We start from the raw sequence: 55,495 nt of genomic DNA, 5'->3' as shown, positions 1-55,495 counted from the left end.
AGCAACTGCCAGCGCTCACCCCAGCCGTGCAGTACCGCCGAGTCTTCACCCGGCTGATACAACGCGCGCATCCCGAAGCGGCCTTCCAGCGCCTGCTGGGGCGCAGTCGCACCCGCCTGGGCGAGCAAGGCCGCTTGCACACCCGCGCGCACGCCCAGTGCCGGTTGCAGACGTTTGGCCAAGGACGGTTCGACATTGGCCTGCTGGGTACCGGACGCCTGCACGGCCGCCACCCCCAAGGCGTGGACCAGCTCATCGACGCTCAGCTGCAGCAGCAAACCGCTGGCCAGCGCGGCGCCCATACCGCCGTACAGCGACGTCGGCGACCAGCCCCGCGACGGCCCCCGAGCGCTGCGCGATAGGCGGCTGACCAGTTCGCTGGCCGCCACATAGGCGGTGAGCATCTGCCGCGGCGAGCGCTGGCAATGCTCGGCCAGCGCCCAGGCCGCCGGCAGCGTGACCAGGTCAGCGTGGACCGTGCCGTTGAGGCTGTCGAAATCCAGGGCGGCGGCGCTCAGGGTATTGGCGAAAGCGGCGTCGGCGGGCGCCAGCGAGTGCCGTGCGCGAGCAAGCGTTGCCCCCACCGCGCAAACAGCCACCGAGCCATCCCCCTTTGGGAGCGAGGCTTGCCGGCGAAGAGGCCAGCGCAGCTTGCCCACATCCACCACATCCACCACATCGGCTACCGACTCGGCGCATTCGACCTCTACAGCCGCCGGCTCCCTGGCCTCGTCGAACCACAACTGGCACGCCCCAGGAGCACCGATCAAGGCGTCGCTCAACTGGCGGGTGGAGAGTTGCGCGCGCCCGGCAACGGCCACCAGCAGCAGATCGTCGAGCAACGCCTGAGCCTTGGTCCGCACGCTGACGGGCAACGTCTCATAGCGCAGAGCCATGGCCGCCTCGGCAATCTGCCGGGTCAGGGAAGGCCCGTCAGCGTGCACGAGGATGCTCCGGCCGCGTCAATCCCAGGTGGTCACGCAAGGTGCGCCCCTCATAACCGGTGCGGAACAACCCACGGCGCTGCAGCTCCGGCACCACCTGCTCGGTGAAATCCCGCAGACCCACCGGCAGCTGCGCCGGCATGACATTGAAGCCGTCAGCCGCACCCTGCTCCAGCCACTGCTGCATGACGTCGCTGATGTCCGCCGGGGTGCCGACCACGGTCAGGTGCCCGCGCGCGCCCACCACCCGCTGATACAGCTGGCGAATGCTCAGGTTGTCGCGGCGGGCCATGTCGATCAGCAATTGGCGGCGGCTCTGCGGGCCGTTGGCGGGCGGCAGATCCGGCAGCGGCCCATCGAGGTCGTAGCCGCTCAGGTCCACCTCGCCCAAGGTGGTCGCCAGCGTCGCCAGCCCCAGTTTGGGCAGCACCCGGTCCTGCAGTTGCTGGAACTTGTCCTCGGCCTCGCTGCGGGTCGGCGCCACCACGGGCAGCAGCCCCGGCATGATCAGCAACTGCTGCGGATCACGCCCGGCCTCGCGGGCCAGGTCCTTCATGTCGCGGTAAAAGCGCTGCGCATCCTCCAGACGCTGCTGGGCGGTGAAGATCACGTCCGCGGTGCTCGCCCCCAGGCGCTTGCCGGTGTCCGACGAGCCGGCCTGCACCACCACCGGATGGCCCTGCGGGGTCCGCGCCTGGGTCAGCGGGCCCTTGACCGCGAAGTGCTCGCCTTGGTGATCGAGCACATGCAGGCGGTGCGGGTCGAAGAACTGCCCGGCGCTTTTGTCCTCGACGAAAGCATCGTCCTCCCAGGTGTCCCACAGGCCCTTGACCACCTGCAGAAACTCCGCAGCGCGGGCGTAGCGATCACCGTGCACGGCATGGCTGCTGCGGCTGAAATTCAGCGCCTCGGCCTCGTTGTTGGAGGTCACGAGGTTCCAGCCAGCGCGTCCCTGGCTGATGTGATCGAGCGAGGCAAAGCTGCGCGCCAGGCTATAGGGCTCGTTATAGGTGGTGGTCGCGGTGCCGATCAAGCCGATGCGCTGGGTGACCATCGCCAGTGCCGACAGCGCCGTGAGCGGGTCCCAGTGGATGGCCCGGGCGCTGTGCTGCAGGGCGTCGAGGTCATTGGCGCCGCGCATGGCATAGGAGTCCTGGATGAACAGCAGGTCGAAGCACGCGGCTTCGGCCAACTGCGCCAGCTCGACCTGCTGGCGAAAGTCCCGCGCAGCCGCGGCGCCGGCGCCAGGGTCGCGCCAGCCTGCGATGTGATGCCCGGTCTCCTGGATGAACAGGCCCAGGTGCAATTGACGCGACATGGTCGGCCCTCAGCGTTGCAAGGTGGAGTCGAAGCTGGCGCCCAATTGCGCCTGGCCGATGATCTGCGCCGTGCGATCGTGCCCGGCGTGCACCACGAAGGTCTCGATGTTGCGCGCGGTACGGCCCAGCGGATGCTCTTCGAACTGCGCCGTGGCGCCTGCCGAATACAGCACACTCTGCAAGGCGTTGAAGGCGGTGCGCGCCGCCGTGGACTTGGCGCTCATGGCGCTCAGCTCCGAGGCCACCACGTCCTCGCCGCGCCAGCTCTGCACGGCGCGGTCGAACAGCGCCGCAGCGGCGTCGATCTGCATCTTCACCTCGCCCACCCGCAGCTGGGTGTAGGGGTCGTTACCCTTGTTGCGCCCGCGCTGATAATCCAGATACCAGTCGAACAAGCCTTCGGTAGTCCCCAGGTAGTTGGCCGCGAAGCCCAGGTGGAAACGCCCTTGCCAGCGTTGGCGGGCAAAAGCGCCGGGCTCGCCGAGCAGGTGGTTGTCCGGCACGAAGACGTTTTCCAGGCGCATGATCGGGCTGCGCGCGGCGCGCATGCCGTGGGGCTGGTACCAGGCGTCGTCCCAGGTCACACCGGGCATGTCCGGACGGATCAGCATCATCTGCAGGTTGTCCAGATAGCCTTCCACGCCATCGAGCGCCACCGAGGTGATGATCAGGTCGGCGATAGTGCCGTTGGTCACGAAGTTCTTCACGCCGTTGACCAGCCAACCGCCATCGACGCGCACGGCGCGGGTCTTCATCTCGTACATGTTGATGCGGCCCGGCTCGCTGCCCACTGCCGAGAAGATGCTGAATTTTTCCAGTGCGGGTTTGACGAACAGCTCGATCTGCTCCGGGGTACCGACGGTCTCCAGCTGCCACAGCGCGTGGTTGTGCAACTGGAAGCAATGGCCGGTGGCGCTGTCGGCTCGGCAAATGGTGCGCAGCATGTTGAGGAACAACTCCGGCTGCGCACCCTTGAGGCTACCGTCCGGGCCGCCCAGGGCCCGGGAATGAGTGACGTGCAACAGGCCCTTGGCGTGCAACGCCTGCAGGCTGGCGGTGGGCGCTACACCGTCGCGATCGGACTGCGCGCCGACCTCGCGAAAGCCTTCGGCCAGGGCCAGCAGCTGCGGGACTGCATCGTTGAGTTGCAAATAATTGGACATGACAGATTCCTGGTAAAAGGTGGCCGCTCAGCTGTGCAGCACTGAAGGGTGAAAGAGGGAGTCGACCGCCAATGGCGCTGGCAGCAGCGCCTGATCCACCAGGTAGTCGATGAACCATTGCAGGTTGTCGCGATTGGCCTTCAGGCCGCTGGCGAACAGCTGGTCGCCGAAGTCGGCGCAGCTCTGCTGCCAGGCCAGGCGGCCCAGCGGCATGGCGGTGTAGGCGTAGTCTTCATAGGCATGGCGGGTCTTGTGCTGGGCATCTTCCCAGGCGTGCAGCAGATACTGAGGCAAGGCGGCGAAGCGCTCGGCCACGTCCTCGCGAATCGCCAGCACATGCATGGCCGGGAAACACCGGCGCTCGGCGAAGTACGCCAGGCACTCGGCGCGCTGATCGCTGAACAGCGGGCGAATACCGCCCTGCCCTTCGAGTACGGCGCGTGGCGGGCGCGGATCGATATAGGCATCCACCGCGCCGTCGAGGAGCATCTGCGCGCCTTTGCTCCCGGCCGGCATCGGTTGCAAACGCACCCGCGAGTCGGCGAAGGCGATCTGTTCGGCGCCCTCCACTACCCAGTGGATGTCCTGCCAGTCGACACCGTGACGGGACTTCAAATCGCCCTTGGCCAATACCGACAGGCTCACCTGCCAGCCACGGATCGCCACGCGCCGGCCACGCAGATCGGCCGGTGTTTCGACACCGTTGCCGGCCTTGACGTAGATATGGTTGGCGCTGAACAGCCGACGCGGGAACACCGGCACTGCGGTGAACGCCGCGCCACGGGCCTTGGCCATGATGTAGGAGGCCAGCGACACCTCGGCCACTGCGAACTCGCCGTCGCGCAGCATGCGGCCATGGCGGTCGAGGCCGTCGCGCCCGGGGCTGCTCATGCCGACGTCCAACGCCTGCAGGTGAAAGCCCTCGGCGTGCGGCAACCAGCCGAGGAAGAACGGCAGGTGCCGATCGAAATTGGCCAGGGCGATGGTCAAAGGCGTGCTCATGCCGTCACCTTGCCGATCCGCAGGGCGGTCATTGCAAAGCTTCCTGGGCCAACTTGGTGGCTTGCAGCGCCTTGTCGGCATTGGCCTCGGAGTTGAAGGTCAGGCCTTTCTGGAAGCCCTCGGCGGTCAGCGCGCTGGCGGCCAGGCCGGGTTTGACGTCGGTACGGCGCGAGTTGACGAAACCGCGCGCTGCCCAGTCGGCCTGGGCCGGTTGCGCCAGGAACCAGTTGACGAAGACCTTGGCGGCATTGGGGTGCGGAGCCTGATGCATCAGCGCAATGGCGCCCCACCCCGGCGTCCAGGCCGTGCGCTCAGGCGGCGTCTGCAGGGCCTGGACCGATTCGGCCAGGCCTTGATCCTTGAGCGAGGCGACTTCCGACGGGCTCAGCCCCGAGGTGATCGGATAGGCGCCTTGGGCGACCCAATCCTGCAACTGGCGGTTGCTCGAAGCCAGGACCGGTTGCTGCTGAGTCAGGAACTGGCGAGCCTTGTCGGCGCCCAGGGTGGTCTGCAGCAAGGTGATCAGGTGGCCGCTGCCACGGGTGCGCGGGTCGAGAATGGCGATCTTGCCCTTCCATTTCGGATCGAGCAGGTCTTCCAGGCTGCTCAGTTCGCTGACCGGTACCTTGCTGCGGTCGATGTTGACGTTGTTCTGCTTGCCTGCCTGGAACGCGTACACATAGGCCTGCTGTTTGTCGAGAAAGCCGGCGGCGAACCCACCCAGCCAGTTCTGATCGGCCAGCACCGCGGGCTGGGTGATCAGCGGACGGATCGGGTCATACCAGCCTTCTGGCAACTGCTGGGTGAACGCCGAGCCGCTGAAGCCCTGGATGGTCAGGTCCCAGAGGTAACGATTGACGCGACGTTCGTTGCGGATGCGCGCCTCGAACTCCGGCGAGCTGACACCGGTGTATTCCAGGCGAATCTTCGGGTAGGCCTGCTGGAACTGCTCGATCGCCTGGCGGTAGGGCTGGATGGCCGGGCCGAGCAAGGTCAGCGAACCTTCCTTTTCGGCGGCCGCCACCACCTGATTCCAATCTTCGGCCTGGGCCGCCGCGCTGAGTGTGGCGCCCACGAGCACGGCGGCGCTGATCCATGTTGATTTGAACATCGGTCTATTCCTGCTGAGCCAGCGCGCTGGCGTGGGGATGATGGGTAAAACGGATGCCGACCGACTGCCCGGGCGGCGTCAGCGATTCACGCGACTGATAGGCCATGAGCCACTGGGCGTCGTCGAGTTGCACGTAGGTCTCGAAGCGATCACCGGCAAACACGCTATGGCTGACCCGGCCGTGCAAGCTCGGCGCAGGCTCGGCAGTGGCGTCGAGCAGCACGTGCTCGGGGCGAACCAGCACAGCCAGCGCGGCATCCACGGGCGCATCCGGAACCGCGCCGAGGCGTACCTGCACGCCGCCGACATTGGCATGCAGGCGGTCGCCCATCAGCCGCCCGCGCAGCTGCGAACCGCGCCCGACGAAGCCCTGCACGAACGCCGTCGCGGGCCGATCGTGGATCTGTTCGGCAGTGCCGATCTGCTCGACGCGCCCGGCGCGCAGCACCGCGATACGGTCGGACAGCGCAAAGGCGTCGTCCTGATCGTGGGTCACCAGCACCACGGTCAAGCCCAGGCGCTGCTGCAGGGTCTTGAGCTCCTGACGCAGCTGCTTGCGCAGGTTGATATCCAGGTTGCTGAAGGGCTCGTCGAGCAATAGCAGCTTGGGGTCGCCGACCAGCGCGCGGGCCATGGCCACCCGTTGCTGTTGACCGCCACTGAGTTGATGGGCCGGGCGCTGCGCGTAGTCCTCCAGGCCCACGCTGGCCAAGGTGGCGAGCACCTTGGCGTTGAGCGTCTGGCGATCCACGCGGCGATGGCGCAACGGGTAAGCAACGTTGTCGAACACGCTCAGGTGCGGCCACACCGCGTAGCTCTGGAACACCAGGCCGATGCCGCGTTTCTGCGGCGCGACCAAGGTCTTCTGTGCGCTGTCGAACCAAGGCTCGCCCGCGAAATACAGCGCGCCCTGATCGGCCTGCTCGAGGCCGGCCAGAATGCGCAGCAGGGTGGTCTTGCCACAGCCGCTGGCGCCCAGCAGGGTGAATATCTCGCCGCTGCGGATATCCAGGCTGAGGTCGTCCAGCACGGGCTGACCGCCGAAGGCTTTGGTGATGTGTCGAATTTCCAGCATGACTACCTCTGGCCTTGTGGCAGGCGTTGAGCATCGGGGCGGTGTGCGTCGGTGCGATAGCCCAGACGCCGGGCGATCAGCGCCGCGACGATGGCCATCACGGCGATCAGCACGCCGACCACCGCCGAGGCTTCGAAACGGCCCTCGGCGATGTATTCCAGTTGCAGCATCGACAGCGGCTGGTTATCGCTGCTGACCAACAGCGACAGGTGGCTGATATCCCGCGCCGCGGAAATGAAGGCCATCACTGCGACCACCACGATGGAGCGCGCGCACAGCGGCATGACGATGCTCAGCACCGCGCGCCAGGCCGACGCGCCGCTGATCCAGGCGGCCTCTTCGAGCTCCTGGCTCAGTTGCAGCAACTGGCTGCGAATCAGCTGCACGCCCAAGGTGATGGACGCCAGGGTCACAGTGACGATCAGGCTCAGGGTCGAGCCGTACAGCCAGTTCAGGCCGCTGTGCAGGATCAGCCAGAGCATCGCCAGCGACGCCAGCACCCCGGGGATGCTGAACGGCAGCCACGACGCCAACTCCAGCAGCGCCCTGCCCGCCCGGCGCGAGCGCACGATGGTGTAGGCCACCGCCAGGCTCAGGGCTGCGGTGAGCAGCGCGCTGCCGGCGGCGATCACCAGGGTGTTGCGCACCGCGCCGAGAAAGATCGGGTCACCCAGCACGCTGTGCCAGTGATCCAGAGTCCAGGGCTGGCGCAGATTGAAAAAACCGAAGCGGCGCATCAGGCTGCTCAGCAGCAGAAACACCAGGGGCACCACGGTCAGCACCAGGGCAAAGGCGCCCACCAGCACGGCCAACGGCCAGCGCCAGCGCCCCAGCGTCATCACCGTGGGCCGCGCCTGACCGGACACAGTCACATGCTGGCCACCGCTTGCGCTGCGCCGCGACAGCCACGCCAACACCATCATCACCACCACGATGAGAATGCCCAGCGCGAAGGCACTGGCGAAGTTGATCGGGTCGTAGCGGGTCATGTCGTAGATCAGCGTGCTGTAGACGTCGATACGCTTGGGCGCGCCCAGCACCAGTTCGATCTCGAAGGATTCCAAAGCGCGGATCACGCCCATGATGGCGGTCACCAGCAACGCCGGTTTGAGCAGCGGCAGCGTGACCTTGAGCAGCGCCTGCAGGCGGTTGTCGCCGGCCATCAGCGCGGCTTCTTCATAACGCGCGTCCATGCTCTGGAACGCCGGAGTGAGCATCATGATCTTGGCCGACACGGTGGTGGTGATCAGGTGCGCGAAGACGATTCCGCCCCAGCTATAGATGTTCAGCGGTGCCTGGGCAAGGCCGAAGGTCTGCATCAGCCAGCGGTTGATCAGGCCGTTGTTGGGGTCGAGCAGCAGCGTCCAGCCCTGCACCACCGCCAGCGCCGGCAGGAAAAACGAGACCCAGAAGGCGAACTCCAGCCAGCGCCGCCCCGGCAGGTCGGTACGCCCCAGCAACCAGGCGATGCCGATGCTCAGCGGCAGAGCAATGGCTTGGCTGACCAGGGTCAGGCTCAGGGTATTACCCAGCGCCGAGAGGATGCGTGGCTCGCGCAGCAGGGTGCGCCAGCCTTCCAGGCTCCAGCGGCTAGCGCCTTGCAGTTGGCTTTGCAGGCTGCCTTGCAGCATGGCCACCAACGGCAGCACGGTGAATGCCAGGAACACCAGCACCAGCAACGCGTGCAGGCCGGCTCGCCAAGGCCAGCGTGCAGGGACACGGGGCCGAAAGCGATGGGTGGCGATCTTGTGACTGGCGGTCATCGTACGGTCTCGATGGCGCTGCCAGTGATGTCGTGCAGACTCGGCGTACCAAGGCCTGCAACAAGAACGACGGGAACACGTTTGCTCAACGGAAAACTCCACGGCTGGCGATAGCAGGTGACCAGAGCGTTCCGTTGTCGAATAGGCTGAAAAGGTCGGTGTCCGCGGGGGACAGGTGGCGACTCTAAGGAAAATTAATTTTTTTCAAAAGAATTGATTTGTTCTTAGGTTATGCGATTTTTGCTGGATAACACCTCCGAGTTTTCAGGCAGAATGCCGCCCTGTAGCGCCTCTACCCTCACCATTCGCCAAGGACCGTGCTGATCGATGAGCAAGACCACAACCACGATGGGCGTCATCGAAACCGTCTACCAGCAGCTGCGCGTGCGCCTGGTCACCGGCCAGTTGCGCCCGGGCCTGCGCCTGAAAATCAGCCAGATGAGCGAGGAAATGGACGTCAGCACCGGCGTGGTGCGCGAGGCCCTGACGCGCCTGAGCGCCGAGAACCTGGTGGTCGCCACGCCCCAGCGCGGCTTCAGTGTGGCGCCGATGTCGGCCGCCGAGCTGCTGGACATCACCCGCACGCGCATCGACATCGAAGGGCTGTGCATCCGCCGCTCCTTGAGCCAGGGTGACATCGAGTGGGAATCGGCAGTGGTCGGCGCCTACCACCGGCTGATGCACACCCCGGCCCGCGACGGCCATCGCCAGGCCTTGCCATCGGCCGCCTGGTACGGGGCGCACAACCATTTTCACGACACCATCGTCTCGGCCTGCGACAGCCCCTGGCTGCTCAAGCTGCGCGAGCAGTTATACGTGCAGGGCGAGCGCTACCGGTTGATCGCCGCTTCGATGATTCACCACGACGAGCGCGATCTGGACCACGAGCACGAGCAACTGCTCGACGCCATAACGCGCCGCGATGCCGACCTCACCGTGCGCCTCATCGAAAGCCATTTTCTTACTACCGCCCAGGGCCTGTTGAAGCGCGGCGCCGATCTTTGGCTGGACGAGGCCACCTGATCGCAGCCGGGCCGATCAATCGCCCGGCGGTTCCCTGCTCGGTGCGCGCCCACCTTGCAAGCAGGCATTAAAAAGCCGCCAAGGTAACCCCCAGGCGGCTCGATCATGACGACGACACGTCAGTTGAATTGCGTCACCAGCTTGGTATTCAGATACGCCTCGATCGCTTCCGTCCCGCCTTCCGAACCATAGCCGGAATCCTTGATCCCACCGAACGGAACCTCCGGCAGACCGATGCCCAGGTGGTTGATCGACAGCATGCCGGCCTCGATGCCGTAGCTCAGCGCATGAGCGGTACGGGTGGAGGTGGTGAAGGCATAGGAGGCCAGGCCGTAAGGCACGCGGTTGGACTCGGCGATGGCTTCTTCAACGGTATCGAACGGCACCATCAGCGCCACCGGACCGAAGGGTTCGTCGTTCATGATGCTCATGGCCGGGGTCAGGTGGGACAACACGGTAGGCTGGAAGAAATTGCCCAGGCCTTCACCCGCCTTGCCGCCCAATTCAACCTTGGCGCCCTTCTCGACCGCCTCGCCCACCAGCTTGGTCAAGGCCCCGACACGCCGGTCATTGGCCAGCGGGCCCATGGTCACACCGGCGTCCAGCCCGCCACCGACCTTGATCTGCCCGGCCAGCGCCACGAACTGCTCGACGAACTGTGCATACACCGAACGCTGCACCAGGATGCGTGTCGGCGACACACAGACCTGCCCTGCGTTGCGGAACTTGGCAGCGACCAGCACCTTGGCGGCGTTCTCCAGGTCGGCATCGGCGAAAACGATGGCCGGCGCATGACCGCCCAGCTCCATGGTCGCGCGCTTCATGTGCTGGCCGGCCAGCGCCGCCAGTTGCTTGCCCACTGGCGTGGAGCCGGTAAAGGTGACTTTCTTGATCACCGGATGAGCGATCAGATAGCTCGACACCTGCGCCGGATCGCCATAGACCAGGCCGATGACGCCCGCAGGCACACCCGCATCGGCGAAGGCACGGATCAACTCGGCCGGCGATGCCGGGGTTTCCTCCGGGGCCTTGATGATGATCGAGCAGCCCGCCGCCAGTGCTGCGGACAGCTTGCGCACCACCTGGTTGATCGGGAAGTTCCACGGCGTGAACGCGGCGACCGGGCCGACCGGCTCGCGGATCACCTTTTGCTCGACGTTGGGGCTGCGGCCGGGGACGATGCGACCGTAGGCGCGACGGCCTTCTTCAGCCATCCAGTCGACGATGTCCGCTGCCGAAGTGACTTCGGCCAGGGATTCGGCCAGTGGCTTGCCCTGCTCCTGAGTCATGAGGTTGGCGATGGCCGGCTGGCGCTCGCGCAGCAGCTCGGCGGCCTTGCGCATGATCTTGTAGCGGTCGAAGGCACCGACCCGGCGCCAGGCGGCGAAGCCCACTTGCGCCGCCGCCAGGGCCTCGTCGAGGTCGGCTATATCGGCATGGGCGACGGTGCCGATGGCCTCGTTGTTCTCAGGATTGAGGACGCGGATGCTGCGCCCGTCCTTGCTGTCACGCCAGGTGCCGTTGATGAAGAGCTGTACGTTGGGATACATCGCTACCTCGACTTGGCTCGCTATCAGCCATTGGGTGAGTGTTCAAGCTGGCCGGACATAATAGGGGTATATACCCTCATTATCCAGCCCATTATTGATGACGCGCATTTTCGGGCGATACCTACCCGCACCCGAACCTGGGTTGCCGGGAGCGCCTTCAGACCTCGCTTAACGCCTTCACCTGCGCCGGGCTGAGTGTCAGCGCCGCCGCCTTGGCGAAGCTTTCGACCTGAGCCACGCTGGTGGCGCTGGCGATGGGCGCGGTCACACCCTCGCGGGCGATCAGCCAGGCCAGAGCGACTTCCGCTGGCTTGGCGCCATGCTCGGCCGCCACCCCGTCCAGCACATCGAGCAGCGCCAGGCCGCGCTTGTCCAGATACTTGGCAATGCCCTGCCCACGCTTGCTCTGGCCCAGGTCATCCTCGCTGCGGTACTTGCCCGACAGAAACCCCGACGCCAGGCTGTAGTAGGTGACCACGCCGATGTGGTTGGCGATGCAGGTATCACGCAGGGCGCCGTCAAAGCTGCCGCGGTCGTACAGGTTATACTCCGGTTGCAGCACCTGATAGGCCGGCAAACCCTGCGCCTTGGCCACCTTCAGCGATTCCTGCAGCTGCGCGGCATCCAGATTGGAGGCGCCCACCGCGCGGATCTTGCCGGCCTTGAGCGCGGCTTCATAGGCGCCGAGGGTTTCTGCGAAGGGTGTGTGCGGGTCGGGCCAATGGGAGAAATACAGGTCGATATGGTCAGTGCCCAGGCGCGCCAGCGAAGCGTCGAGCGCCGTGGGGATATAGCGGCTGGACAGGCCCTTGTTGCCCTCCCCGCCCATGTCGGCGCCGACCTTGGTGAAGATCGCGACCTTTTCGCGCGCGCCGGGGCGCGCCTTGAGCCAGCGGCCGATGATGGTTTCGGACTCGCCGCCCTTGTTGCCGTCGGCCCAGGCCGAGTAGACGTCGGCGGTGTCGATGGCGTTGAAGCCATGGTCGACGAAGGCGTCGAGCACGGCGAAGCTGGTCTTTTCATCGATGGTCCAGCCGAACACGTTGCCGCCGAACACCAACGGGGCGATGTCGATACCGGTATTGCCAAGTGGACGCTTGTGCATGTCGCTCTCCTTGAACGAGGGATTGAAATCGGCAGGTATGAAACCTGACGCCATGGTGCGCCGATGGTTCGCTGCGCCTGGATGAAATCTGCTTTCAGGTTCAGCTCGAATATTGCAGCGATTTTACCGACCTCTTCGCGAGCAAGCTTTGCTCCCACAGGCTTACGACGCCGGAATTGGCGGCACTGTGGGAGTGATTTCAACGCTGCAGCACGCCGCTTACGCTTTGAAATCGACGAACCACTGACTCAACGCCTCGATGAACAATCCCACCTTGCGCGATTGCGCCGAGCGCACCGGGTGTATCGCGTAAAAGGACACGGGCTCCGGTTCATGGCCGTCGAGCACCGTGCACAGGCGGCCACCGGCAACATGGGCAGCAACCTCCCACCAGGACTTCTGCGTCAGGCCGAGGCCCTGCAGCGCCCAATCGATGGGCAGCTCGGAGTTGCTCGATACCAGCGCGCCGTCGACGCGCCAGGTCTGCGCCTGCGCGCCACGACCAAAGCGCCAGTCGGCATGAAAGTGCCCTTCGTGATTGAACAGCAGGCAACGGTGCCGGTGCAGATCCGCCGGGGTCGCGGGCGCTCCAGCGTCGCGCAGATAGGCCGGGCTGGCCACCACTACTCGGCGCGTGTCGAACAACTGGCGCCCGGTGAACTGGCTGTCGATCAGCGGGCCGCCACGCACGGCGATATCGAAGCCCTCACCGACGATGTCACTGAAGCGGTCGTCGAGGGTCAAGTGCACCTGTATCTGCGGATGCACCTGGCAGAAGGCGCCGACCAGAGGCGCAATATGGCGCCGTCCCAACGGCCCCGGTGCCGTGACCCGCAATGGACCGCGGGGCGCCACGCTGGCCTCCAGCACCAGGGTTTCCAGCGCGGCGATGTCGGCGACGATGGGCTGCGCGCGTTCGAGATAGAGCTGCCCGCTCTCGGTGAGCGTCTGACGGCGGGTGGTGCGGTGCAGCAACTTCACGCCCAGGCGGGCTTCCAGGGCCTTGACCCGGTCGCTGACTACCGAGCTGGCCAGCCCCAGGCTGCGACCCGCCGCAGAGAATCCGCCCTGGCGGACGACCTCGACGAATACCGCCATATCGGAAACTTCATGCATGGCAATTGTCCGGATTTTCGGAAAGACATTCCGAGAATATCCGGTTTCTACCTGAGTCGCTGTTGCCGATACTGATTCCTTACCGAACAGGAGATCGCTCTATGGCCTTGAATCGCCGCTTCGCCTTGCCGTTGTTGACCCTCGCTGCCGTGCTCGGCGCCGACGCCGCCAACGCCGCCAGTACCACGCCGCCACCCTTGATCACTACCCAGAAGCTGCCCTGGCAGACCGCCGAACAGCTGGCCAGCAAGGCGGTGCAGATCTGCGCGGCAAGGGGCTATTCGGTGACGGCCGCGGTGGTCGATCCGTCCGGGCACGAGCAAGTGGTGATCAAGGGCGACACGGTGCCGTTGCAGTCGTTGTCGGTGTCGTACCGCAAGGCTTACACGGCCTATTCCTATGGCCAGGCGTTCGACAAGAACAGCACCAGCGAGCTGATCGCTGCGCATCTGGACGGTCCTAGCAATGGCGCGCTCAATACCGTACCCGAGGTGCTGTTCATCCCCGGCGGCGTGACCTTGCGCCGCGCCGATCACCAGGTCATCGGCGGGCTGGGGGTGTCGGGTGCGCCGGGAGGCGACAAGGATGAAGCCTGCGCCAGCGAAGCGGTGAAAGCGATGCAGGCGTCGTTTCAATAGCACTACTTGGAGTGCCTGATATGGCCGCTTCGCGAGCAAGCTTTGCTCCCACAGCCGTACACCGTTGCAACGCCGTACACCTGTGGGAGCAAAGCTTGCTCGCGAAAGCGTCCTGGTTGACCAGCCAGCCGACCGGCCTAGACCTTGAACTGCCTCAACAAGCCATTCAACTGCTCACTCAAGCCCTTGAGCTGCAAGCTCGCCACGTTCGATTGCTCCGCCGCCAGCGCCGCGTTGCGTGACAGCTGCGCTGCCTGGGTGACGTTCTGGTTGATATCCTCCACCACGTGGGACTGCTGCAAGGTCGCACTGGCGATCGACGCGTTCAGGCCGTTGATATTGCCCAGCGCGTTGCGAATCGACGTCAGGCTGTGGCCCGCCAGCTCCGCCTGTTCAATGGTCAATTGCGAGGCCCGGCTGCTGTCGCCGATCACCTTCACCGCCGCATCGGAATGAGTCTGCAGGCGCTCGATCATGCTGTGGATTTCGGCCGTGGACTTCTGTGTGCGCTGGGCCAGCAGCCGCACCTCATCGGCCACCACCGCAAAGCTGCGGCCCTGATCCCCGGCCCGGGCCGCCTCGATGGCAGCGTTGAGCGCCAGCAGGTTGGTCTGCTCGGCAATCGAGCTGATCACTTCCAACACGCTGCCGATCTGGGTGCTCTCGCTGGCCAGCGTGCGAATCACCCCTACCGCTTGATCGATGGTCCCGGACAAGGCGCCGATCTGGCGCAGGCTGCTGTCGATATTGGCCTGCCCCTGCTGCGCCTGGGATTGCGCGTCGCGCATCTCGCTGGCCGCATGCTCGGCGTTCTTGGCCACATCCTGCACGCCATAGGTCACTTCGTTGACCGCCGTCGCCACCAGTTCCATCTGCTCGGATTGCTGCTGACTGCGCACCTGCGCCTGATCGGCATTGCTGCCCAGCTCCAGCGACGCCTGGCCCAGGCCTGTGGCCGATTGCTGCAGCTCGCCGACCACCCGCCGCAGCTTGGCGGTGAAGCCGTTGAAATGCCGCGCCAGTTGGGTGACCTCATCATTGCCTTCGGTGGCCAGGGTGCGGGTCAGGTCGCTCTCGCCACTGGCGATATTGGCCATGGCCTGTACGGTAGTGTTGAGCGGGCCGAGAATGCTGCGCGAGATCACCACCAGCAGCGCCATCATCACCAGAATGATCACCAGGCTGATGGACGCGGCCTTCCAGACTTGCTGGCTGAACTCCGCCTGCACGTCGTCGACATACACACCCGAGCCGATGATCCAGCCCCAAGGCGCGAACAGGCTGACGTAGGAGGTCTTGGCCACGGGCTCGCTGGCACCGGGCTTGGGCCAGCGATAGTTGATCATCCCCGCGCCCTTGTTCCTGGCCACGGTGACCATCTCGTTGAACACCTGGAAGCCGTCCGGATCCTTGATACCCGACAGATCCTGGCCAACCAGCTTGGGGCTGGTCGGGTGCATGATCATCACCGGGCGCAGGTCGTTGATCCAGAAGTAGTCCGTCTGGTTGTAGCGCAGCGCGCGGATGGCTTCGATAGCCTGCTGCTGGGCCTGCTCGCGGGTCAGGGTGCCGGCCTTTTCGAGGCCCTGGAAATACTCCAGCACGCCGTTGGCGGTCTGCACCACGTGCATGGTCTTCTGCGCCTTGGCGTCGTACAGGTCGTCGTGAATCTGCTTGAGCATGGCCCCGGACATCACCACCAGCATCAATACCGCGACAACCAGGATGAGCCAAAGCCGTCGACTGATGGAAAGACTGCGCATATTCATGACCCCTCGATCAAATTATTGCTTTTGTTATGGGCATAGCAGCTTGGCGCACCAATGCGCGATCACTCAAAGGCTGTCGGCAGCGATCTGGCAAAGCTTGAATGGCATCGACGAACTGTGCGCGACTACGGCACAAGTGTCCTATCCAGCAGTGTAGTGCCCTAGCGGCTGGCTGCCCGAAGGCGTCAGACAATGCGCGAGCATATCCAGCAACGCCCGCACCTTGGGTTGCATCTCGCGGCTTTTGAGCCACACCAGATTCATCGGCAAGCCATCGGTGGCCAGGTGCGGCAACACCTCGACCACGCTGCCGTCCTGTAAGTGCCGGGACGCCAGCCAGGTGGGCAGTTGGGCGATGCCCTGGCCGGCCAGCACTGCCATCAACTGCCCCTCGCCATCGCCGACCGCGATGCGCGCCGGCATCACCCGCCGCTCCATCTCCCCCGGCTGCGCGCCAGCGAAATACCAGGGGTTGGCCATGCCGTTGCCGTCGCCGTAGACCACGCAGCTGTGCTGTTCCAGATCGCGTTCGCCCAGAGGCTCACCGCGGACTTGCAGGTAATGCGGCGAGGCACAGAAGATCAAGCGCTGGGCGCCCAGATAGCGGTGCCCGAGGGCTGCGGGCCAGGCATCCGGGCCGCCGATGCGCACGACGATATCGATACCCTCTTCCACTGGCTGCACGAAGCGATCGGAAAAGGAAATGTGCGGCAGCAATAACGGGTGGTCGGCGACAAACCGCAGGATCGCCGGCAACACGTGCAGCCGGCCATAGGAGGCCGGCAGATCGATACGCACCCGGCCACGGGGCTCGGTGTTCTCGATATCCAGGGCCAGTTCGGCCTCTTCGAGATCGGCCAGCACCTGGGCGCAGGTGCGATAGAAGCTCGCGCCGGCGTCGGTCAGCGCCAAGCGCCGGGTGGTGCGCTGAAACAAACGCGCGCCCAAGCGCTGCTCGAGGCGGGCAATGCCCTTGCTGACCGCCGAACTGCTGAGGTTGAGACGCTCGGCGGCGGCGGTAAAGCTGCCCTGATCGGCGACACAGACAAACACATCGATGCCCTTCAGGCGCTCGGAGGTAAACATGGCGGGACCTATTAATGAATTTAATTCCATACATTCGGGCAAATATAGCCAAGATCCGCTTTTAATTCTTCAATAGACTCGCGTCACTTTCCATTCGAGTGCAATTGCAATGCAAACTTCTTCCACGGCCGACGCCACTTCCGTGCCGCGTGCAGGCAGCGGCCTGCAGATTCTGATCATGGCCGTCGCCGCGTTCATTATCGTCACCACTGAATTCCTCATCGTCGGCCTGCTGCCGGCGCTGGCCCGGGACCTGAACATCTCGGTGGCCCTGGCCGGTCAGGTGGTCACCCTGTTCGCCTTCACGGTCATGCTGTTCGGCCCGGTCCTCACCGCGCGCCTGGCCCACCTGGATCGCAAGAAGCTGTTCATCGGCATCCTGCTGGTGTTCGCCGCGTCCAATGCGCTGGCGGCGTTGTCGACCAATATCTGGGTACTGGCCCTGGCGCGCTTCATTCCGGCGCTGGGCTTGCCGGTGTTCTGGGGCACCGCCAGCGAGACCGCCGGGCAACTGGCCGGGCCGGGCAACGAGGGCAAAGGCGTGTCCAAGGTGTACCTGGGCATCAGCGCGGCGCTGGTGTTCGGCGTGCCGCTGGGCACCTTGGCCGCGGACACTGTTGGCTGGCGCGGCAGCTTCTGGATTCTGGTGGGGTTGTCGTTGCTGATCGCCGCGTTGCTGCAACTGTGCATGCCGACGCTGCCGGCCTCACCCGCCAAGGCCGAGGGCGAAAAGCAGACCGCGATTCTCAAGGATCCGCGTTTCCTCGCTCACGTGTTGCTGTCGATCCTCGCGTTCACGGCCATGTTTACCGCCTACACCTATCTGGCCGACATCCTCGAGCGCCTCGCGCACATCAGCCCGAGCCAGGTCGGCTGGTGGCTGATGGGCTTCGGTGCCGTGGGCATGATCGGCAACCAGATCGGCGGGCGCCTGGTGGACCGCACGCCGCTGGGGGCGATGGTGCTGTTTCTGCTTCTGCTCGGTGCCGGCATGCTGGCCGCCGTGCCGCTGGCCGACAATCGCATCGCCCTGGTGCTGGCGCTGATCGCCTGGGGCGTCGCCTACACCGCGCTGTTCCCGATCTGCCAGGTGCGGGTGATGCAAGCCGGCGCCAAGGCGCAAGCGCTGGCGGCGACCATGAACATCTCCGCTGCCAACGCCGGGATCGGCCTGGGCGCCATCGTTGGCGGCATGGGGATTGGCCACTTCGGCCTGCAGTCGCTGGGTCTGATCGCCAGCGCGATTGCCGCGGTAGGCGTGGTCCTGGCGCTGTTGATGATGCGCCGCAAAAGCTGATTCAGCCGCCGCGCTGGGCACCGACCTGATCGGCAATCTCGTTCCACAGGTGCATCGCCGCATAGGCCCGCCAAGGCCGCCAGGCGTCACTGCAGGCGGCCTGCTGGGCAGGCTTGAGCAGCGTCGGATGCTGGCGGGCGATGGCCTGCATCAGTACCAGGTCGCTGCCAGGCCAGGCATCGGTATCGCGCCAGGCACGCATGGCCACATACTCCACGGTCCAGGGACCGATGCCTGGCAGGGCCAGCAAGGCCTTGCGCAATGGCGGGATATCCTGCCCAGCGACTGAATCGATGATCAACCCATCCGCCACCACTTGAGCAAAATTCTGCAACGCCGCCACGCGCTTGCCGGGCATGCCGATCAAGCTCAAGTCTGCCGCCGCCAAGGCGGCGGGCGTCGGGAATTGCCAGGCCGCGAACTCATGACTCGGGCCCGCTGCCGGCCGCCCTGCCCGCGCGACCAGGCGCCCGGTGATGGTGGTCGCCGCCTTGACGCTGACCTGCTGGCCGACGATGGTCCGCACCACCAACTCGAAGGCCGACCAGGCACCGGGAATCCGCAACCCCGGCGCCTGGCTCGTCAACCGCTGCAGCCACGGGTCCTGACCGAGGCCATCGCGTACCTGCGCCGGGTCGGTGCAGAGGTCGAACATGCCCATCAGCTTGGCCTCCAGCGCGCCCAGATGGCGGCTGACCGGGCCTTCGAGCGTCGCAATCAAGCACGGCCGTTGCCCATCCTGGCGCACCCGCAGCAGGCCACTGTCGCCCTGCCACTCCAGAGTCCTGATGTAGCAGCCGTCCTCCACCGTTTCGACCCCGGCACTGGAGCGCCCGCCATAGAACCGCAGCATGCGTTGCCAATCGAAAGGCGCCTGGTACGGCAGCTCGATTTCATCCCTGGGCACAGCGACCACCTGCTTCATTCTTTGTCCTCAAAAATCCAGTGACTGCTGCCTCTTCGCCTGCTCGGCACTCAGCCACTTGCTGCGTTTGCCGGGCGCCCCGGTGCCTGGCCCCGGGGCGCCCTCGCCATATTCCACCGTCAACAGCACGTGCTTGGCCGGCAAGCCACCGGCAAACCCGGTCAGCTCCCCCGATGCACCGATCACCCGATGGCACGGCGCAACGATCGAGATCGGGTTGCGGCCGTTGGCAGCGCCCACCGCGCGCACGGCAGTGGGATGGCCGATCTGCGCGGCAATCTGCGAATACGTGCGGGTCTCGCCAAAGGGGATGGTCAACAGCGCCTGCCAGACTTTGCGCTGGAACGCGGTGCCGACGAAATCCAGCGGCAGGTCGAAGCGCTGCCGCTGGCCGGCAAAGTATTGCGTCAGTTGCTGTGCGGTCTCGTCCAGCACCGGGTGGCTGTCGACCGGCGTCAACTCGCCCAGACGCACCCGGTCGGGACGTTCGACTTCCCAGAGAATCGCCGCCAGGCCTTTATCGCTGGCGACCAGGGTGAGCACGCCGACGGGGGATGGCAGGGTCTTGCAGAGGTAGGCCATGGGCAAAAGGCTCCTGAGGCGACAGGCGATCAGATACAAAACGCAGCGATTTATAGCACAACGGTATTGTTGCGGCGCAGTCCGCTAGACATCCCCTCGTGCGCCCCATAGCCCCCGACGCCCGTACCGATGAGCGCTCGCCATGATCAGTGCCGCCATGAACCATGGGGCAATTCCACCTCTCGCTGCGCCGCCGCCAGCGCTTGCTTAAGCCCAGCCTTGCCGAACGCTATGCAGTAGGCCGGTTTGGCCCGTTCGAAGCGCCAGCTGTCATCCAGACTACCGGCATCCACCGCGTCGAAGCCGAGCTCATCCAGCAGCCCGATGACCTGATCCCGGGCGCCGGCATCGTCCGCCGCGATGGGTAGCGCGCGGCGGTCGGCGGCGCCGCTGGGGCGGCCATCCTGCAACAGATCCCGGGCCAGAATCGCGTTGAATACCTTGACCACCCTGGCCCCGGTCAGATGCTCGGCCAGCAGGCGGCTGGTGGTGGTTTCGAATCGGTCCAGCGCGGCGACATGACCGTCGCGCTCCGGGTAATAGTTGTTGGCGTCGAGCACCGTCTTGCCTTCCAGCCACTGCGCCGGGACGCTGCGGTACTGCTCGAACGGGATGGCCAGCAACACCATGTCGCCGAACCGAGCGGCCTGCTCGACCGTGCCCACCTGGCTGCCCGGCAGATCGCTCAACACGCTGCCAAGGCTCTGCGGTCCGCGGGAATTGCTGAGCATCACGTCATGCCCCGCCGCAAGCGCCAGATGAGCCACGCTGCGACCAATGAAACCTGCACCGATGATTCCGATTTTCATGTGATTTCTCCGCTGCTGAATACACCAGGGACTATGATGATTCGCCATCAGGCGTAGATAAATCGCCATCATCGACTTAGTCTCGTTACTCGGAGTAGTGAATCATGGACCGCCTGACCAGCATGGGCGCCTTTGTCATGGCCGCCGAATCCGGCTCCTACGCCAGCGCCGCCGAACGCCTGGGGCTGTCGGCGCAGATGGTCGCCAAGCACGTCGCCGCACTGGAGCGGCACCTGGGCGCGCGCCTGCTCAACCGCACCACGCGCCGGCAAAGCCTGACCGAGCTTGGCAGTGCCTATTACGAGCGCTGCAAGCACATTCTGAGCGAAGCCGAGGCCGCCGATTCGCTGGCCCAGATCATGAACGACACCCCACGCGGCAAACTCAGGATCACCGCGCCGGTGGCCTTTGGTTCCTATGTGCTGATGCCGTTCATCACGCAATTTCTGCGGCAGCATCCCGAGGTGGAAATCGACCTGCACCTGACCGATCGCTTTATCGATATCGTCGAGGAGGGTTACGAAGTGGCCTTTCGCATCGGCCCGCTGAGCAACTCCAGTCTCACCGCGCGGCCGCTGGCACCCTACCGACTGGCGGCCTGCGCGGCGCCGCGGTATCTGGCCGAGCGCGGCACACCACGCACCCCCGCCGACCTGCAGGCGCACGAGTGCCTGAGCTACACCTACTGGGCACGCCCGACCGAGCGCGAATGGCAATTCAGCCAAGGGGCTGAGCACTACAGCGTGAGGGTCAGCAGCCGCTTGCAGGTCAACGAAAGCAAGGCCCTGCTCACCGCCGCAGTGGACGGCTTCGGCATTGTGCTGGGGCCTGTGGACTTTCTCCAACCGGCGCTGCAGAGCGGCGAACTGGTGCAACTGCTCAGCGACTATGCGGCGCCGAGCCGCGAGATGCATCTGCTGTACACCGCCAATCGCCAGCGCACGGCAAAGCTGAGGCGGTTTATCGAGGCGGTGCTGGTGAGGTTTGGGCGCGGGTGAATTCAGTTAGACCGGACGGGCCTGTTCGACTACCTGAGCCCGGAACTTGATCGGCAAATCGCCAGGAGTGAGCACGTCGACCGTCACGCCTAGAAGATCTTCCAGCTCGGCCTGCAGCCCCTCAGAGCGCGCCCTGACGGCTAGCCGCCGTCTCTAAACCCCCGCCCCACCTATCCCGTCCAGCTCGCCCAGCACCTCGATCGGCAGCACCAACTCGGCCGCTGCCAGGTTCTCGCGCAGGTGAGCGACCGAGGAGGTGCCGGGGATCAGCAGAATGTTCGGCGCGCGCTGCAGCAGCCAGGCCAGTGCGACCTGCATCGGGGTGGCCTGCAAACGCAGTGCAACCTTGTTCAGCGCCTCGGATTGCAGCGGGCTGAAGCCGCCCAGCGGGAAGAACGGCACATAGGCGATGCCCTGCGCGGCCAGTTCGTCGACCAGCGCGTCATCGCCCCGTTGCGAGAGGTTGTAGAAGTTCTGCACGCAGACCACCTTGGCGATGCCTTGCGCCTGCCTGACCTGCGCGGCCGTGACATTGCTCACGCCCAGATGGCGGATCAGGCCCTGCTGCTGTAACTGGGCCAGCGCCGAGAACTGCGCTTCGAGGGACTCTTCCTTGGGTTCGTGCATGTTGCCCCAGGCGCGGAAATTCACCACGTCCAGCGCCTCGAGGCCGAGGTTGCGCAGGTTGTCGTGCACCGCCTGCACCAGCTCGGCCGGGCTTTGCGCGGGGTTCCAGGAACCATCGCTGCCGCGCATGGCGCCCACCTTGGTGACCAGGGTGAGGTCTTGCGGATAAGGCGCCAGCGCTTCGCGGATCAGCTGATTGGTGATGTGCGGACCGTAGAAATCGCTGGTGTCGATGTGATTGACGCCGGCCGCAACGGCCTCGCGCAATACAGTGAGCGCCGCCTGGCGATCCTTGGGCGGACCGAACACCTGGGGGCCGGCCAGTTGCATGGCGCCGTAGCCGACGCGGTTGACCTGACGGTCGCCAAGCTGGAAGTGCAGTGCATGGGGCATTTGAGTCTCCTGGGGACGCGCGGGATGTGAACACCCCGCCACTATAGGCGTTGACCCCCTGCGTGATAATGGAGTGAAATCGGCACGGGTTGTACGGGAGAGCGAACAATGAAAACCGATCTGCAAGACCTGCTGGCCCTGCGCGCCGTGGTGCAAGCCGGGGGCTTTCGCGAAGGTGCGCGACTCAGCGGCAAGTCCGCCTCCAGCCTCAGCGACGCCGTGCGCCGGGTCGAAACCCACCTGGGCGTGCGCCTGCTCAACCGCAGCACCCGCAGCGTCGCCCCCACCGAGGCCGGCAGCCGCCTGCTGGACCGCCTGGTGCCGGCGCTGGACGAAGTCGAAGCAGCGCTGGATGTGGTCAATCACTTTCGCGACCGCCCCGCCGGCACCTTGCGCCTCAACGTACCGGTCAGCGCTGCGCGCCTGGTGCTGCCGGCGATCATCACGCCGTTCCTCCAGGCCTACCCGGATATCCGCCTCGAAGTAGTCGCCGAAGAGAGCTTCGTCGACATGCTCGCCGCCGGTTTCGACGCCGGCATCCGCTACGACGAGCGCCTGGAGCAGGACATGATCGCCGTGCCCATCGGCCCGCGGGTACAGCGCTTCGCCGCAGCCGCCGCACCGGCCTATCTGGACCGCGCTGGCCGCCCGGAGCACCCCCGCGAGTTGCTCGATCACGCTTGCCTGCGCGGCAAATTCCCCAGCGGCAACGTACCGATCTGGGAGTTCGAGCGCGGCGCGCAAAGCGTTCGCATCGACCCCACCGGGCCGCTGCAGGTGAGCATCGGCAGCGCCGTCGACCTGGCCGTCGACACCGCCGTGCGAGGCCTGGGCGTGGTGTACCTGTTCGAAGACTGGCTGCAGCCCTACCTCGACAGCGGCGCCCTGGAACCAGTGTTGCAGGACTGGTGGCCGGCGTTCAGCGGGCCCTTTCTCTACTACCCTGGACGCAAGCATCTGCCCGCGCCATTGCGGGCGTTCGTGGACTTCATCAAGGAGCGCAACGAACCCTGAGCAGAAATGATAAACCCCGCGTGTGCGGGGTTTATCGGTAGCGATCAAGCGCGAGGGATCAGAGCGTCCACTTGAGCGAGAACATCAGGTTGCGGGGGTCGCCGTACTGGCCGGCGCCGCCGGATTTCGGGATCCCCTGCCAGTAGCGCGTATTGAAGACGTTGTTGAAGTTCACGCGGCCATCCCAATGCTCGTCGAACTTGTAGCCAGTCATCAGGCCGACGATGCCATAGGCCTTCTGATCGGCAGTGCCCGTCCCGACTCGGTTGAACGTCGCACTCTGCGCGAACAGATCCGCACCCACCCGCCACTTGTTCAACTCCCCAGGCAAGTTGTAGTTGGTCGCCAGTTTGAACAGGTGCTTGGGCTGTTCAGGTGCGAACAGCTTGCCTTCGTTGCTCTTGGTAGCGTCTTCGACGTACTGGCTGAGCACGTAGGTATAGGACGCGGAGAACTGCCAGTCGGACGTGAGGGCCCCCGTCAACTCGGCATCGATACCCTGGCTGCGGACCTTGCCCGCAGCGGCGTAGCACGCCTGGGGATAGGATGGGCAATTGATCTGCGGGTCCTGAACCGCGTAGGCGCGGTCTTTCTGAACCATGTCGAACAAGGCCACCGAGGCGTTGAGGGTCTTGTCGAAATACTCGCCCTTGATGCCAATCTCGTAGTTTTCACCCGACATCGGATCCAGCACGGTCTTATTGACGTCCAACTGGCTCTGCGGCTTGAAGATCTGCGTGTAGCTGGCATACAGCGAATAGGTGTCGTTGAGGTCGTAGATGACACCGGCGTACGGCGTCACTTCCTGACTCACGTTGTAGTCACCCGTCCCCGACCGGGCGTCGTAGTCGTACCAGCTGATACGGCTGCCGATGATGACGTGCAGCGGATCGAGCGGATTGAAACGGGCGACCGCATAGGCGGCCTTTTCGGTGGCCGTGTTGCGCAACTGCCATTTAGTCATGTCGACGCTGGGCTTGGCGATCGCGCTGTGATCCAAGTGATAGATGTCGATCGGCGTGCCATCGGTCCAGCCACCGTATTGGTCGAACTTCTCGCGCCGATAGCTCGCCCCCACCGCCAGTTCGTGCTCGCGTCCGAACAATTGAAACGGCCCCGATAGAGAAGCATCCAGGTTGGTCTGATCATCGCTGTCGATGTACTTGCCCGAATACTGGCTCCAGCCGGTGGCGGAGCTGTAGCCCGGATAGCTGGAAAAGGTGTCCGCATCGGCCCAGATCTTGGCGGCAGCCAATTTGCCGGTCCAACCGTTAGCGAAGCGGTGGGTCACATCGGTGAAGACACTGACGTTGTCCTTGTCCCAGTACGACCAGTCGTTGCTCAGAAAGGTCGAGCGCGCCAGGTGCAGGTCTTCACCGTTCGGCCCGCTGGGCAAGCCGCCCCAGTCCGAGGTGTTGTCGTCCCGCTGCTTGGAAGCGCCCAGGGTCCAGGTGGTGGCCTCGCTGAGGTCGGCCTCGAGAATGCCGTAGAAGGTCTGGCGCTGGTTCTCGCGCACGTCGGCGAAGCTGTGCTGGTCCTGATAGGCCGCGACCACGCGACCGCGCAGGGTGCCCGAGTCGTTGAGCTTGTTGGAGGCATCCACCTCGGTGCGATAGCGATCCCAGCTGCCGGCGCTGGTGGTGACGCTGACCTGCGGCGTGGCGGTCGGACGCTTGCGCACCAGGTTGAGGGTTGCCGCCGGGCTGCCGGCGCCGGTCATCAAGCCGGTCGCCCCGCGCACCACCTCGACGCGGTCGTAGATGCTCAAGTCCGCCGACGAGATCACGTCCTGGGTGTAGGTGCTGATGCTGGTCGGCAGCCCGTCGTACATGATGTTGTCGATCTTGAAACCGCGCGCCAGAAACTCCTGCCGGTCGGAGGCGGTCTTGTGCAAGGTCACCCCAGGCGCGAACTTGACCACATCGTTCAGGTCATTCATGCCTTGGTCTTCCATGCGCTGCCGAGTGATCACGCTCACCGACTGCGGCGTCTCGCGGATCGACAGATTGAGCTTGGTCGCGGTGTTCATTGAACCGGTGGTGTAGGACTTCGTACCTTCGGTGGTGGCGACACCGGCGAGGCTGGTGTCTGCGTTAGCGTTGATGTTGACACCGTCCAGGGTCACAGCTCCCGATGCCTGCTGCACCACGCGTACCGAATGGCCCTCCACGCTTGCGGTCAACCCGCTGCCCGCCAGCAACTGCTGCAAGGCCTGCGCCGGTTCCAGATCACCCCGCAGCGCTTGCGCCTGCTTGCCGGCCACGGTTTGCGGATCGAACGTCACCTGCAGGCCGCTGGCCTTGCCAAGCTGACTCAGAGAAGTCGCCAAGGGCTGGGCGGGCAGATCCAGATGAACAGGCGCTGCCGAGGCAGCGGTGGACAGACCGATCGCAACGGCTGCGGTCAGGGCGGACAGAACGGGACGGAGCATCTTGTGGTTCCTGAGCTAGGCAAAATGCACGTTGCCCCTTGGCGGAAACCGGCGCGCTAGACGTGCAGGTAGATGGCCAAGGGCTACGTGTGGGAGCGCAAATGTAACAAAATACTCAGGTTTGTAAATGGTAATTAGTCGCAAATGTTAAGTTTTCTGATTATTGCGCTTACATTCCAGACACGAAATATCGAGCCAGGCGGGAGCCGCGCTGCGCCAGACGACAAGCAAGACGTGAGTGTCGGATACCGCCGCAGCGGCGTGAGGCGGATCCTCGATCATCACGGCGCTATGGACGCGCAGATCGTGCCGGAGCAAATGGCGGCGATGGGCTTTGGCGGTCTGAATTTCGCCGCGTTTTTGCGACCACCGCTGACCACGGCAAGGGGGAGAGCCAGGAGGCGCGCAGCTAGATGTCAAAAGACACTGGCATTTGGTCGCAAAGTCGCCGCGTCACTTTGACGACCCTCGATCCCGCGCCTATACCAACACCTCCCTTCGCAAGAACAACAACAGGTGGTTTATGGAAAACCTCACACCTGGTCGTTCTCTGCCTCGCAGCCGCCCTGCATTCGACTCCTATGCATCCACGACCTTCGGCAACTGCTCGCTCTCGCCACTTACCGCGCTGCTGGTCCTGTCACTGGGCAGTCTGCTCAGCGATCAGGTCGAGGCCGCCGACAGTTGTCGGCGTGGCACCACGGTGATCAACGGGCCGGTGACCATCGGCTGCGTGCTGCTGGATCACGATGGGCTGTCGGTGACTTCGACCGGCAGTATCAATGTCGCCAACGGCTCAGCCGTGAGTATCAGTGATGCCGCCGCGCGCCAGGTGCTCAATCAAGGCACCCTCGCCGGCACCTTCGGCATTGCCATCGATGGTGGTGACGGCGTGGGCAAGCTCTATAACGCCGGTACCATCATCGGTGGCGTCACAGCGCTGCAGATCAGCAACAGTCGACTCAGCGGCGCGCTGATCAATTCCGGTACCCTGCTTTCGCCCACCGACGGCTACGGCGACACCATCGTCAAACTCGACCAGGTGGTGCTCGAACGCGGCTTTGCCAACAGCGGCACCATAGACGCGCGCAATGCCGAAGTCGGGCTGTCGATCCGCGACAGTAACGTCACCGGCAACATCGACAACAGCGGCACGGTGAATGGCGGCTCGGAGGCAATCATCATCGACTCGACCCAAGTCAACGGGTCGGTACGCAACACCGGAACTATCCAAAGCAGCTATGGCAACAGCTGGCAGATCCGCAATTCCCACGTGACCGGCAACGTCGTCAACAACGGCCTCATCAGCGGTTACTCGGAAATTTCCCAAAGCACCGTCGATGGCCGTTTCATCAACGCCGGGCGCTTGAGCGACGGCATCGACTCGTTCTCGATCTACCAATCGACTATCCGAGGAGGCGTCTATAACAGCGGTGTGATCTATTCCGGCGAGGGGGTGCAATTCAGGGACTCGGTGCTCAAGCGCTTTGAAAACACCGGGGTGTTTTCGATGAGTGAGGACGATTTGACCTTTCTGGACACCATCGTCCTGGAAGACCTGGTGAATCACGGCAGTATCGCTCCCAGCTCCGATGGTTTTGGCGGCCTGGCCCTGTATGGCGGCGATATCAAAGGCAAGCTGATCAACACCGGTACCATCGAAGGTGGCCTGTTCGGGCCCGCCCTGCGCACCGGTCAACAGGCGCGAATTTCTGGCGACCTGATCAACAGCGGGCGCCTGATCGGCGGGTATGGCGCCGACATGAGCGGCACCTCGATCGGCGGCGACTTCATCAATCGTGGGGAAATCACCGGCAACTTTCAGCAGTACGAACACCACGGCAGCGGCTTGCTGCTCAAGGACAGCAGCATCGGCGGCAACCTGCTCAACAGTGGCCTGATCAGCGGGCTCGAGCAGGGCGCGGCGTTCACCGACGTGCAACTGGCGGGCAACTTCACCAACCGCGGGCGCATCATCGCCGCGCAGGAGGCGCTCAACCTGACGGGCACCACAATTGCGGGGCGCTGGAGCAACTACGGCTATATCGGTACTGACCCCGATGCCGACGTGGTCGATCTGTCTACCGATGCCAACGGTATGACAGTCAGCGGTTCGACGCTGCAGGGCCGCGCCACCAACTTCGGCACCATCCGTGGCAGTGCCATCGGTTTGAGCGTGGTCGACAGCCAGTTCAGCGACGGCCTGGTCAATGCCGGGACGATCCGCGGCAGCAGCTATTCATTGTATGTGGACGACAGCAGTCGCCTCGACAATCTGTACATCGCAGGCAACGGCACGGCTCGAATGGAAGGCTGGGTGTACGCGCCGAACACCACAGTCACCTTGTACTCGGACGCCCGCTATCGTCTGCAAAGCAAAGACGTCTGGCAGGTCAAGACGCTCGTCAACCGCGGCGTTCTTGAGTTGGCGGCCCAGCCGCTGACGGGTGGAGCCTCGGCTACGTTATCGGGAGACTATGTGCAAAAACCCGGCGCCGTGCTGCGCACCCAGGTGCAGGATCTGGCCCATTACGGAACACTGACGGTCTACGGCGCCGCCACCCTGCCCAGCCAGGCGCGCATCGATGTCGACGTCGCCCAGGCGCGGCAACCCTTGAACACCAGCAGCCTGAACTACGTGCTGAGCGCCAACCAGTTGATCTCCGACGGCACCTTCGCGGTCACCAGCAACTCGGCGCTGTTCGACTTCGGCGCGCGCAAGGTCGATAACCGTGTCGACCTGCTGCTCACCACCAAAGCCACCAACGGTGTCGCCAGTGCCGCTCGCCAGGCGGGGATGTCGGCGTCGACCCAGGGGGCTGCGCGGGTCCTCGATCGGCAACTGGCGCTGGGCAGCGCCAGCACGCTCACGCCTTACTTCGTCAGCGCCACCAGCAGCGCACAAGTGGCGAGCAATCTGGCTCAGGCGCTGCCGCAGGACAACGCCGCACTGCGGGCCAGCCAGGCCACCCTGGCGTCGATCGGCTACGCGGTGAAGAACCGTCTGGATGACGTCACCGGGCTGAGCGCGCTGGGTGTCGCGAGCGGGCAGAATCCGTCGAGCAAGGCCATCAACGGCTTCTGGAGCCAGCCGTTCAGCTACAGCTCGGGCATGGGCAACAGCACGGTCGAGGGCGCCACCGGCACGGTCATCGGCTTCGACCTGCGCACCTCCGCGCAGCAGCGCAGCGGCTGGGCGTTCGCCTATGCCAATGGCGGCACCGGCTCGCTGCAGCCCAACGGCCAGCAACGCTCGCGCCTGGACCTGTGGCAGTTCCTCGGTTACAGCAGCTACAGCGTCGCGCCGGGGACCGAGCTGATGCTCTATGGCGGTGCCGGGCGCAACAGCGTGGACGCCGATCGGCGCCTGGCGATCTCCGGGGTCAGTGGCAGCGCCAAGGCCGAGTACGACAGCCTGATGGCGACCCTGGGCACCAGCATCGGCCATGCCCTGCAGTTGAGCGACAGTACGCGGCTGATCCCATCGCTGCGGCTGGACTACAACCACATCCATGACGGCGCTTACAACGAGCGCGGCAGCAGCGGCCTGGCGCCGTTACTGCTCAATGTGGCGGCGCGGGACACCGACCAGTTGATCGCCGGCTTCGATACCAAGCTGGAGCAGAACGTCACGGCGAGCACAAGGTTGCGGGTCAACCTGGGAGTCGGCTACGACCTGATCAACCGCCCGGCCAGCACCACGGCGGCCTTTGCCGGGGCCGCTCAGCAGCGGTTCCAGGTGACGGGCGAAGACACCAGCCCGTGGTTGATGCGCGGCGGCCTGGGCGTGGCCACGCGTTGGCGCAACGGCGCTGAACTGTCGCTCGACTACGACGCGCAGACGCGGATGGACTTTACCGATCAGGTGGCCTCGGTGCGGGCGAGCATGCCGTTTTAAGCCACGCACACCCGATTGCGTCCCTGGGCCTTGGCGCTGTACAGCGCCTGGTCCGCGCGGTGCAGCAGACTGTGCAGGTCCAGGTCGTCGTCATGGGACGCCGCCACCCCGAGGCTGGCGGTGATGCCACGAGCGCCCTCGATCTGCAGGCCGGCGAGCATCGACATCAACGTCCCGGCCATGCCCAGCGCATCATCGAGCGAAGTATCCGGCAGCAGCACGGCGAACTCCTCACCGCCGAGTCGGCCATGCACATCGACGGTACGGAAGGACTGAATGATCACCTTGCCCATCTGCTCCAGCACCCGGTCACCGACCTGATGGCCATAGGTGTCGTTGATCAGCTTGAAGTGGTCCATGTCGAGCATCACCGCGCACAGCGGCCGCTGCTGCGTGCGGCATTGGCCATACAGTTGCTGGGCGCGCTCGAAGAACGCCCGACGGTTGTTCAGCCCGGTGAGCTCGTCCATGCGCGCGGCCCGGGCGGACACCCGATGGGCCCACTCCATCTCGCGGGTCACGCGATAGGCTTTCTCCAGGGCATCGGCCAGACTCATGGTGGCGTTGATGACGAAGAAGGAGAACACCAACACCGCCACGGCGATGCTCAACTGCATGGTCGAGGGCTGCTGCAGCATCCACAAGGTGCACGGCAGCAAGACCAACGCGATGGCGGCCAGGGTCATGTAGCGATAGGGGGAGTAGCAGGAAACCGCGCTGACCGACATGCCCACCGTGAACAGCACCACCAGCACCTGGGTCAGCAGGTCGTGGGCCGGCATCAACGCCAGCGCGCCGCCGCCCCAGATGCCGGCGGACAGCACCAGGGTGATCCAGTAGGTACACTCCCAGCGCTGCGGGGTGCGCTCGCTTTCGGCGGTTCTGAAGTACACCACGAACATGGCGATGCGCAGCAATGCCGAGGCGCCGAGCAGCCCGAGCCAGAGCGTCGCGACCTGATGATCGAAGCGCTCCCAGCACAACCAGCAGAGCATCGACGCGGCAAAAAAACTGCCGAAGACTGCCAATACCGACTGCCGGAACAACTGTTGCAGTCGATCCGTTCGCACCATCTGCGCAATGTAGCCAGCCTGCGCGTGCTTGAGTTCGAGGCAATCCATCCGATGCGCCTGGCCTTGATACTGAGACAGCGGCCATTGTGGCACCTTGCCATTGCCCCGAACAACTACGCGGCGCCACTGTTTAGCGCACAAAGAGCGGGAATATCCCGGTTGGCAGGGACACTGCCAGCAGAGTCAGGGCAGCATCAGACCGGCGGCGCATAGCCCTCGAGCGTATCCGGCCATAGCGTCAGTACCTCGCAGCCGTCGTCCGTGACCGCCACCATGTGCTCCCACTGCGCCGACAGCGAGTAGTCCTTGGTGACCACGGTCCAGCCATCGGCCAGGGTTTTGACGTGGCGTTTGCCGGCGTTGAGCATGGGCTCGATGGTGAAGATCATTCCGGCCTTGAGCTTCATGCCCTGGCCGGGAAAGCCGTAATGCAGGATCTGCGGTTCGTCGTGATAGACCTTGCCGATACCGTGGCCGCAGTATTCGCGCACCACGCTGTAACCGGCGCCTTCGGCCACCGTCTGGATCGCATGACCGATGTCGCCCAGGGTGGCGCCTGGGCGCACGGTGCGAATGCCGGCGCACATGGCGTCGTAGGTGGTGTGCATCAGGCGCAACGCCTGCTCGTCCGGCTGGCCCACCCAGTACATGCGGCTGGTGTCGCCGAACCAGCCATCCTTGACCACCGCCACATCGATGTTGACGATGTCGCCGTCCTTGAGCACACGGTCCGACGGGATGCCGTGGCACACCACTTCGTTGACCGAGGCGCAGACCGTCTTGGTAAAGCCGTGATAGCCGACGTTGCCCGGCACGGCCTTTTGTACTCCGACGATGTAGTCGTGGCAGATCCGGTCCAGAGCTTCGGTGGTGGCGCCGGCGACGACGTGGGGGGTGATCATCGCCAGTACGTCGGCGGCCAATTGCCCGGCGGCGCGGGACTGGGCGATTTGCGCGGCGGTGTTGATGACGACGGGGGTTCTCATTTCTGCCCCCCCACCAACGCCAGCAACGCAGGGCTCTGCCCCTCGGCGCACAACTGTGCCAGGTCGAGACCGCCGGCCAGTTCGGCGCGCACGAGCAGGCGGTTCAAAGCGCGATGATCGAGGTCGGGGAAGAGTTCGGCGAGCATGCCGATGCGCATCCAGTGTTCGGCCTGCGCGTTGATGGAGCGACTGAGTGCGTTGCTGGCGACGCGCAGTTTTTCATGCAAGTCGTCGGAGATTTTGACGATGCCCATGGCGGGGATACCCAATACGAAATATATACAAAACGTATATTACGTTTACCGGATACCCCTTGGCAATCGCACCGAGGATTTCAGCCCTTGTTAGGGTTCTTCGCCCTGCCCTGGCGGGCCTTGAAGCGCGGATTGGATTTGCAGATGACATAGATGCGCCCTCGGCGCTTGACGATCTGGCAGTCGCGGTGACGGTTCTTGGCTTCTTTGAGGGACGACAGGACTTTCATGGCAAGGGCTCCGATTAATATGTAATAACATAACACTAACAATAAAGCTCACTGCCCTGCAAGCGCGGCATCGATCAGCCCTCTCAGCGTTCTGTTTTAGGCAACGATAAACATAACTTCCAGTATTGGAGTGCGAGGCTGGGCATGCGCATACTGGCCCCGCACCCGATAAAACGCGGCCTCGGGCACCTGTTCGACGATGACCGTCAATCGCCATGAACGGCCCCTCGGCTCGCCATAAAAAAGATTCAGTCCGGCTCTCCGGACCTCCATGCCCGCCATGGATTTGCACACTGCCCTGGGCGCCAACACGCCCCCTGAAAAGCACAATAACTATTGATACGGCCGACAGGTCATTCAGCAGGCAAGGGGATCACCATGCAACACGCACACGCCGTAACGCTGGATAACAGCCAGGCTGTTTCCGCGACCGTAAAACTGTACATCTGGGCGGCGATCATTCTGATCGTGGCCGAATCCCTCGGTGCTGTCAGCATCCCCCTCGGCCCCGGCAAGGTGGTGCTGCTGCCGATGGTCTGGGCCCTGTTGCTGGGCGCCGCCGTGGGGATCGCCAGCAAGCGCATGCCGGGCACTATCGGTATCGACAAAGGTGCGCAGTTGCGTGCCGCCTCGATCCTGCAGCCGGCGCTGCTGATCTTCGTCGCCAAGCTCGGCCTGGTGGTCGGCGGCTCGCTGCCGGTGGTGTTCGCCTCGGGCTGGGCGTTGGTGTTCCAGGAGTTCGGTCACTTCGTCGGCACGGTGATTCTCGGGCTGCCGGTGGCGCTGCTGCTGGGCATCAAGCGCGAAGCGGTCGGTGCGACCTTTTCGGTGGGCCGCGAGCCGAGCCTGGCGATCATCGGCGAGCGCTACGGCATGGACTCCCCTGAGGGGCGTGGGGTGCTGGCCGAGTACCTTACCGGGACGCTGTTCGGGGCGCTGTTCATTGCCATCGTCGCAGGCTTCGTCACCAGCCTGGGGATCTTCCATGCCAATTCGCTGGCCATGGGTTCCGGCATCGGTTCAGGCAGCATGATGGCTGCGGCCGCCGGCGCCATCGCCGCCCAGCAGACGCCGGAAATGGCCAAGCAGGTGATGACCCTCGCCGCCGCGTCCAACCTGATTACCACGACCCTGGGCACCTACTTCACGCTGTTCATTTCCCTGCCGCTGGCGGTCTGGGGCTACCGCGTGCTCGAACCGCTGATCGGCCGCACCACCAAGGCCTCGGTGACCACCAACGGCCCGGACCACGACGAAGTCGCGATCGAAGTCAGCGAACTGGGCTGGGCCGGCAAGTTCAGTGCCTGGCTGGCCGCCGGCGCCTTGGCGCTGATCGCCAACTACGTCGGCTACAAGACGCTGTCGGCCGATGCCTTCGCCGGCATAGCGCTGATGGTCTTCGCCGCCTTCGCCGGTGAGCTGCTGTGCACGCTGATCCGCCGCAAGGTGCCGGCCGTGTGCATGGTCTCGCTGGTGGCCATGTACCTGACCTCGCCGCTGTGCCCCTGGGCCGCGGAGATCGCCCGGATGAGCAACAGCATCAACATGCTCGCGGTGATCACGCCCATGCTGACGTTCGCCGGCCTGTCGATCGCCAAGGACATCCCGGCCTTCCGCCGCCTGGGCTGGCGGATCGTGCTGGTGTCGTTCCTGGCCAACTTCGGCACCTTCATCGGTGCGGTGATGATCGCCGAATTCTTTCACTGACCCGCGCGGTAAACAGTCGCTCCCTTTGGTGACTGACTTGGGTACCGGGCAGCCTTGCGCTTGCCCGGTACCGTTTTTTTTGCCGCCAGCGCGCGCGTCGACACGACCGGCTCGGCAAAGTGTACGGCCCACTCTTCCCCTCGCTGTAACGCTCCGGCGCCCGGGTTTTATGGATAAATAGGCACCCGATAAAAACAACCCGCGAGCCCCTTATGAACTCCCGCGACAACACCGGCATGGCCCTGGGCCTGCTCGGCGTGATCATCTTCAGCCTGACCCTGCCCATGACCCGCATCGTCGTGCAGGAAGTCGACCCCCTGCTCAATGGCCTCGGCCGTGCGCTGCTGGCGGCGATTCCGGCGGCGGCGTTATTGCTGTGGCGGCGCGAACGCTGGCCGACGTGGCGCCAGTGCAAGGCGCTGTGCTTCGTGATCCTGGGGGTGATTCTCGGCTTCCCGGTGCTTTCGGCCTGGGCCATGAAGACCCTGCCCTCCTCCCACGGCGCGCTGGTCAACGGCCTGCAACCGCTGGTAGTGGCGGTGTACGCCGCGTGGCTGTCCCACGAGCGGCCATCCAAGGCGTTCTGGGGCTGCGCGGCGCTGGGCAGCGCGCTGGTGCTGACCTATGCGCTGATCCAGGGCGCCGGCAGTGTCAGCAGCGGCGACCTGCTGATGCTCGCGGCCATCGCCCTGGGCGGCCTGGGTTATGCCGAAGGTGGCCGGCTGGCGCGAGAGATGGGCGGCTGGCAGGTGATCTGCTGGGCGCTGGTGCTGGCCTTCCCGCTGCTGTTGGGCCCGGTGCTGTATCTGGCCGCCCAGCATCAGGGGCCGATCAGCGCGTCGACCCTGTGGGCGTTCGGCTACGTCACCCTGTTCTCGCAATTCATCGGCTTTTTCGCCTGGTACGCCGGCCTGTCCATGGGCGGTATCGCCCGCGTCGGCCAGGTGCAATTGCTGCAGATCTTTTTCACCATCGCCTTCTCGGCGCTGTGGTTCGGTGAACATATCGAACCCATCACCTGGCTGTTCGCCGCCGGCGTGGTGGGCACGGTGATCCTCGGCAGGCGCACCGCAGTACGGGCGGCGCCGGTGCTCAAGGCGCAGTGATCCGCGGACTCATTGCTTGGGCACCACCTGCCCATGCATTTCCAGGGTGAGGGTTTCGATGCGCTCGGCCAGTTGCTGGGTGAGCTCGGTCAGCCGGGTGTTCTGCTCCAGCAATGCCAATAGCCGCTCGCTGTTCTGCTCGGCCAGCACCTGGCGCTGCTCGCTGGCCACGGCCAAGGCTTCACGGTGCTGGGCATCGGCTTCGGATTGGGCTTTGTCCCGCGCTGCCTGGCGGGTCTGCGCCAGCAGGATCAGCGGCGCCGCGTAGGCTGACTGCAAGCTGAACGCCAGGTTGAGCAGAATGAAGGGATAGACATCGAAGTGGCTGAAGCCCAACGCATTGGTCGCCACCCACAGCACCACGATCAGGGTTTGCGCCCCGAGGAAGGTCGGCGTGCCGAAGAAACGCGCGAACGCCTCGGCCTTGAGGGCGAAATTGTCGTTGCCGAAAACGCTGGCCAGATGGGCGTGGGGCCGGTGAAAGCGCAAGGCATCGTGCCTGGGTTTCGAACTGGGGGTATCAGGGCTCGTTGTATCAGGAGCGTTGGCTGCGGCGGAATCGTCGACTGGCTGGTTCATTGCGAGCTCTATAGACCATGATGCGTGGGCGGGAAGCCCCAGTATGGCCGAGTATCGCGCGCACGAAGGTGACGATCGCTACAGGAATGCAGCCGCGAAACCCGAGCACCCGGCCCAGGTTTTGCGGCTGACACCTTGATCAGCCGTTGAGAAACTTCATCGCATCGCTGCCGTAGCGCTCACCCGCCACCGCCCCGACGCCGGCGAAAATGGCATCCAACTGCTGACGCTCGACAGCGCTCAAGCTCACCGCTGCCGCCGCGACATTGCTCTCCAGATACTTGCGCTGCTTGGTCCCCGGGATCGGGATGATGTGGTCACCTTGAGCCAGCACCCAGGCCAGTGCCAACTGCGACGCGCTGATGCCTTTGGCCGCCGCCAGGGCCTGCACTCGCTCCACCAGCGCCAGGTTACGGTTGAAATTGTCGCCCTGAAAACGCGGGTTGAAGCGCCGGTAATCGTCGGCAGCGAAATCCTCGAAGGTGCGCAGTTCACCGGTCAGAAAACCGCGGCCCAGCGGGCTGTAGGCGACGAAGGCGATGCCCAGGCGCTGGCAAGTGTCGAGTACGTCGTTGTGCTCCGGGTCGCGGGACCACAGCGAGTATTCGCTCTGTACCGCCGCCAGCGGATGCACCTTGTGGGCGCGCTCGATAGTCGCCGCGCTGGCTTCGGAAATGCCGATATGGCGGACCTTGCCAGCGGTCACCAGCTCGGCCATGGCACCGATGGTCTCTTCGATCGGCACGTTGGGGTCGATGCGGTGCTGGTAGTAGAGGTCCAGATAATCGGTATTCAAGCGCTTGAGGCTGCCGTCGATGGCAGCGCGCACATAGTCGGGACGGCCATTGACCCCGCGGGCATGGGGATCGTCGCTGCGCACGATGCCGAACTTGCTAGCCAGAAATACACCCGCGCGCTTGCCCGCCAAAGCGCGCCCGAGCAGTTCTTCGTTACGGTGGGGGCCGTAGCAGTCGGCGGTGTCGAGCAAGGTGACGCCCAGCTCCAGTGCGCGGTGCAGGGTGGCGATGGATTCCTGCTCGTCGGCGCCGGTGGTGTAGAAGTCCGACATGCCCATGCAGCCCAGGCCGATGGCGGAGACCTGCGGGCCGTTACGGCCGAGTTGGCGAGTGTTCACGTTATTGTTCCTTTGGCGAATGAAGACCGGACCAGTGTCTGCCCAATGCTTTTCTGGATAAACCCCGCATCTTTGGTTTAACTATTCGCCTTATCTAAACAATCGAGGCATAAATGGACCGATTACAGGCCATGCAGGTGTTCGTGCGCATCGTCGAACTGGGCGGCTTTGGCAAGGCCGCTGACGACCTCGGGCTACCCCGCGCCAGCGTCACCCTGGCGATCCAGCAACTCGAAGCGCACCTGGGTGTGCAACTGTTGCAACGCACCACCCGTCAAGTGCGTCCGACCCTCGACGGCGACGCCTACTACCATCGCTGCCAATTGCTGCTCGACGACCTGGACGATCTCGAAAGCTCGCTCTCGGCCCAGCGCGGCAAGCCCCGCGGCACGCTGCGGGTCGACATGCCGGCGGCCTTCGGTTGTACCTGGATCGTGCCGCGGCTGGCGGATTTCTATCGTCGCTACCCGGACCTGCAGTTGGACATCGGCCTGCATGATCGTCAGGTACACCTGCAGCGTGAAGGGGTCGATTGCGCCATCCGCGCCGGCACCATCAGCGATCTGGCGCTGGTGGCGCGGCCGCTGGTGCGCATCCCCCAGCTCACCTGCGCCAGTGCCGACTACCTGGCCACCTGGGGCACGCCGCAGCGGCTGGAGGACCTGAGCGCGCACCGTGCGATCAACTTTCCGTCCAGCAGCGGGCGGTTCTTTCCGTTCGAGCTGGAAGTCGAGGGTGCAGTGCGCGAGGTGCCGATGCCGGCGGTGCTCACCGTCAACAGCGCGGACGCTTATGTGACGGCCTGCGAGGCAGGTTTCGGCTTGATTCAGGTGCCGCGCTATCACGTGTGCAAACAGCTGGCGGCGGGCAGCCTGGTGCAGGTGCTGGAGCACTACCCGGTGCCGGACTGGCCGATCTCGGCGGTTTACCCGCCGCACCGGCAGTTGTCACCGCGGGTGCGGGTGTTCATCGATTGGGTGATGGAGCAGTTGCACGGGGTGGCGGACAGCGGTGCCGAGTTGATGCTGCGGCCCTGACGCACCCGCAGCCTGTGGTGAGGGGGCTTGCTCCCGATGGGCCATCCCTGCCAATCGGGGAGTGTCAGTACCGACCTATCGGGGGCAAGCCCCCTCGCTACATGGACCTGCAAATGCTTACTTCAACCGCGCCAACCGCTCGGTCAGCAGATCGAAGAACCCTTGGGCATCGCCGTCATCGATCCACAACACATTGCTGTCCTGCTTCAAGGTGCCGTACCAATCGGCCACCGTCTGGCCCATGCCGATACCTTCGCGGTTATCGATCGCCACATGAATCGCCTTGCCGCTGAACAGTTCGGGCTTGAGCAGCCAGGCAATCACGCTGGCATCGTGGACCGGGCCGCCGGTCAGGCCGTAATGGGCCATGTCGGTTTTGACGTAGGCGTTGAGGATAGCGCTGACCAGGCCGCCGGCCTTGTTGTTCAGCGCCTCGATCTGCCGCAGCCGCGCCTCGCTGGTGAGGATCTTGTGGGTCACGTCCAGCGGCACATAGACCAGCTTGACGCCACTGGCCAGTACCACCTTGGCGGCATCCGGATCGACGTAGGCATTGAACTCCGCCACCGGGGTGATATTGCCGCCGTTGAAGTGCGCGCCGGCCATCACCACCACTTGCTTGATGCCCTTGACGATGTCCGGCTGCTGGATCAATGCCAACGCCAGGTTGGTCTGCGGTCCGAGCATGGCGATAGTGATGCTGTGGGGCGCGGCCTTGCTCAAGGTGTCGATCAGGTACTGCACTGCGCTGCCGGCCGCGAGCCCTTTACTGGGCTCATGCACCTCGACGCCCGGCAGGCCCTCGTTGCCATGAATGTGCTCGGCGTAGATCGGCGGGCGCACCAGCGGCTTGCCCGCGCCGGCATACACCGGCACCTCTTCGCGCCCTGCCCACTCGCGGGCCAGACAAGCGTTGCGCGAGGTCTTGTCGATGCGCACGTTGCCCGCCACGGTGGTGATCGCCAGCAGGTTCAATGTCTCGGGCGAGGCCATCGCCAGCAGCAAGGCGACGACGTCGTCGGCGCCCGGGTCGGTATCGATAATCAGATTGATTGTTTCGGCTGCCTGAGCGGCAGTGGCGGCGATAACGGTCAAGGCCGATGAGCTCCAGAGCGGGCGAGAAAGAGCGACAGGTTTGCACAGGCAAGGGGCCATTCCAAGGATTAGCTGCCCCTGTCGCGAATGTCAGAACACCACACCGGCCACCAGGGCGATGTTGCTGTACGGCTGGCACTCGCCGGTACGCACTATGGCCTTGGCGCTGCGGCTGAGGGTTTTCAGCGCTTCATGGCTGACTTGCTGCCGCTGGCCCAGGTCTGCACGCGCATGCAAGGCTTCGAGGGCCTCCAGCGCCGGTGGCTGTATGGCGAATATCTCGTCGGCCAGCACGTGGCTTTCGACCTGCATTTCCGCCAGCACGGTGTTAAGCACCGTGACGAAATCCGGCACCCCGCGGGTCAGCGCCAGGTCGATCAGCTCCACGCCCGGCGGCACCGGCATGCCGGCATCGACGATCATCAGCACGTCACCGTGGCCCAGAGAGGCCACCACCCGCGACAGCGCGATATTGAGCAGCGGGGTCTTTTTCATGGCGCGAATCCTTGCACGTCAGCGAGGGTTGGAATGGATGGTTGCGCCCCGGCGCGAGTGACCGACAGCGCCGCGGCGATCTGCCCGAAGGCGATGGCTTGTGCCTCGCTCCGGCCTTCGGCCAATGCCGCAGCAAAGCCGCCGACAAAGGTGTCCCCCGCTGCCGTGGTGTCGACCGCCTGCACCGCCGGCGCCGGGAAATGCCGGGACTGCGCAGCGCTGGCCAACAGCGAGCCATGCGCGCCCAGGGTGACGATCACCTTGGCCGCGCCCGCCTTGATCAAGGCACTGGCGGCCAGATCGGCGCTGGCCGCTGAATCCACCGTCAGCCCGCTGAGCACGCTGGCTTCGCTCTCGTTGGGGATCAGGTAATCGATCAACGGATACCAATCCGCCGACAGTGGCGCGCTGGCCGGGGCCGGATTGAGGATGACGATCTTGCCCAGCTCGCGCGCACGCTTGAGCACGTGGCCGACGCTGGCCAAGGGCACCTCCAGTTGGCAGACGATCACCTCGGCATGGCTGAGCAGCGCGTCGAAGCGATCGACCAGGGCGGGACTCAACTGGCCGTTGGCACCGGCGACGATGACGATCGCGTTCTGGCTGTGATCATCCACCAGAATGGTGGCGATGCCGCTGGGCTGGTCGGCGATCATCGTCACCCCGGCGCAGTCGATGCCCTCGGCCAGCAAGCCGTCACGCAACTGCTCGCCATAGGCATCGGCGCCGACGCAGCCGATCATCGCCACGCGGGCCCCCAGACGCGCCGCGGCCACCGCCTGGTTGGCACCCTTGCCGCCCGGTACCGTCACGAACGACTGCCCGGCCAGGGTCTCGCCCGGGCGCGGCAGACGCGCCAGGCGCGTGACCAGGTCCATGTTGAGGCTGCCTACTATCACTACCTTTGCTTGCATGAGGTTCACTCTTCTAGCCGCCGTGCACTTGAAAAAACAATCAGCGAAATTGATCGAAAGCGCGGCTCGGCGCCGCCGTGGATTCACGCAGCACCATACTCGGCGCCACCACCCATTGCTCCACCGGCGTGTCCGGTGCTGCAATGCGCCGCAGCAACACCTGCGCAGCGCGCTCGCCCAGCTGGAGAATCGACTGCCCCACCGTGGTCAGCGCCGGGTACACGTACCGGCTCATCTGAATATCATCGAAACCGATCACCGACAACTCGCCGGGCACGCGGATATTACGCTCGGCCGCCGCCCGCAGCACACCAAAGCCGACCATGTCGTTGGCAGCGAAAATCGCGCTCGGCCGCCCTTCTTCGAGCAACGCCACCGCCGCCGCGTAACCGCTGGGGCTGGTGAAATCGCTCTCCTTGATCCAGCCGGCCGGCACCTCTATATTCGCCGCCGCCATGGCCCGCCGATAGCCGGCCAGGCGCATGCGCGCCACGCTGGTTGCGGTGGGCCCGCAGATGCAGGCGATGTGGCGATGGCCAAGTTCGAGCAGGTGCGCGGTCGCCAGATAGGCGCCCTGTTCGTGATCGATGCGGATCAAATCCGCAGGCAGGTTTTCGAGGTCGCGGTCGACGATCACCATCGGCGTGCGCACGGCCGCGAGGGCCTGCACCAGGCCATCGTCGCCGCCTACTGAAGACACGATCAAACCGTCGACGCGCTTTTCCTGCAGCACCCGCAGGTAATTGCGCTGTTTGTGCGGATCGTCATCGGAATTGCACAGGATCACGCAAAAGCCGTTGCGCTCGCAGTAGTCCTCGATGCCCCGGGCCAGCTCGGCGAAATAGGGGTTGATGCCGTTGGGGATCAACAGCCCGATGGTCGAGGTGGCCTGGGCCTTGAGCGAGCGCGCCACGGCGCTTGGCACGTAGCCGAGCTCGACGATAGCGGCCTCGACCTTGCGCCGTGCCTCGTCGCTCACCGGCCGCGAACGGTTCACCACATGGGACACCGTGGTGTAGGAAATCCCTGCCAGCGCGGCCACATCCTTGATGGTCGCCATGTCAGCCGCGTCGCTTGGCGCGGTGGCTGCGGTAGGTGTCGAGCACCACCGCGACCACGATCACCAGGCCGGTGATGATGCGCTTGGTCGGCTCGGTGGCGCCGATCTGCGCCAGCCCCGCTGCCAGCACCGAGATGATCAGCACGCCGAAAAAGGTGCTGATCACCGAACCGCGACCGCCCATCAAGCTGGTGCCACCGATCACCACTGCGGCGATGACCTGCAACTCCAGGCCCGAACCGGCATTGGGGTCGGCCGCTTCCAGGCGCGAAATCTGGAACAGCGCCGCGACGCCCGCCAGCAAGCCCATCAGCGAGAACACCAGAATCTTGTAGGGTTTGGGATTGATGCCGGCCAGGCGCACGGCTTCCTCGTTGGTGCCGATGCCGATCAGGTAGCGGCCGAACACGGTGCGCGTCAGCACCGCCTGGGCGACGAAGATCACCACCAAGGCGATGACGAACGACGGCGAAATGCCGAAGGCGAACGGGTTCGACAGCCAGGCATAGGAATCACCGATATAGGCCGTGCGCGAATCCGTCAGTTGATAGGCCGCGCCGCGGGCCATTTCCAGCACCCCCAGGGAGACGATGAACGAGGGTATGCGCCAGGCCACCGTGATCGACCCGGTAATGGTCCCGGCCACCGTGGCGCAGGCCATGCCCAGCAGCGCCGCGGGCAGTACACCCCAGCCCCAGCCGAGCATCGCCACGCTCACCGCCGAGGCCGCCAGCGCCAGCACCGAGCCGACCGACAGATCGATGCCGCCGATGATGAGGATGAAGGTCATGCCCACCGCCAGCACCATCAGGTCGGGGATCTGGTTGGCCAGGGTGCTGAAGGTCTCATACGAGAGAAAATGATCGCTGAGCAGCGAGAACAGCACGATCATCGCCAGCAAGGCGCCGGCCAGGCCGAGGTAGGTGCCGAGGCCGAAGTAGTTGCCGCTGCGCTTGCCGGGGGATGGCAGCGCGGCAGATGGGGCAGCGCCTTTGGAGAGGGTAATTTTCATAGGTCGATCCTGGGCGCCGCGTCGGACAGCAGCGCATCACGTTTCTGGTAGCCGGCAAAGGCGGCGGCGAGCAATTGGTCCTGGGTCCAGCTGTCCCGCTCGAAGGTATCGATCAAGCGCCCGGCCGAAAGCACGCCGATGCGGTCGCAGATCAGCATCAGTTCGCGCAGGTCGCTGGACACCACCACCAGCGCGCGGCCCTGGCGCGTCAGCTCGCCGAGCAAGGTGTAGATGTCGAATTTGGCGCCGACATCGATGCCGCGCGTGGGCTCGTCGAACAGCATCACCGGGCAGTCGCGCTCCAGCCAGCGGCCGATCACCACCTTCTGCTGATTGCCGCCGGACAGCTCCGAGACCAACTGCGTGGGGCTGGAACTGCGGATGCGCATGGCCTCCACCTGACGCCGGGCCAGGCCCATCTCGGCGCGGCCATCGACCACGCCGCTGCGGGAGATCGCCGCCATATTGCCCAAGGCGATATTGGCGCTGATGGATTGCGACAGCAGCAGCCCTTCGCCTTTGCGATCCTCGGTGATCAGGGCGATGCCATGGCCGACGGCGTCTACCGGCGTGCGCACGCTGACGACCTGCAGCGGGCTGCCGACGGCGATGCTGCCGCTGTCCGCGGTGTCCGCGCCATAGATCAAGCGCAGCAGCTCGGTACGCCCGGCGCCGATCAGGCCGCTGATGCCGAAGATCTCGCCGGCACGCACCTCGAAGGACACGTCGCGGACCTTGTCCGAGCGCGTCAGCCCCTTTACTGCCAACGCCACGTCACCGATGCGCCGCGGGCCGAGGTCGATCTGCTCGCCCAGCTCACGACCGACCATCAAGGTCACCAGTTGCTCGCTGTTGTAGTTGTCCATGGCATCGACGCACACCAGCTTGCCGTCACGCAGCACGGCGATGCGCTGCGCGACCCGGGCGAGTTCTTCGAGGCGATGGGAGATGTAGACGATCGATACGCCACGGGCCTGCAAGCGGGTGATCTGCTCGAAGAGCATCTCCACCTCGCGGGCGGTGAGCATGGCCGTGGGCTCGTCGAGGATCAGCACGTGGCAGTCGCCGATCAGGTTGCGGGCGATCTCGACCATCTGCTGGTGGCCGATGCCCAGCTCGCTGATCAGCGTGTCGGGGTCGATGGCGTCCAGGCCGACCTGGGCCATGGCCTTGATCGCATCGGCGCGCAGGCGCTTGCGGTCGATCCAGCCGGCGCGGCTGGGCAGGTTGTCGAGAAACAGGTTCTCGGCCACCGACAGGGTCGGCAGCAGATTGAGCTCTTGCATGACCATGCGCACGCCAAGCTTTTCAGCCTGGGCGCGGCTGGCGGGTTGGTAGGCCTGGCCCTGGAAGGTCATGGCGCCCGTGGTGGGCGTGACCAGGCCGCCGATGATCTTCGACAAGGTACTTTTGCCCGCGCCGTTTTCACCGGTCAGGGCCAGGACTTCGCCGCGCATCAGCGTCAGGTCGATGTCACCGAGCACCGGCTGGGCGTAGGTCTTGCCGATGCCGCTGACGGACAGCACAGCGGCTTGAGCGGATGCAGACATGAGGCTCCCCCGCGCCGAACAGCCGGCGCAGTAATGGATGAGTCTGTAGCGAGGGGGCTTGCCCCCGATGGCGCCAGAGCAGTCAATGGCAGGTATCGATACATCGAATCGGGGGCAAGCCCCCTCGCTACAGTGCGGGAAGGCAGAATCAGGGCTTGGTCACCAACTCCACCGGCGTCTCGATCACCCCGTCCTTGATATCCAGCGGCTCGCCCTTGACCATCTTCAGCGCCGTATCGATACCGAACACCGCCTGCTTGGCCGCGAACTGATCCGCCGTCGCCAGCACGCGGCCGTCCTTGAGCATCGGCTTGATGGCGTTGATGTTGTCATAGCCGACCACCTGCACCTTGCCGGCCTTGCCTGCCGCCCGCACAGCCGACACCGCACCCAGCGCCATGCTGTCGTTACCGGCCAGCAAGGCCTTCAAGTTCGGGTATTCGTTGAGCATGGCCGCGGCGACCGCATTGCCCTTGTCGATTTCCCAGTTACCCGATTGTGTCGAAACGATCTTCATCTGCGCGCCATCCATCGCGTCCTTGAAACCGGCAGTGCGCTGCTGAGCGTTGGTAGTGGTCGGCACCCCTTCGATGATCCCGACCTGGTCGCCGGCGCTCAACTGCTTGGCCAGGTAATCGCCCACCAACTTGGCACCCTTGCGGTTGTTGGGGCCTACGAACGGCACCTCCATGCCCTTGCTCTTGAGCACATCGACATCGAGCTGGTTATCGATGTTGACCACCTTGATGCCGGCATCCATGGCCTTCTTCAACACTGCCGCCAAGGCCTTGGAATCGGCCGGCGCGATGACCAGCGCATCGACCTTCTTGACGATCATCTGGTTGACGATATCGATCTGCGCAGCGGTGTCCGATTCGTTCTTGATGCCGTTGGAGATCAGGTCGAAATCGGCGGAATGGTCTTTCTGGTAGACCTTGGCGCCATCTTCCATGGTCAGAAAGAATTCGTTGGCCAGGGACTTCATCACCAGGGCGACAGTGGGCTTGTGGGCATCGGCGGCTTGAGCGGATGAGAGCGGCAGGACGAGGGCCGTGGCGGTGAGCATGGCGACGGCGAGCAGGCGTGCAGCGAAGGGCAGCTTCATGGGGGGCGACTCCGGCGATATGATTGTTTTTATTGGGCGAACGCAGCGATCAGGGACGTCGCAAACGTTTGCGTGGGGGAAATATGCGCAGGGGACGGGATTTTGTCAAATGGCAGATGGACGAGTGGTTTGCGGGATTTTTACGGAATTTACTTTGCCGGTACTGGTTAGAGAGGCATCTAGGCGATGCCGGTCAAGAGTTTACCGGGATGTCTTCAATCCAGAGGGTCGGTCTCGCGAGGGCGCTGCGCGCGGATACCGGCTGATCGAGATCAAATGCGCTTCAATGGCAGCATCAGAGTCATCGGCGATACCGGTGACGGAACAAACCCTGCGGTACGCTGATAAAACATGGCCAATCTGGGGTCCAGCGCATGGACAAGCATTGCACGTGAGCCGACGATCTGCGCAGCCTGCAGGGAACGCTCGATCGCATCCTGCAAGAGCGCCTTCGCCACTCCCCGTCCTTGAATGGACTTGTCCACTCCCAAGCGTCCCAGAATAGTGACAGGATATTGAGCTGGCGCGTTGCGCTGCATCGCTTTAGGCGCCTGCGCCCGAACGACTGAGGCATTGGTGAGGGTATAAAACGCCACCACCCGAGAGGTGCTCTTGAGGGTCACAACATAGACCACGGCGTCCTTGGCCTGCTGAGCTTTGCGGGCCCGCTTCACGTACTCGTTGATCGACCTTTCGCCGCAGTCGAAAGCGCTGAAATCATGATCATCGCTGAACCGTGCTGGAGCGCTCAGCTCCAGATTTTCGGTCTTGCCAATAGCTTCTCGAGGCACTCGTTGTCTCCGATCGGGTGAGTTTCCAAAGCCCTTTCGAATGAGTCGAATGCTTCGTCATCCAGCATGAAAAACCGCTTATCCAGCAACACGTCTTCAGCCTTCTGGCAGGCTGCGTCCAAGATAAAGCTGGTCCTGTCGCTACCCAGCATAGCGGCGGCCATGTCTATCAAATTCCGCTTCTTGGGATCCACGCGCATATTGATCGACGCAGGCTTGTCACGATTGCTATCTGTATCCGAGGTATCTGTATTCATCACATAAGTCCCGTTGGTGGCTTCTGCAGCCACCGCCACACCCTATACATCCGTGTAGCAATCGTCAACACGAATACACAATAGCTACACATATTCCAGTCTGATCCCTGTCCGTCAACCGATACGGAACTACTGAGTAGCTACCAGAAGTTACTCGCCGAGCCTCTTGATCTGCAGGGAACGGCTAGCCTCCACAGGGCTCGAACATCCACACAGACTCACGAGGAACTGCCATGAAAATCGATTTGAGCGGTAAACGCGCACTGGTCACCGCTTCCAGCGGCGGCATCGGCTATTCGATCGCCAAGGGCTTGGCTGAGGCCGGTGCTACGGTCGTCCTCAATGGCCGCAGCGACAATTCCGTGAACCAGGCAATCGCCCGCCTGCAGGCTGAAGTGCCGAGCGCCGCGATCTCCGGCGTGGCGGCGGACCTGGGCGACGCGCAAGGCGTTGCCGCGTTGGTCAAGGGTGCAGGGGCGATCGACGTGCTGGTCAACAACGCCGGCATCTACGGCCTGCAGGATTTTTTTGAAACCGATGACGACGTCTGGGACGCTTATTGGCACACCAACGTCATGTCCGGGGTACGCCTGAGCCGTGCGCTGCTGCCGGCCATGGTCGCCAAGGGCTGGGGGCGAGTGGTGTTCATCGCCTCGGAGTCGGCCCGCAATATCCCCGCCGACATGATCCACTATGGCGTGTCCAAGACTGCCCAGCTGGGGCTGGCCCGCGGGTTGGCCAAGCGCGTTGCCGGCAGCGGCGTGACCGTCAACAGCGTGCTGCCGGGCCCGACCCTGTCCGACGGCCTGGCCGATATGCTGCAAGCTGAAGTGCAACGTAGCGGTAAATCCCTGGAGACCGTAGCCGCGGACTTCGTCATGGCGCACCGGCCGAGCTCGATCATCCAGCGCGCCGCATCCACCGAAGAGGTGGCCAACATGGTCGTCTACATCTGCTCGCCGCAGGCCAGCGCTACCACCGGCGCTTCGCTGCGGGTCGACGGCGGCGTGGTCGACGACATCGTCTGATGTGCCGGGGCGGCGGCTCGGCCGCCCCGCCGCTTCATCGCGCCCATACCCGATGGCATATCACTCGGCGTCCTGACCGGCACCCTTGCTGCCATGCCGTACCACAGAGATCACCACCGTCAGCGCCACGACGGTGGCGAAGACCACACTGCACAGGCCCTTCATGCTCGGGGACATCTGGTCTATAAAGGGGAACCACTCAGCCAAAGTTGTCACAACGCCTCCCGGCATCTACACGTCATAAAGTTGGCCGCAATCATACGCCATAGCCTGCACGGCGTGATCTTCCGTCACATGAAGCATGACGTGCGGGTGCAGCTCTCTCGCACAGGGCCCACTACAGGATCGCTTCGTCAACACCCGAGCAATAGTGGCCTTGCCCAGTGCGCAGCGCGAGCGCAAACTGCCACCACTTTCCCCGACCGTGTCACTGGTCAATCAGGAATCCGCGCATGAGCCTGCAGCATCGTAATAACGTGAACGTGGTCGGCAATGGTGCAACGACGCTGATTTTCTCCCATGGCTTCGGCTGCGATCAGTCCATGTGGAAATACCTCTTCCCGAACTTCACCCGCCAATTCACCGTAGTCAGGTACGACCTGGTAGGCGCCGGCTCATCCGACCTCGCTGCCTATGTGCCTGATAAATACAGCACGCTGCATGGCTATGCGCAGGACCTGGCCGAGATTATCGAAGAGTACGCCCGCGGCCCGGTCATTATCGTCGGGCACTCGGTCAGCGCCATGATCGGTGTCCTGGCCGAGCGATATGTTCCGGGGCGCATCGTCGGTCACGTCATGATCGGCCCGTCGCCGTGCTACGTCGATTCCGAAGACTATGTAGGCGGCTTCAAGCTCGAAGATATCCACTCGTTGCTGGACACCCTGGACAGCAACTACCTCGGCTGGTCCAGCACCATGGCCCCGGTGATCATGGGCGCCCCTGGCCAGCCGGAACTCGGGGAAGAACTCACCAACAGTTTTTGTCGTACGGAGCCGGAGATAGCCAAGCAATTTGCACGCGTGACCTTTCTGTCTGACAACCGAGCGGACATCAAGGGGGTCACCACCCCTACCCTGATCCTGCAGTCGAGCGATGACCTGATCGCGCCGATTGCTGTCGGTGAGTATCTGCACCACACCTTGCCCAATAGCACCTTATGCCTTGTCGACAACATCGGCCACTGCCCGCACATGAGCGCGCCCAGCGCTTGCGCCGAGGCGATGGACACCTTCCTGGCGCCCTGGACAACCGGCCATGGACGCTGACGACCCGTTATTGTCTTCGCCGCACCCGTTCTTTGAAGAGGCGCCCTGTGGGCTGATCGTGACGACGGAAGACGGCACCATACTGACGTCCAACCGCACGTTCAGTACTTGGATCGGATTGAGTCAGGTCGAGCTCAAGGGTCGCAGATTCCAGGATCTGCTGACGATGGGCGGGCGTATTTTCCACCAGACGCACTGGGCCCCGCTGATGCGGATGCAGGGTTCGGTGGGCGAGGTGAAACTCGAAGTGATACACCGTGACCGAAGCACCATCACCATGCTGCTCAATGGGGTTCGGCGCGAGTACAGAGGTGGCGTGCACTATGAGCTCGCGCTATTCGGCACCACCGACCGAGATAAATACGAGCGCGAATTGCTCAATGCCCGAAAGCTCGCGGAGGGCCTGCTGAAGGAAAAGAATGCTGCTGAAATCGCCCTCCAACACGCGCAAGCGGAACTGGAAAAAGCCTACGAGAAGGCCAAGCTCAGAGCGGAATTCGCCGAGCAGATGGTCACTATAGTCAGCCATGATCTGAAAAATCCGCTGACCGCCACGATCATGGCTACAGGCATGCTCGCCAAGGGCGAGCGTACCGCCAAGGAGCGCTTGCTGCTTGGCCACATCACCCAATCAGCGGAGCGCGCTCAGCGCATGATCGCCGATCTCCTGGATTTTGCGCTGGCTCGCGAAGGACGAGGTATCGCGATCTCACCTTCAATGGTCGATCCGCATACCCTCGTTCACCTCAGTGTCGAGGAACTACGCGTAGCATTCCCGGATGTGACGTTATTGCACCAGTGTTTCGGCGAGTGCGGGACCGTCAATCTCGATGCCGACCGCATTCAGCAAGTCATCGGCAACCTGGTGGCCAATAGCGTGACTTATGGTGATTCGCTTCAGGCAATCACCGTGTCCTCGAACATAGAACCCACTTGCCTGACGATTGCCGTACACAATCATGGCGCGCCCATTGCGGACTCGCAGGCCGCCTCACTGTTCGAGCCGATGGCGCGTGGCATCGATGCGCCCCATGACGTCAAGAGCGTGGGATTGGGCCTGTTCATCGTGAAGGCAATTGCCTTGGCCCACGGCGGTGATGTTTCTGTCAGCTCCAGCGTTACTGACGGCACCACGTTCCGTGTCCGTATTCCCCTGTCCTGAACAAAGGCGATCTGCGGCGGCGACTAAACGCTTGACCCTGATAGAAGACAGGAATGCTCATGCACAATCTCGCGATCAGCCAGATCACCCCTGCCCCGCTGACCCTTGTTGGAGCAAGCCGTGGCGGCGCCCTGCGCGGCGCCTCGTCTAGCTTCGCGTGCCCTGATCGATGATACCCAGCACGGTTTTCACCGACCTGGCCACAAGCTGCCCGGGAGCCGATGCAGCGCCGATACTTGCATAGGTCAGCGCCGAGCCAGTCAGTTCTCCCGCGAGCCGCGTGGTAATACCGAGCGCTCCCATAGCCATGGTCAGCAGAGGCTGTCGCGCGTAGCGTGTTTTCATCTCCACGCTGGCGGACATCAGCGTCATGACATCCTCAGGTGACCGGGGCATGGTCGCGATCTTGAGAATATCCGCTCCCAATGTCTGCTGGCGCAATAGCCGGCCCACGATGACCTTACGGCTCGGTGTCGACTCGAACTCGTGGTTGGAAAGGATCACGGCAATGCCCTTTTGCCGCGCCATGCCGATAGCTTCGGTGACCCGCTGCTGCGGCTTCATCATTTCGATGTCCAGCAGATCGATCGGCACTGCTTGCATGATCGCGTGATACAGCGCGAAGTAATCAGCGTCGCACAGGTCGCGTTCGCCGCCTTCGGCCTTGCTGCGAAAGGTCACCAGCAGTGGCTTCCCAGCGAGCGCCTCCGAGGCGGTCTTGACCAGCGCGACCATCTCGGCGGTATCGATGCAGGTACTCAGATGATCCAGGCGCAACTCGGCGATATCGACGTCTGCCGAGGCATATATCTCTTCGGCTTGCTCGACTACTTCCAATGCCGCCTTGCCAGTGATGGATGCCACCACCTTGGGGGCACCGCTGCCAATCTCCAGGCCCTTGATCCGCAGGACACTTATCACTCGATCTGCGTCACCTGCGGGCGCCTCTGGCCCACTGGCTTTTGCCGGATACTCTCGATGCTGCATGTCATGGCTCTCCAAATTCACCTATGGTTTGTGGAAAACCCTGCTCAGGGAGAGTTCACAAAAATCAGCGGCCTCTACTGGTGAGCAGTCATGCTGAGGGGCGATTGCAGGACGAGAATCAGCTCAGCAGAACCACGCTGCGTAATGGAAATTTTTTCAAACTAACGGGATTGCCACCGCTCTGAAGATACGCGTCATGTTGACCCGGCAGGTGAACAGAACGCCCATGCGCCAGAATCCGATTGCACCGAAAAAAGGACGACCGATGACCTTCTACATCTATCTCATTGCCTGCTGCGCCGCCGCGACCACCGGCATCATTTTCAAGCCGGGAGCCTGGTACGAGGCCCTGCAAAAACCGAAGTTCACCCCGCCCAATTGGGCATTTCCAGTGGCCTGGACAGTCATCTACCTGTTGCTGGCCTGGGTGGGATATCGCCTTACCCTCTTGCCTGACAGTCAGGTAGCGCTGGCGTTGTGGTCTGCACAAATCGCCCTCAACACACTATGGACCCCGGTCTTCTTCGGCGCGCACCACACCGTCGCCGGCATGGTGATTATCCTCATGCTCTGGCTGGTCGTTGCCGTCATGGTGTTCCTGGCGTTGCGCCTCGATGTGATCACCGGCTTGATCCTGTTTCCTTACCTCGCCTGGTTGACCGTGGCCGCCGCGCTGAATTTTTCCATCCTGCGCCTGAATCGATGAGGGGGCACCACTGCTTGCTGTTGCGGTGCCCCGCTGTTCGTCCCAATTTTCGGCTAAAGGCTACTTGGACAGATCCGCGCGAAGGCGCGCCCCCGCGTAAGCCTGAGCATCCTTGGCCTTTTGAACCACGGCGGCGGTACCGAAGAACTCGTGGGTAACACCTGAGTAGACCTTGCGTTCCACGGGCACCCCAGCGTTTCGCAGTGCGGTTTCCAATTGGGCACCATCATCGCGCAGCGGATCGATTTCGGCGTTGATCACCGTGACGGGTGGCAGCCCTTTCAAGTCGGCATGCACCAGATCTATCCGCGGATCCTTGGCATCAGCCGGGCTCTTGGTCACATGAGCGATAAACCACAACATCATCGGGCGATTGAGCGGCATGGCGTCGGCGTACTTCAGGTAGGACTCGGTATCGGTGGCTGATTGCGCGACCGGATACACGGCCAGCACGTGTCTGGGCGCTGCGAGCCCCGCCTTGTGCGCCGCAATTGCGGTAGCCACCGCCAGATTGCCGCCTGCGCTTTCGCCTGCCAGCGCCAGGCGTTTCGGGTCCCCGTTGAGCGAACCGGCGTTGGTGGTCAACCATCGGTACGCAGCCAAGGCATCGTCATGCGCGGCCGGAAACTTGTTTTCCGGTGCAAGCCGATAGTCGACTGAAACGACGATGGCATTGGCTTGTTTGGACAGCCCCCTTGCCCCGCCGTCGTAGACCTTGCGGTCGGCAAATACCCATCCGCCGCCATGGAAGTACAGCACCACCGCAAATGGGCCTGTGCCTTGTGGGGTATATACGGTAGCAGGCATCGGACCGCCCGCGCCCGGCACTGTGATGTCCCGACTCGTTACGCCCGGCACCAAGGCCGTGGGCGAAGCATCACGCTTGTCATCGACAAGAACACCCTTCACTGCATCGGCCATCGTCGGTTGCAGGCGAGCTTGGGCAGGGGTGGTCTTTTCGACGGCCTTGGCATCGAAACTGGCGAACTTGTTCAGCACGGTCTGCATGTCTGAATCGGTGCGCAGCATGCTTTTGGTGCCGCTGACGGCCAGCTCGGATACCGAGTGTTTTTCTGGATCTCTGGCGCATCCGGCCAGCAGGGTCGCTGCACCGATCACTGATGCAAGTAGCAGCCATTTATGATTGTTTTTGAGCATGGATAACTCCGCAGAAGGGTCTTGAAAATCACGCTTCAAGAGCCGCCATCTCTGGTCGGCTCACTCTGACGCACTCAAGCGGCAGGCTTGAGCACAACCTTGGTCCAGCCATCATCACGCGCATCGAAATGCTTGTACGCGTCCGGCCCTTGGGAAAGGCTCAAGCGATGGGAAATGATTTGCGATGGCGAAGCTCGGCCATGATGGATCAGCTCGGCAAGGCGGCGGTTATAGGCTTTGACATTGGCCTGCCCCGTACGCAACTGCTGCCCCTTGAACCAGAACGCGCCGAAGTCGAAAGCCATCTTGCCCTCCTTCGCCAGTTCGTTCTTGGCGCCCGGATCCTGGGGCACGAACACCCCTACCGCACCGATTCCGCCTGTGGCTTTGGTCGAGGCGACGAGGTTGTTCATGGTCAGGTGGTTAGCCTCATGCCCGTGGTTATCGCAGCATTGATAGCCCACGCATTCACAGCCGCGGTCGGTGCCCCTGCCGTGGGTCAAATTCAAAATCTGATCGACCGCCTCCTGCTGGAACGAGTTGATCGGCGTTGCCCCCAACTTGGCCGCCAGCGCCAGACGGTCGGGGTGGTTGTCCACCACGAAGACTTGAGAGGCACCCTTGATCATTGCCGAGTGAGCAGCCATCAGGCCGACCGGGCCGGCGCCATAGATGGCAATGCTTTCACCGGGCAACAGCCCCGCCAACTCAGTGGCATGCCAGCCGGTGGGGAAGATGTCGGACAGCATGACGTAGTCGTCTTCCTTCTCCTGCGCATCCTCGGGTAGTACCAGGCAGTTGAAGTCTGCGTAGGGCACGCGAAGCAACTCGGCCTGGCCACCCTGGTAGGGCCCCATTTCAGCGAAGCCATAGGCGGCGCCCGCGCTGCCCGGATTGGCGGTCAGGCAGAAACCGGTCAAGCCCTTTTCACAGTTCTCGCAAAAACCGCAGCCAATGTTGAACGGCAGGCAGACGCGGTCGCCGACTTTCACGCGATCGACTCCGGCGCCTACTTCGATCACTTCCCCGAGGTTCTCGTGACCGAACACGCGCCCGGTTTCAAACGAGGTGCGGCCTTCGTACATGTGCAAATCCGAGCCGCAAATATTGGTCGTAGTAACGCGAACCAACGCATCAGTCGGCTTTTCGATCTTGGCATCAGGGACATTTTGAATGCTCACGTCGCGAGGGCCGTTGTAGACGATTGCTTTCATTTCGCTCTCCAGGATTTACGTAGAATGTTTCGCCAGGTCACCACTATCTGTCCAAGGACGAGCCGCAGACGTTCAAGGAATTTGACATGTGCGGACGAGCGGCACTTTCAGGGCGCTGCCCCGCTGACAGTGCACGCAAATAACTTGAACCGGCAAAGCGCGCACCCAGTCGGAAAATCATGTCCCTCGAATTTACCGGAGCACGATCATGAAAAGTTATCCGACGCCCCCGTTCGCCGACCAACCGCAAAACGTCCCAGGCAGCCAACAGAAGATGCAGCCGGTGCCTGACTGCGGAGAGCAAAGTTATGTGGGCAACGGGCGCCTGGCGGGAAAGCGGGTATTGATAACCGGCGGTGACAGCGGCATTGGTCGCGCGGTGGCCATTGCCTTCGCGCGCGAGGGTGCCGATGTCGCGATTGCCTACCTGGACGAACACGAGGATGCCAAGGAGACCGCCAACTGGGTGACGGCTGCCGGGCGCAACTGCCTGCTCTTGCCTGGCGATCTGGCCGAGCGCAGTCACTGTCTGAATATCGTCGAGAAAACCGTCGCCGAGTTTGGCCGGATCGACGTGCTGGTCAACAATGCAGCATTCCAGGCCACCCACAGTTCGCTGGATGAGATCCCGGACGACGAATGGCTGCGCACGGTCAACGTCAATATCACCGCGATGTTCCGGATCTGCCAGGCCGCCGTTCCGCACATGGCCCCGGGGAGCTCAATCATCAACACCAGCTCGGTCAATTCCGATATGCCCACGCCCTCTTTGCTGGCGTACAGCACGACCAAAGGGGCAATAGCCAACTTCACCGCCGGCCTGGCGCAGTTGCTGGGCGAGAAGAACATCCGCGTCAACAGCGTGGCTCCAGGGCCGATATGGACGCCCTTGATCGTGTCGACGATGACCAGCGAGGACGTCAAGTCGTTCGGCTCGCAGACACCACTCAAACGCCCAGGACAACCCGTTGAAGTGGCGCCGCTGTATGTCCTGCTCGCTTCCGATGAATCCAGCTACGTTTCCGGCTCTCGCTTCGGCGTTACTGGCGGCAAGCCAATGCTGTAGGTGATTCAATCATCTCAGACAACTCAAGGAGGACATCATGTCCCGTACTCTGCTTCGCTCGCTGGCCATGACCTTTTGCATGGTCGCCCTGCACGGCTGCTTCGATAGCGGCGGCAAGAACAACAATGCAGACGCCGACAAGAGCAAAGCGTCGGTGCAGATGCAGAACAAGGATTCCGATCAGAAATAACCTGATCCATGTGCTGCGCAAACTTGACCGGCGAAAGTTGGAACCTCGCCCGAACCGGGCAACCTAATCTGTGCGTGCGCAGTTTTGCGCAACGTTATGGCTGCCTCCTGGGCCTGAGCCGGGCCGTCCACTATGAGATTATGCAAATGACCGACCTTCAGAAAGAGACTATCAAGGTACTGAATGACCTCATCGAGACCTCGAAAGATGGTGAGGCTGGCTTCAAGGATTTGGCGGAACACACCAAGAACGAACATCTGCGTTCAGTCTTTACCAGCCGCGCCGCTGATACAGCCAGTGCAGCCGCCGAGCTGCAAAGCCTGGTGCGCGGCCTGGGCGGCGATCCGGAAACCACCACGAGCGTCAGTGGTGACCTTCACCGCCGTTGGGTCGATCTGAAATCGGCAATCACAGGCAAAGATGACGCGGCGCTGCTGAATGAAGCCGAGCGTGGTGAGGATGTGGCCAAGAAGAGTTACAGCAAGGCGCTGGAGAACAATGACCTGACTCCGGATATCCGTGCCGTAGTTCAGAAGCAATACGAAGGTGTGCTGCGTAACCACGACCAGATCAAAGCGCTGCGCGATCAGGCCAAAGCTCAGAAATAACGTGCAGAAATAGAGCTCCGTAATATCCTTCTGGCCCAGGCGGTTGACGTTCCGCCTGGGCCACGCATCAGACCGCCCACCGCC

The 55,495-nt window shown here is 63.7% G+C and carries 53 protein-coding genes and 1 pseudogene (1 of these 54 cut by a window edge); 17 read left to right on the top strand and 37 right to left on the bottom strand.

Going from position 1 to position 55,495, the window contains the following annotated elements:
* The 7 genes in view from AC3WJP_RS06010 to AC3WJP_RS05980 are tightly spaced (at most 28 nt apart) and all read right to left on the bottom strand, a layout consistent with a single transcriptional unit that may run on beyond the window.
* Positions 1-944, bottom strand: the 5' portion of a protein-coding gene (locus tag AC3WJP_RS06010) for an MmgE/PrpD family protein (protein ID WP_493720317.1). 535 nt of this gene lie to the left of the window's left edge; 944 of the gene's 1,479 nt are visible here — the first part of the coding sequence; it begins with the start codon at positions 942-944; its stop codon lies beyond the left edge, outside the window.
* Entirely contained in the window at positions 934-2,262 is a 1,329-nt protein-coding gene (locus tag AC3WJP_RS06005) for an LLM class flavin-dependent oxidoreductase (protein ID WP_493720316.1), read from the bottom strand. Before AC3WJP_RS06005 ends, AC3WJP_RS06010 begins: the two co-directional genes overlap by 11 nt.
* A 9-nt stretch (positions 2,263-2,271) precedes the next feature.
* Complete coding sequence (locus tag AC3WJP_RS06000; RefSeq protein WP_493720315.1) at positions 2,272-3,426, bottom strand: acyl-CoA dehydrogenase family protein; 1,155 nt, start codon at positions 3,424-3,426, stop codon at positions 2,272-2,274.
* Positions 3,427-3,453: 27 nt separating this feature from the next.
* Positions 3,454-4,428: an ABC transporter substrate-binding protein gene (locus AC3WJP_RS05995; RefSeq protein WP_493720314.1), complete on the bottom strand. Its 975-nt coding sequence runs from the start codon at positions 4,426-4,428 to the stop codon at positions 3,454-3,456.
* Between the two features lie 28 nt (positions 4,429-4,456).
* A complete protein-coding gene (locus AC3WJP_RS05990; protein ID WP_493720313.1) occupies positions 4,457-5,539 on the bottom strand; it encodes an ABC transporter substrate-binding protein in 1,083 nt (360 codons plus the stop codon).
* Positions 5,540-5,543: 4 nt separating this feature from the next.
* Complete coding sequence (locus AC3WJP_RS05985) at positions 5,544-6,614, bottom strand: ABC transporter ATP-binding protein (RefSeq protein WP_493720312.1); 1,071 nt, start codon at positions 6,612-6,614, stop codon at positions 5,544-5,546.
* A gap of 2 nt (positions 6,615-6,616) precedes the next feature.
* On the bottom strand, positions 6,617-8,377 hold the full coding sequence (locus AC3WJP_RS05980; RefSeq protein ID WP_493720311.1) for an ABC transporter permease: 1,761 nt from the start codon (positions 8,375-8,377) through the stop codon (positions 6,617-6,619).
* A gap of 327 nt (positions 8,378-8,704) precedes the next feature.
* Here AC3WJP_RS05980 and AC3WJP_RS05975 point away from each other — a divergent pair, with 327 nt between their 5' ends.
* The gene (locus tag AC3WJP_RS05975; protein WP_493720310.1) at positions 8,705-9,400 is read left to right on the top strand and encodes a GntR family transcriptional regulator; all 696 of its coding nucleotides are present in this window, start codon (positions 8,705-8,707) and stop codon (positions 9,398-9,400) included.
* 119 nt (positions 9,401-9,519) lie between these two features.
* Here the strand turns inward: AC3WJP_RS05975 and AC3WJP_RS05970 are convergent, their stop codons facing one another.
* The 3 genes from AC3WJP_RS05970 to AC3WJP_RS05960 all read right to left on the bottom strand — a co-directional run bounded on the left by AC3WJP_RS05970 (position 9,520) and on the right by AC3WJP_RS05960 (position 13,171).
* Positions 9,520-10,950, bottom strand: a complete 1,431-nt coding sequence (locus AC3WJP_RS05970) for an NAD-dependent succinate-semialdehyde dehydrogenase (RefSeq protein WP_493720309.1) — start codon at positions 10,948-10,950, stop codon at positions 9,520-9,522.
* A gap of 157 nt (positions 10,951-11,107) precedes the next feature.
* The gene (locus AC3WJP_RS05965) at positions 11,108-12,055 is read right to left on the bottom strand and encodes an aldo/keto reductase (protein WP_493720308.1); all 948 of its coding nucleotides are present in this window, start codon (positions 12,053-12,055) and stop codon (positions 11,108-11,110) included.
* 219 nt (positions 12,056-12,274) lie between these two features.
* Positions 12,275-13,171, bottom strand: a complete 897-nt coding sequence (locus AC3WJP_RS05960) for a LysR family transcriptional regulator (RefSeq protein WP_493720307.1) — start codon at positions 13,169-13,171, stop codon at positions 12,275-12,277.
* A 101-nt stretch (positions 13,172-13,272) separates the two neighbouring features.
* On the opposite strand from AC3WJP_RS05960, the gene AC3WJP_RS05955 reads away from it, so the two are divergent.
* Positions 13,273-13,809 (top strand): GlcG/HbpS family heme-binding protein, encoded by a 537-nt coding sequence (locus AC3WJP_RS05955; protein ID WP_493720306.1) that lies wholly within the window; start codon positions 13,273-13,275, stop codon positions 13,807-13,809.
* Positions 13,810-13,946: 137 nt separating this feature from the next.
* On the opposite strand, the gene AC3WJP_RS05950 is transcribed toward AC3WJP_RS05955, so the two are convergent.
* The 3 genes and pseudogenes from AC3WJP_RS05950 to AC3WJP_RS05940 all read right to left on the bottom strand — a co-directional run bounded on the left by AC3WJP_RS05950 (position 13,947) and on the right by AC3WJP_RS05940 (position 16,664).
* Positions 13,947-14,681: a methyl-accepting chemotaxis protein gene (locus AC3WJP_RS05950; protein WP_493720351.1), complete on the bottom strand. Its 735-nt coding sequence runs from the start codon at positions 14,679-14,681 to the stop codon at positions 13,947-13,949.
* 123 nt (positions 14,682-14,804) lie between these two features.
* Positions 14,805-15,491 (bottom strand): annotated as a pseudogene (locus AC3WJP_RS05945) (cache domain-containing protein); the annotation flags it as partial.
* 228 nt (positions 15,492-15,719) lie between these two features.
* Complete coding sequence (locus AC3WJP_RS05940; protein ID WP_493720305.1) at positions 15,720-16,664, bottom strand: LysR family transcriptional regulator; 945 nt, start codon at positions 16,662-16,664, stop codon at positions 15,720-15,722.
* A gap of 109 nt (positions 16,665-16,773) precedes the next feature.
* Between AC3WJP_RS05940 and AC3WJP_RS05935 the strand changes: the two genes are divergently transcribed.
* Positions 16,774-17,961, top strand: coding sequence for an MFS transporter (locus AC3WJP_RS05935; RefSeq protein WP_493720304.1), 1,188 nt, complete (start codon positions 16,774-16,776; stop codon positions 17,959-17,961).
* Between the two features lies 1 nt (position 17,962).
* On the opposite strand, the gene AC3WJP_RS05930 is transcribed toward AC3WJP_RS05935, so the two are convergent.
* The 3 genes from AC3WJP_RS05930 to AC3WJP_RS05920 form a co-directional block, all read right to left on the bottom strand.
* Positions 17,963-18,886 (bottom strand): DNA-3-methyladenine glycosylase family protein, encoded by a 924-nt coding sequence (locus AC3WJP_RS05930; RefSeq protein ID WP_493720303.1) that lies wholly within the window; start codon positions 18,884-18,886, stop codon positions 17,963-17,965.
* 9 nt (positions 18,887-18,895) lie between these two features.
* Entirely contained in the window at positions 18,896-19,468 is a 573-nt protein-coding gene (locus AC3WJP_RS05925; protein ID WP_493720302.1) for a methylated-DNA--[protein]-cysteine S-methyltransferase, read from the bottom strand.
* 146 nt (positions 19,469-19,614) lie between these two features.
* Complete coding sequence (locus AC3WJP_RS05920; protein WP_493720301.1) at positions 19,615-20,277, bottom strand: NADPH-dependent F420 reductase; 663 nt, start codon at positions 20,275-20,277, stop codon at positions 19,615-19,617.
* Positions 20,278-20,381: 104 nt separating this feature from the next.
* On the opposite strand from AC3WJP_RS05920, the gene AC3WJP_RS05915 reads away from it, so the two are divergent.
* Complete coding sequence (locus AC3WJP_RS05915; RefSeq protein WP_493720300.1) at positions 20,382-21,275, top strand: LysR family transcriptional regulator; 894 nt, start codon at positions 20,382-20,384, stop codon at positions 21,273-21,275.
* 153 nt (positions 21,276-21,428) lie between these two features.
* Here AC3WJP_RS05915 and AC3WJP_RS05910 read toward each other — a convergent pair whose 3' ends face one another.
* Positions 21,429-22,295 (bottom strand): aldo/keto reductase family oxidoreductase, encoded by an 867-nt coding sequence (locus tag AC3WJP_RS05910; RefSeq protein WP_493720299.1) that lies wholly within the window; start codon positions 22,293-22,295, stop codon positions 21,429-21,431.
* A 108-nt stretch (positions 22,296-22,403) separates the two neighbouring features.
* Here AC3WJP_RS05910 and AC3WJP_RS05905 point away from each other — a divergent pair, with 108 nt between their 5' ends.
* Positions 22,404-23,309, top strand: a complete 906-nt coding sequence (locus tag AC3WJP_RS05905) for a LysR family transcriptional regulator (RefSeq protein ID WP_493720298.1) — start codon at positions 22,404-22,406, stop codon at positions 23,307-23,309.
* Positions 23,310-23,367: 58 nt separating this feature from the next.
* Here the strand turns inward: AC3WJP_RS05905 and AC3WJP_RS05900 are convergent, their stop codons facing one another.
* Entirely contained in the window at positions 23,368-25,740 is a 2,373-nt protein-coding gene (locus AC3WJP_RS05900; protein WP_493720297.1) for a TonB-dependent siderophore receptor, read from the bottom strand.
* A gap of 144 nt (positions 25,741-25,884) precedes the next feature.
* Between AC3WJP_RS05900 and AC3WJP_RS05895 the strand changes: the two genes are divergently transcribed.
* The gene (locus AC3WJP_RS05895) at positions 25,885-26,202 is read left to right on the top strand and encodes a hypothetical protein (RefSeq protein WP_493720296.1); all 318 of its coding nucleotides are present in this window, start codon (positions 25,885-25,887) and stop codon (positions 26,200-26,202) included.
* A 61-nt stretch (positions 26,203-26,263) separates the two neighbouring features.
* The gene (locus AC3WJP_RS05890; protein WP_493720295.1) at positions 26,264-29,638 is read left to right on the top strand and encodes an autotransporter family protein; all 3,375 of its coding nucleotides are present in this window, start codon (positions 26,264-26,266) and stop codon (positions 29,636-29,638) included.
* On the opposite strand, the gene AC3WJP_RS05885 is transcribed toward AC3WJP_RS05890, so the two are convergent.
* From AC3WJP_RS05885 to ykgO, 4 genes are all read right to left on the bottom strand, one after another.
* On the bottom strand, positions 29,635-30,759 hold the full coding sequence (locus tag AC3WJP_RS05885; RefSeq protein WP_493720294.1) for a GGDEF domain-containing protein: 1,125 nt from the start codon (positions 30,757-30,759) through the stop codon (positions 29,635-29,637). The genes AC3WJP_RS05890 and AC3WJP_RS05885 overlap by 4 nt on opposite strands.
* A gap of 146 nt (positions 30,760-30,905) precedes the next feature.
* Positions 30,906-31,697 carry a type I methionyl aminopeptidase gene (map, locus tag AC3WJP_RS05880; protein ID WP_493720293.1) on the bottom strand — a complete coding sequence of 264 codons (792 nt, stop codon included), beginning with the start codon at positions 31,695-31,697 and terminating at the stop codon, positions 30,906-30,908.
* Positions 31,694-31,951: a ParD-like family protein gene (locus AC3WJP_RS05875; RefSeq protein ID WP_493720292.1), complete on the bottom strand. Its 258-nt coding sequence runs from the start codon at positions 31,949-31,951 to the stop codon at positions 31,694-31,696. The genes map and AC3WJP_RS05875 overlap by 4 nt, the downstream gene beginning before the upstream one ends.
* A gap of 80 nt (positions 31,952-32,031) precedes the next feature.
* Positions 32,032-32,181: a type B 50S ribosomal protein L36 gene (ykgO, locus tag AC3WJP_RS05870; protein ID WP_311969709.1), complete on the bottom strand. Its 150-nt coding sequence runs from the start codon at positions 32,179-32,181 to the stop codon at positions 32,032-32,034.
* Positions 32,182-32,559: 378 nt separating this feature from the next.
* Here ykgO and AC3WJP_RS05865 point away from each other — a divergent pair, with 378 nt between their 5' ends.
* Positions 32,560-33,888 carry a DUF3100 domain-containing protein gene (locus AC3WJP_RS05865; RefSeq protein WP_493720291.1) on the top strand — a complete coding sequence of 443 codons (1,329 nt, stop codon included), beginning with the start codon at positions 32,560-32,562 and terminating at the stop codon, positions 33,886-33,888.
* A gap of 212 nt (positions 33,889-34,100) precedes the next feature.
* Complete coding sequence (locus tag AC3WJP_RS05860) at positions 34,101-34,994, top strand: DMT family transporter (RefSeq protein WP_493720290.1); 894 nt, start codon at positions 34,101-34,103, stop codon at positions 34,992-34,994.
* Between the two features lie 9 nt (positions 34,995-35,003).
* Here the strand turns inward: AC3WJP_RS05860 and AC3WJP_RS05855 are convergent, their stop codons facing one another.
* The gene (locus AC3WJP_RS05855; RefSeq protein WP_493720289.1) at positions 35,004-35,573 is read right to left on the bottom strand and encodes a DUF1003 domain-containing protein; all 570 of its coding nucleotides are present in this window, start codon (positions 35,571-35,573) and stop codon (positions 35,004-35,006) included.
* A gap of 139 nt (positions 35,574-35,712) precedes the next feature.
* A complete protein-coding gene (locus tag AC3WJP_RS05850) occupies positions 35,713-36,708 on the bottom strand; it encodes an aldo/keto reductase (protein WP_493720288.1) in 996 nt (331 codons plus the stop codon).
* Positions 36,709-36,821: 113 nt separating this feature from the next.
* Between AC3WJP_RS05850 and AC3WJP_RS05845 the strand changes: the two genes are divergently transcribed.
* Positions 36,822-37,745 carry a LysR family transcriptional regulator gene (locus AC3WJP_RS05845; RefSeq protein WP_493720287.1) on the top strand — a complete coding sequence of 308 codons (924 nt, stop codon included), beginning with the start codon at positions 36,822-36,824 and terminating at the stop codon, positions 37,743-37,745.
* A 117-nt stretch (positions 37,746-37,862) separates the two neighbouring features.
* Here AC3WJP_RS05845 and AC3WJP_RS05840 read toward each other — a convergent pair whose 3' ends face one another.
* From AC3WJP_RS05840 to AC3WJP_RS05800, 9 genes are all read right to left on the bottom strand, one after another.
* Positions 37,863-38,900 carry a nucleoside hydrolase gene (locus AC3WJP_RS05840; protein ID WP_493720286.1) on the bottom strand — a complete coding sequence of 346 codons (1,038 nt, stop codon included), beginning with the start codon at positions 38,898-38,900 and terminating at the stop codon, positions 37,863-37,865.
* A gap of 30 nt (positions 38,901-38,930) precedes the next feature.
* The gene (gene rbsD / locus AC3WJP_RS05835; RefSeq protein ID WP_493720285.1) at positions 38,931-39,335 is read right to left on the bottom strand and encodes a D-ribose pyranase; all 405 of its coding nucleotides are present in this window, start codon (positions 39,333-39,335) and stop codon (positions 38,931-38,933) included.
* The gene (gene rbsK, locus AC3WJP_RS05830) at positions 39,332-40,249 is read right to left on the bottom strand and encodes a ribokinase (RefSeq protein WP_493720284.1); all 918 of its coding nucleotides are present in this window, start codon (positions 40,247-40,249) and stop codon (positions 39,332-39,334) included. The genes rbsD and rbsK overlap by 4 nt, the downstream gene beginning before the upstream one ends.
* Before the next feature lie 40 nt (positions 40,250-40,289).
* Positions 40,290-41,309, bottom strand: a complete 1,020-nt coding sequence (locus tag AC3WJP_RS05825) for a LacI family DNA-binding transcriptional regulator (protein ID WP_493720283.1) — start codon at positions 41,307-41,309, stop codon at positions 40,290-40,292.
* A gap of 1 nt (position 41,310) precedes the next feature.
* Complete coding sequence (locus AC3WJP_RS05820; RefSeq protein WP_493720282.1) at positions 41,311-42,321, bottom strand: ABC transporter permease; 1,011 nt, start codon at positions 42,319-42,321, stop codon at positions 41,311-41,313.
* Entirely contained in the window at positions 42,318-43,871 is a 1,554-nt protein-coding gene (locus tag AC3WJP_RS05815; RefSeq protein WP_493720281.1) for a sugar ABC transporter ATP-binding protein, read from the bottom strand. The genes AC3WJP_RS05820 and AC3WJP_RS05815 overlap by 4 nt, the downstream gene beginning before the upstream one ends.
* Positions 43,872-44,019: 148 nt before the next feature.
* Positions 44,020-44,976: a sugar ABC transporter substrate-binding protein gene (locus tag AC3WJP_RS05810; protein WP_493720280.1), complete on the bottom strand. Its 957-nt coding sequence runs from the start codon at positions 44,974-44,976 to the stop codon at positions 44,020-44,022.
* A 272-nt stretch (positions 44,977-45,248) separates the two neighbouring features.
* On the bottom strand, positions 45,249-45,767 hold the full coding sequence (locus AC3WJP_RS05805; RefSeq protein ID WP_493720279.1) for a GNAT family N-acetyltransferase: 519 nt from the start codon (positions 45,765-45,767) through the stop codon (positions 45,249-45,251).
* On the bottom strand, positions 45,725-46,057 hold the full coding sequence (locus tag AC3WJP_RS05800; RefSeq protein ID WP_493720278.1) for a type II toxin-antitoxin system TacA family antitoxin: 333 nt from the start codon (positions 46,055-46,057) through the stop codon (positions 45,725-45,727). Before AC3WJP_RS05800 ends, AC3WJP_RS05805 begins: the two co-directional genes overlap by 43 nt.
* Before the next feature lie 200 nt (positions 46,058-46,257).
* On the opposite strand from AC3WJP_RS05800, the gene AC3WJP_RS05795 reads away from it, so the two are divergent.
* Positions 46,258-47,052, top strand: coding sequence for an SDR family NAD(P)-dependent oxidoreductase (locus AC3WJP_RS05795; protein WP_493720277.1), 795 nt, complete (start codon positions 46,258-46,260; stop codon positions 47,050-47,052).
* A gap of 60 nt (positions 47,053-47,112) precedes the next feature.
* On the opposite strand, the gene AC3WJP_RS05790 is transcribed toward AC3WJP_RS05795, so the two are convergent.
* Positions 47,113-47,268 (bottom strand): hypothetical protein, encoded by a 156-nt coding sequence (locus AC3WJP_RS05790; RefSeq protein ID WP_493720276.1) that lies wholly within the window; start codon positions 47,266-47,268, stop codon positions 47,113-47,115.
* Positions 47,269-47,504: 236 nt separating this feature from the next.
* On the opposite strand from AC3WJP_RS05790, the gene AC3WJP_RS05785 reads away from it, so the two are divergent.
* A complete protein-coding gene (locus tag AC3WJP_RS05785) occupies positions 47,505-48,320 on the top strand; it encodes an alpha/beta fold hydrolase (RefSeq protein WP_493720275.1) in 816 nt (271 codons plus the stop codon).
* A complete protein-coding gene (locus tag AC3WJP_RS05780) occupies positions 48,310-49,482 on the top strand; it encodes a PAS domain-containing sensor histidine kinase (protein ID WP_493720274.1) in 1,173 nt (390 codons plus the stop codon). The genes AC3WJP_RS05785 and AC3WJP_RS05780 overlap by 11 nt, the downstream gene beginning before the upstream one ends.
* A 147-nt stretch (positions 49,483-49,629) precedes the next feature.
* Here AC3WJP_RS05780 and aroD read toward each other — a convergent pair whose 3' ends face one another.
* On the bottom strand, positions 49,630-50,484 hold the full coding sequence (aroD, locus tag AC3WJP_RS05775) for a type I 3-dehydroquinate dehydratase (RefSeq protein WP_493720273.1): 855 nt from the start codon (positions 50,482-50,484) through the stop codon (positions 49,630-49,632).
* A gap of 250 nt (positions 50,485-50,734) precedes the next feature.
* On the opposite strand from aroD, the gene tspO reads away from it, so the two are divergent.
* Complete coding sequence (gene tspO, locus AC3WJP_RS05770) at positions 50,735-51,175, top strand: tryptophan-rich sensory protein TspO (RefSeq protein WP_493720350.1); 441 nt, start codon at positions 50,735-50,737, stop codon at positions 51,173-51,175.
* Positions 51,176-51,235: 60 nt separating this feature from the next.
* Here tspO and AC3WJP_RS05765 read toward each other — a convergent pair whose 3' ends face one another.
* Together AC3WJP_RS05765 and AC3WJP_RS05760 are read right to left on the bottom strand one after the other, a co-directional pair.
* Positions 51,236-52,333 carry an alpha/beta hydrolase gene (locus AC3WJP_RS05765; RefSeq protein WP_493720272.1) on the bottom strand — a complete coding sequence of 366 codons (1,098 nt, stop codon included), beginning with the start codon at positions 52,331-52,333 and terminating at the stop codon, positions 51,236-51,238.
* Positions 52,334-52,407: 74 nt separating this feature from the next.
* A complete protein-coding gene (locus AC3WJP_RS05760; RefSeq protein WP_493720271.1) occupies positions 52,408-53,547 on the bottom strand; it encodes a glutathione-independent formaldehyde dehydrogenase in 1,140 nt (379 codons plus the stop codon).
* Between the two features lie 208 nt (positions 53,548-53,755).
* On the opposite strand from AC3WJP_RS05760, the gene AC3WJP_RS05755 reads away from it, so the two are divergent.
* From AC3WJP_RS05755 to AC3WJP_RS05745, 3 genes are all read left to right on the top strand, one after another.
* Positions 53,756-54,613 carry an SDR family oxidoreductase gene (locus tag AC3WJP_RS05755; protein WP_493720270.1) on the top strand — a complete coding sequence of 286 codons (858 nt, stop codon included), beginning with the start codon at positions 53,756-53,758 and terminating at the stop codon, positions 54,611-54,613.
* 37 nt (positions 54,614-54,650) lie between these two features.
* Positions 54,651-54,803: a hypothetical protein gene (locus tag AC3WJP_RS05750; protein ID WP_493720269.1), complete on the top strand. Its 153-nt coding sequence runs from the start codon at positions 54,651-54,653 to the stop codon at positions 54,801-54,803.
* Between the two features lie 146 nt (positions 54,804-54,949).
* Positions 54,950-55,411 carry a PA2169 family four-helix-bundle protein gene (locus AC3WJP_RS05745; protein ID WP_493720268.1) on the top strand — a complete coding sequence of 154 codons (462 nt, stop codon included), beginning with the start codon at positions 54,950-54,952 and terminating at the stop codon, positions 55,409-55,411.
* Positions 55,412-55,495 lie beyond the last annotated feature (84 nt).

The sequence above is a fragment of the Pseudomonas sp. GW821-FHT01A09 genome, assembly GCF_058986725.1.
Note: the sequence above shows the minus strand (reverse complement) of the source record. Positions and strands in the feature narration are given on the sequence as shown.

Excerpts from the sequence above, each read along its gene's own strand:
- AC3WJP_RS06005 (WP_493720316.1), bottom strand. The coding sequence starts at position 2,262 with ATGTCGCGTCAATTGCACCTGGGCCTGTTCATCCAGGAGACCGGGCAT.
- AC3WJP_RS06000 (WP_493720315.1), bottom strand. The coding sequence starts at position 3,426 with ATGTCCAATTATTTGCAACTCAACGATGCAGTCCCGCAGCTGCTGGCC.
- AC3WJP_RS05995 (WP_493720314.1), bottom strand. The coding sequence starts at position 4,428 with ATGAGCACGCCTTTGACCATCGCCCTGGCCAATTTCGATCGGCACCTG.
- AC3WJP_RS05990 (WP_493720313.1), bottom strand. The coding sequence starts at position 5,539 with ATGTTCAAATCAACATGGATCAGCGCCGCCGTGCTCGTGGGCGCCACA.
- AC3WJP_RS05985 (WP_493720312.1), bottom strand. The coding sequence starts at position 6,614 with ATGCTGGAAATTCGACACATCACCAAAGCCTTCGGCGGTCAGCCCGTG.
- AC3WJP_RS05980 (WP_493720311.1), bottom strand. The coding sequence starts at position 8,377 with ATGACCGCCAGTCACAAGATCGCCACCCATCGCTTTCGGCCCCGTGTC.
- AC3WJP_RS05975 (WP_493720310.1), top strand. The coding sequence starts at position 8,705 with ATGAGCAAGACCACAACCACGATGGGCGTCATCGAAACCGTCTACCAG.
- AC3WJP_RS05970 (WP_493720309.1), bottom strand. The coding sequence starts at position 10,950 with ATGTATCCCAACGTACAGCTCTTCATCAACGGCACCTGGCGTGACAGC.
- AC3WJP_RS05965 (WP_493720308.1), bottom strand. The coding sequence starts at position 12,055 with ATGCACAAGCGTCCACTTGGCAATACCGGTATCGACATCGCCCCGTTG.
- AC3WJP_RS05960 (WP_493720307.1), bottom strand. The coding sequence starts at position 13,171 with ATGCATGAAGTTTCCGATATGGCGGTATTCGTCGAGGTCGTCCGCCAG.
- AC3WJP_RS05955 (WP_493720306.1), top strand. The coding sequence starts at position 13,273 with ATGGCCTTGAATCGCCGCTTCGCCTTGCCGTTGTTGACCCTCGCTGCC.
- AC3WJP_RS05950 (WP_493720351.1), bottom strand. The coding sequence starts at position 14,681 with ATGGAACTGGTGGCGACGGCGGTCAACGAAGTGACCTATGGCGTGCAG.
- AC3WJP_RS05940 (WP_493720305.1), bottom strand. The coding sequence starts at position 16,664 with ATGTTTACCTCCGAGCGCCTGAAGGGCATCGATGTGTTTGTCTGTGTC.
- AC3WJP_RS05935 (WP_493720304.1), top strand. The coding sequence starts at position 16,774 with ATGCAAACTTCTTCCACGGCCGACGCCACTTCCGTGCCGCGTGCAGGC.
- AC3WJP_RS05930 (WP_493720303.1), bottom strand. The coding sequence starts at position 18,886 with ATGAAGCAGGTGGTCGCTGTGCCCAGGGATGAAATCGAGCTGCCGTAC.
- AC3WJP_RS05925 (WP_493720302.1), bottom strand. The coding sequence starts at position 19,468 with ATGGCCTACCTCTGCAAGACCCTGCCATCCCCCGTCGGCGTGCTCACC.
- AC3WJP_RS05920 (WP_493720301.1), bottom strand. The coding sequence starts at position 20,277 with ATGAAAATCGGAATCATCGGTGCAGGTTTCATTGGTCGCAGCGTGGCT.
- AC3WJP_RS05915 (WP_493720300.1), top strand. The coding sequence starts at position 20,382 with ATGGACCGCCTGACCAGCATGGGCGCCTTTGTCATGGCCGCCGAATCC.
- AC3WJP_RS05910 (WP_493720299.1), bottom strand. The coding sequence starts at position 22,295 with ATGCCCCATGCACTGCACTTCCAGCTTGGCGACCGTCAGGTCAACCGC.
- AC3WJP_RS05905 (WP_493720298.1), top strand. The coding sequence starts at position 22,404 with ATGAAAACCGATCTGCAAGACCTGCTGGCCCTGCGCGCCGTGGTGCAA.
- AC3WJP_RS05900 (WP_493720297.1), bottom strand. The coding sequence starts at position 25,740 with ATGCTCCGTCCCGTTCTGTCCGCCCTGACCGCAGCCGTTGCGATCGGT.
- AC3WJP_RS05895 (WP_493720296.1), top strand. The coding sequence starts at position 25,885 with ATGTTAAGTTTTCTGATTATTGCGCTTACATTCCAGACACGAAATATC.
- AC3WJP_RS05890 (WP_493720295.1), top strand. The coding sequence starts at position 26,264 with ATGGAAAACCTCACACCTGGTCGTTCTCTGCCTCGCAGCCGCCCTGCA.
- AC3WJP_RS05885 (WP_493720294.1), bottom strand. The coding sequence starts at position 30,759 with ATGGATTGCCTCGAACTCAAGCACGCGCAGGCTGGCTACATTGCGCAG.
- map (WP_493720293.1), bottom strand. The coding sequence starts at position 31,697 with ATGAGAACCCCCGTCGTCATCAACACCGCCGCGCAAATCGCCCAGTCC.
- AC3WJP_RS05875 (WP_493720292.1), bottom strand. The coding sequence starts at position 31,951 with ATGGGCATCGTCAAAATCTCCGACGACTTGCATGAAAAACTGCGCGTC.
- ykgO (WP_311969709.1), bottom strand. The coding sequence starts at position 32,181 with ATGAAAGTCCTGTCGTCCCTCAAAGAAGCCAAGAACCGTCACCGCGAC.
- AC3WJP_RS05865 (WP_493720291.1), top strand. The coding sequence starts at position 32,560 with ATGCAACACGCACACGCCGTAACGCTGGATAACAGCCAGGCTGTTTCC.
- AC3WJP_RS05860 (WP_493720290.1), top strand. The coding sequence starts at position 34,101 with ATGAACTCCCGCGACAACACCGGCATGGCCCTGGGCCTGCTCGGCGTG.
- AC3WJP_RS05855 (WP_493720289.1), bottom strand. The coding sequence starts at position 35,573 with ATGAACCAGCCAGTCGACGATTCCGCCGCAGCCAACGCTCCTGATACA.
- AC3WJP_RS05845 (WP_493720287.1), top strand. The coding sequence starts at position 36,822 with ATGGACCGATTACAGGCCATGCAGGTGTTCGTGCGCATCGTCGAACTG.
- AC3WJP_RS05840 (WP_493720286.1), bottom strand. The coding sequence starts at position 38,900 with ATGGCCCCTTGCCTGTGCAAACCTGTCGCTCTTTCTCGCCCGCTCTGG.
- rbsD (WP_493720285.1), bottom strand. The coding sequence starts at position 39,335 with ATGAAAAAGACCCCGCTGCTCAATATCGCGCTGTCGCGGGTGGTGGCC.
- rbsK (WP_493720284.1), bottom strand. The coding sequence starts at position 40,249 with ATGCAAGCAAAGGTAGTGATAGTAGGCAGCCTCAACATGGACCTGGTC.
- AC3WJP_RS05825 (WP_493720283.1), bottom strand. The coding sequence starts at position 41,309 with ATGGCGACCATCAAGGATGTGGCCGCGCTGGCAGGGATTTCCTACACC.
- AC3WJP_RS05820 (WP_493720282.1), bottom strand. The coding sequence starts at position 42,321 with ATGAAAATTACCCTCTCCAAAGGCGCTGCCCCATCTGCCGCGCTGCCA.
- AC3WJP_RS05815 (WP_493720281.1), bottom strand. The coding sequence starts at position 43,871 with ATGTCTGCATCCGCTCAAGCCGCTGTGCTGTCCGTCAGCGGCATCGGC.
- AC3WJP_RS05810 (WP_493720280.1), bottom strand. The coding sequence starts at position 44,976 with ATGAAGCTGCCCTTCGCTGCACGCCTGCTCGCCGTCGCCATGCTCACC.
- AC3WJP_RS05795 (WP_493720277.1), top strand. The coding sequence starts at position 46,258 with ATGAAAATCGATTTGAGCGGTAAACGCGCACTGGTCACCGCTTCCAGC.
- AC3WJP_RS05785 (WP_493720275.1), top strand. The coding sequence starts at position 47,505 with ATGAGCCTGCAGCATCGTAATAACGTGAACGTGGTCGGCAATGGTGCA.
- AC3WJP_RS05780 (WP_493720274.1), top strand. The coding sequence starts at position 48,310 with ATGGACGCTGACGACCCGTTATTGTCTTCGCCGCACCCGTTCTTTGAA.
- tspO (WP_493720350.1), top strand. The coding sequence starts at position 50,735 with ATGACCTTCTACATCTATCTCATTGCCTGCTGCGCCGCCGCGACCACC.
- AC3WJP_RS05765 (WP_493720272.1), bottom strand. The coding sequence starts at position 52,333 with ATGCTCAAAAACAATCATAAATGGCTGCTACTTGCATCAGTGATCGGT.
- AC3WJP_RS05760 (WP_493720271.1), bottom strand. The coding sequence starts at position 53,547 with ATGAAAGCAATCGTCTACAACGGCCCTCGCGACGTGAGCATTCAAAAT.
- AC3WJP_RS05755 (WP_493720270.1), top strand. The coding sequence starts at position 53,756 with ATGAAAAGTTATCCGACGCCCCCGTTCGCCGACCAACCGCAAAACGTC.
- AC3WJP_RS05750 (WP_493720269.1), top strand. The coding sequence starts at position 54,651 with ATGTCCCGTACTCTGCTTCGCTCGCTGGCCATGACCTTTTGCATGGTC.
- AC3WJP_RS05745 (WP_493720268.1), top strand. The coding sequence starts at position 54,950 with ATGACCGACCTTCAGAAAGAGACTATCAAGGTACTGAATGACCTCATC.